The organism is candidate division WOR-3 bacterium, assembly GCA_011052815.1.
Classification (GTDB): Bacteria; Hydrothermota; Tepidihabitantia; order SM23-42; family SM23-42; genus DRIG01.
In genome coordinates, this window is sequence record DRIG01000095.1 from 1 (window position 1) to 57,671 (window position 57,671).

General features: G+C 43.9%; 44 protein-coding genes and 4 tRNA genes (1 of these 48 running past the window's edge). 21 read left to right on the forward strand and 27 right to left on the reverse strand.

Annotated elements, in window-relative coordinates; translation table 11 throughout:
• The first annotated feature begins 654 nt into the window (after positions 1-654).
• Positions 655-1,023, forward strand: coding sequence for a hypothetical protein (locus tag ENI34_09095; GenBank protein HEC79276.1), 369 nt, complete (start codon positions 655-657; stop codon positions 1,021-1,023).
• A 275-nt stretch (positions 1,024-1,298) separates the two neighbouring features.
• Positions 1,299-1,538 carry a hypothetical protein gene (locus tag ENI34_09100; protein ID HEC79277.1) on the forward strand — a complete coding sequence of 80 codons (240 nt, stop codon included), beginning with the start codon at positions 1,299-1,301 and terminating at the stop codon, positions 1,536-1,538.
• Between the two features lie 43 nt (positions 1,539-1,581).
• Here the strand turns inward: ENI34_09100 and ENI34_09105 are convergent, their stop codons facing one another.
• The 7 genes from ENI34_09105 to ENI34_09135 all read right to left on the reverse strand — a co-directional run bounded on the left by ENI34_09105 (position 1,582) and on the right by ENI34_09135 (position 14,192).
• Positions 1,582-5,325, reverse strand: a complete 3,744-nt coding sequence (locus ENI34_09105) for a CHAT domain-containing protein (protein ID HEC79278.1) — start codon at positions 5,323-5,325, stop codon at positions 1,582-1,584.
• A gap of 3 nt (positions 5,326-5,328) precedes the next feature.
• Positions 5,329-5,799: a hypothetical protein gene (locus tag ENI34_09110; protein HEC79279.1), complete on the reverse strand. Its 471-nt coding sequence runs from the start codon at positions 5,797-5,799 to the stop codon at positions 5,329-5,331.
• A 72-nt stretch (positions 5,800-5,871) separates the two neighbouring features.
• Positions 5,872-7,830 carry a tetratricopeptide repeat protein gene (locus tag ENI34_09115; protein HEC79280.1) on the reverse strand — a complete coding sequence of 653 codons (1,959 nt, stop codon included), beginning with the start codon at positions 7,828-7,830 and terminating at the stop codon, positions 5,872-5,874.
• Positions 7,831-7,832: 2 nt separating this feature from the next.
• On the reverse strand, positions 7,833-9,557 hold the full coding sequence (locus ENI34_09120; protein HEC79281.1) for a tetratricopeptide repeat protein: 1,725 nt from the start codon (positions 9,555-9,557) through the stop codon (positions 7,833-7,835).
• A 72-nt stretch (positions 9,558-9,629) separates the two neighbouring features.
• Positions 9,630-10,334: a hypothetical protein gene (locus ENI34_09125; GenBank protein HEC79282.1), complete on the reverse strand. Its 705-nt coding sequence runs from the start codon at positions 10,332-10,334 to the stop codon at positions 9,630-9,632.
• Positions 10,335-10,428: 94 nt separating this feature from the next.
• On the reverse strand, positions 10,429-13,239 hold the full coding sequence (locus ENI34_09130; GenBank protein ID HEC79283.1) for a CHAT domain-containing protein: 2,811 nt from the start codon (positions 13,237-13,239) through the stop codon (positions 10,429-10,431).
• Entirely contained in the window at positions 13,236-14,192 is a 957-nt protein-coding gene (locus ENI34_09135) for a hypothetical protein (protein ID HEC79284.1), read from the reverse strand. The genes ENI34_09130 and ENI34_09135 overlap by 4 nt, the downstream gene beginning before the upstream one ends.
• Positions 14,193-14,538: 346 nt before the next feature.
• Here ENI34_09135 and ENI34_09140 point away from each other — a divergent pair.
• The 3 genes from ENI34_09140 to ENI34_09150 all read left to right on the forward strand — a co-directional run bounded on the left by ENI34_09140 (position 14,539) and on the right by ENI34_09150 (position 14,775).
• Positions 14,539-14,612: transfer RNA gene (locus tag ENI34_09140), tRNA-Arg, on the forward strand.
• Between the two features lie 5 nt (positions 14,613-14,617).
• Positions 14,618-14,691 (forward strand) — tRNA-Lys (locus tag ENI34_09145).
• A gap of 11 nt (positions 14,692-14,702) precedes the next feature.
• A tRNA-His gene (locus tag ENI34_09150) sits at positions 14,703-14,775 on the forward strand.
• A gap of 37 nt (positions 14,776-14,812) precedes the next feature.
• Here the strand turns inward: ENI34_09150 and ENI34_09155 are convergent.
• The 3 genes from ENI34_09155 to ENI34_09165 all read right to left on the reverse strand — a co-directional run bounded on the left by ENI34_09155 (position 14,813) and on the right by ENI34_09165 (position 17,486).
• Positions 14,813-15,976 (reverse strand): deoxyhypusine synthase, encoded by a 1,164-nt coding sequence (locus ENI34_09155; GenBank protein HEC79285.1) that lies wholly within the window; start codon positions 15,974-15,976, stop codon positions 14,813-14,815.
• 39 nt (positions 15,977-16,015) lie between these two features.
• On the reverse strand, positions 16,016-16,903 hold the full coding sequence (locus ENI34_09160) for a DUF2330 domain-containing protein (protein ID HEC79286.1): 888 nt from the start codon (positions 16,901-16,903) through the stop codon (positions 16,016-16,018).
• A gap of 136 nt (positions 16,904-17,039) precedes the next feature.
• Positions 17,040-17,486, reverse strand: coding sequence for an Hsp20/alpha crystallin family protein (locus tag ENI34_09165; GenBank protein HEC79287.1), 447 nt, complete (start codon positions 17,484-17,486; stop codon positions 17,040-17,042).
• Positions 17,487-18,147: 661 nt separating this feature from the next.
• On the opposite strand from ENI34_09165, the gene ENI34_09170 reads away from it, so the two are divergent.
• From ENI34_09170 to ENI34_09200, 7 genes are read left to right on the forward strand one after another with little or no spacing between them, the layout of a single operon-like run.
• A complete protein-coding gene (locus ENI34_09170) occupies positions 18,148-19,137 on the forward strand; it encodes a MoxR family ATPase (GenBank protein ID HEC79288.1) in 990 nt (329 codons plus the stop codon).
• A 26-nt stretch (positions 19,138-19,163) separates the two neighbouring features.
• Entirely contained in the window at positions 19,164-20,063 is a 900-nt protein-coding gene (locus tag ENI34_09175; protein HEC79289.1) for a DUF58 domain-containing protein, read from the forward strand.
• Between the two features lie 2 nt (positions 20,064-20,065).
• Positions 20,066-20,947, forward strand: coding sequence for a hypothetical protein (locus ENI34_09180; GenBank protein ID HEC79290.1), 882 nt, complete (start codon positions 20,066-20,068; stop codon positions 20,945-20,947).
• Positions 20,944-21,921, forward strand: coding sequence for a VWA domain-containing protein (locus ENI34_09185; GenBank protein ID HEC79291.1), 978 nt, complete (start codon positions 20,944-20,946; stop codon positions 21,919-21,921). The genes ENI34_09180 and ENI34_09185 overlap by 4 nt, the downstream gene beginning before the upstream one ends.
• Complete coding sequence (locus ENI34_09190; protein HEC79292.1) at positions 21,918-23,546, forward strand: VWA domain-containing protein; 1,629 nt, start codon at positions 21,918-21,920, stop codon at positions 23,544-23,546. Before ENI34_09185 ends, ENI34_09190 begins: the two co-directional genes overlap by 4 nt.
• A complete protein-coding gene (locus tag ENI34_09195; protein ID HEC79293.1) occupies positions 23,527-25,287 on the forward strand; it encodes a protein BatD in 1,761 nt (586 codons plus the stop codon). Before ENI34_09190 ends, ENI34_09195 begins: the two co-directional genes overlap by 20 nt.
• A 32-nt stretch (positions 25,288-25,319) precedes the next feature.
• Positions 25,320-26,060, forward strand: a complete 741-nt coding sequence (locus tag ENI34_09200) for a tetratricopeptide repeat protein (protein HEC79294.1) — start codon at positions 25,320-25,322, stop codon at positions 26,058-26,060.
• Between the two features lie 37 nt (positions 26,061-26,097).
• On the opposite strand, the gene ENI34_09205 is transcribed toward ENI34_09200, so the two are convergent.
• Genes ENI34_09205 through ENI34_09230 form a run of 6 tightly spaced genes read right to left on the reverse strand, consistent with a single transcriptional unit; the run spans position 26,098 to position 34,732 of the window.
• On the reverse strand, positions 26,098-26,544 hold the full coding sequence (locus ENI34_09205) for an Hsp20/alpha crystallin family protein (GenBank protein ID HEC79295.1): 447 nt from the start codon (positions 26,542-26,544) through the stop codon (positions 26,098-26,100).
• Positions 26,545-26,601: 57 nt separating this feature from the next.
• The gene (locus ENI34_09210; protein HEC79296.1) at positions 26,602-27,579 is read right to left on the reverse strand and encodes a T9SS type A sorting domain-containing protein; all 978 of its coding nucleotides are present in this window, start codon (positions 27,577-27,579) and stop codon (positions 26,602-26,604) included.
• A gap of 42 nt (positions 27,580-27,621) precedes the next feature.
• Positions 27,622-28,656 carry a PorV/PorQ family protein gene (locus tag ENI34_09215; GenBank protein ID HEC79297.1) on the reverse strand — a complete coding sequence of 345 codons (1,035 nt, stop codon included), beginning with the start codon at positions 28,654-28,656 and terminating at the stop codon, positions 27,622-27,624.
• A 10-nt stretch (positions 28,657-28,666) separates the two neighbouring features.
• The gene (locus ENI34_09220; GenBank protein ID HEC79298.1) at positions 28,667-31,384 is read right to left on the reverse strand and encodes a T9SS type A sorting domain-containing protein; all 2,718 of its coding nucleotides are present in this window, start codon (positions 31,382-31,384) and stop codon (positions 28,667-28,669) included.
• Positions 31,385-31,394: 10 nt separating this feature from the next.
• Positions 31,395-33,995, reverse strand: coding sequence for a TonB-dependent receptor (locus ENI34_09225; GenBank protein ID HEC79299.1), 2,601 nt, complete (start codon positions 33,993-33,995; stop codon positions 31,395-31,397).
• 56 nt (positions 33,996-34,051) lie between these two features.
• Positions 34,052-34,732 (reverse strand): T9SS C-terminal target domain-containing protein, encoded by a 681-nt coding sequence (locus ENI34_09230; protein ID HEC79300.1) that lies wholly within the window; start codon positions 34,730-34,732, stop codon positions 34,052-34,054.
• A 223-nt stretch (positions 34,733-34,955) separates the two neighbouring features.
• On the opposite strand from ENI34_09230, the gene ENI34_09235 reads away from it, so the two are divergent.
• The gene (locus ENI34_09235) at positions 34,956-35,831 is read left to right on the forward strand and encodes a radical SAM protein (GenBank protein ID HEC79301.1); all 876 of its coding nucleotides are present in this window, start codon (positions 34,956-34,958) and stop codon (positions 35,829-35,831) included.
• A gap of 4 nt (positions 35,832-35,835) precedes the next feature.
• On the opposite strand, the gene ENI34_09240 is transcribed toward ENI34_09235, so the two are convergent.
• The 4 genes from ENI34_09240 to ENI34_09255 form a co-directional block, all read right to left on the reverse strand.
• Positions 35,836-36,765 carry a hypothetical protein gene (locus tag ENI34_09240; GenBank protein ID HEC79302.1) on the reverse strand — a complete coding sequence of 310 codons (930 nt, stop codon included), beginning with the start codon at positions 36,763-36,765 and terminating at the stop codon, positions 35,836-35,838.
• 161 nt (positions 36,766-36,926) lie between these two features.
• Complete coding sequence (locus tag ENI34_09245) at positions 36,927-38,273, reverse strand: hypothetical protein (GenBank protein HEC79303.1); 1,347 nt, start codon at positions 38,271-38,273, stop codon at positions 36,927-36,929.
• A 46-nt stretch (positions 38,274-38,319) separates the two neighbouring features.
• On the reverse strand, positions 38,320-38,517 hold the full coding sequence (locus ENI34_09250; protein HEC79304.1) for a hypothetical protein: 198 nt from the start codon (positions 38,515-38,517) through the stop codon (positions 38,320-38,322).
• A 96-nt stretch (positions 38,518-38,613) separates the two neighbouring features.
• The gene (locus ENI34_09255; protein ID HEC79305.1) at positions 38,614-42,009 is read right to left on the reverse strand and encodes a hypothetical protein; all 3,396 of its coding nucleotides are present in this window, start codon (positions 42,007-42,009) and stop codon (positions 38,614-38,616) included.
• Between the two features lie 259 nt (positions 42,010-42,268).
• Here ENI34_09255 and ENI34_09260 point away from each other — a divergent pair.
• A tRNA-Arg gene (locus ENI34_09260) sits at positions 42,269-42,342 on the forward strand.
• A gap of 17 nt (positions 42,343-42,359) precedes the next feature.
• Here the strand turns inward: ENI34_09260 and ENI34_09265 are convergent.
• From ENI34_09265 to ENI34_09285, 5 genes are read right to left on the reverse strand one after another with little or no spacing between them, the layout of a single operon-like run.
• Complete coding sequence (locus tag ENI34_09265) at positions 42,360-45,419, reverse strand: efflux RND transporter permease subunit (protein HEC79306.1); 3,060 nt, start codon at positions 45,417-45,419, stop codon at positions 42,360-42,362.
• The gene (locus ENI34_09270; protein HEC79307.1) at positions 45,419-46,303 is read right to left on the reverse strand and encodes an efflux RND transporter periplasmic adaptor subunit; all 885 of its coding nucleotides are present in this window, start codon (positions 46,301-46,303) and stop codon (positions 45,419-45,421) included. The genes ENI34_09265 and ENI34_09270 overlap by 1 nt, the downstream gene beginning before the upstream one ends.
• On the reverse strand, positions 46,304-47,575 hold the full coding sequence (locus ENI34_09275; protein HEC79308.1) for a TolC family protein: 1,272 nt from the start codon (positions 47,573-47,575) through the stop codon (positions 46,304-46,306).
• 18 nt (positions 47,576-47,593) lie between these two features.
• Positions 47,594-48,181 carry a hypothetical protein gene (locus ENI34_09280; protein HEC79309.1) on the reverse strand — a complete coding sequence of 196 codons (588 nt, stop codon included), beginning with the start codon at positions 48,179-48,181 and terminating at the stop codon, positions 47,594-47,596.
• Between the two features lies 1 nt (position 48,182).
• Positions 48,183-48,773, reverse strand: a complete 591-nt coding sequence (locus ENI34_09285; GenBank protein ID HEC79310.1) for a TetR/AcrR family transcriptional regulator — start codon at positions 48,771-48,773, stop codon at positions 48,183-48,185.
• 176 nt (positions 48,774-48,949) lie between these two features.
• Between ENI34_09285 and ENI34_09290 the strand changes: the two genes are divergently transcribed.
• The 7 genes from ENI34_09290 to ENI34_09320 are packed head-to-tail and all read left to right on the forward strand — an operon-like array spanning position 48,950 to position 55,310.
• Positions 48,950-49,582, forward strand: a complete 633-nt coding sequence (locus ENI34_09290) for a Crp/Fnr family transcriptional regulator (GenBank protein ID HEC79311.1) — start codon at positions 48,950-48,952, stop codon at positions 49,580-49,582.
• Between the two features lie 48 nt (positions 49,583-49,630).
• Positions 49,631-50,701, forward strand: a complete 1,071-nt coding sequence (locus ENI34_09295; GenBank protein ID HEC79312.1) for a peptide chain release factor 1 — start codon at positions 49,631-49,633, stop codon at positions 50,699-50,701.
• Positions 50,673-51,512 (forward strand): peptide chain release factor N(5)-glutamine methyltransferase, encoded by an 840-nt coding sequence (gene prmC, locus ENI34_09300; GenBank protein ID HEC79313.1) that lies wholly within the window; start codon positions 50,673-50,675, stop codon positions 51,510-51,512. Before ENI34_09295 ends, prmC begins: the two co-directional genes overlap by 29 nt.
• Positions 51,487-52,269, forward strand: coding sequence for an NAD(+)/NADH kinase (locus ENI34_09305; protein HEC79314.1), 783 nt, complete (start codon positions 51,487-51,489; stop codon positions 52,267-52,269). Before prmC ends, ENI34_09305 begins: the two co-directional genes overlap by 26 nt.
• Complete coding sequence (gene recN, locus ENI34_09310) at positions 52,262-53,920, forward strand: DNA repair protein RecN (protein HEC79315.1); 1,659 nt, start codon at positions 52,262-52,264, stop codon at positions 53,918-53,920. The genes ENI34_09305 and recN overlap by 8 nt, the downstream gene beginning before the upstream one ends.
• Positions 53,917-54,507 carry a CDP-alcohol phosphatidyltransferase family protein gene (locus ENI34_09315; protein ID HEC79316.1) on the forward strand — a complete coding sequence of 197 codons (591 nt, stop codon included), beginning with the start codon at positions 53,917-53,919 and terminating at the stop codon, positions 54,505-54,507. Before recN ends, ENI34_09315 begins: the two co-directional genes overlap by 4 nt.
• Complete coding sequence (locus ENI34_09320; GenBank protein HEC79317.1) at positions 54,504-55,310, forward strand: diaminopimelate epimerase; 807 nt, start codon at positions 54,504-54,506, stop codon at positions 55,308-55,310. Before ENI34_09315 ends, ENI34_09320 begins: the two co-directional genes overlap by 4 nt.
• 45 nt (positions 55,311-55,355) lie before the next feature.
• On the opposite strand, the gene rocD is transcribed toward ENI34_09320, so the two are convergent.
• On the reverse strand, positions 55,356-56,552 hold the full coding sequence (rocD, locus tag ENI34_09325; GenBank protein ID HEC79318.1) for an ornithine--oxo-acid transaminase: 1,197 nt from the start codon (positions 56,550-56,552) through the stop codon (positions 55,356-55,358).
• Between the two features lie 79 nt (positions 56,553-56,631).
• Positions 56,632-57,671: the end of a hypothetical protein gene (locus ENI34_09330; GenBank protein HEC79319.1), read on the reverse strand. Its footprint extends 1,456 nt past the window's final position; 1,040 of the gene's 2,496 nt are visible here — the last part of the coding sequence; the start codon falls outside the window, past its right edge; its stop codon occupies positions 56,632-56,634.

The window sequence follows — 57,671 nt, forward strand, 5'->3', positions numbered from 1 at the left end:
AGTAAATCCGGATGGCTGAGCTGGATAGATTAGATAATCACCAGGGATTTGAACCAACTGAAATTGGGATACAATTATTGAGTCTGCCTGGGCATCGGGTGGGATGATATAGTTAAGATATACTGCCGGCAACTCAGGTGTGCCGGGCTCACCACGAAGACTGAACTTCGGTGCCTTTATTCGGTCAAAACCATTCTCTTTATAAAAAGAGAATGCTGTTGGAGAATAATCAATCGTATACCCCCCAGAGGAGAATACACGAGATACTCAATAAGATACTTATTTTACAGAGTTTCACCATTTTTTCCTCCTTACTAAGATACTCTCTTTACCAATCTTACCATTTAGTTACTGATTATAGTATAGTAAAAATCGGTAAGCTGTCAAGATATAATTGCATAACCATGGTAGACTCAGACGTCGTCCTGAGTGAAACGAAGGAATGGCAGAAGGACGAAGGGCGGAGAGCTAAGGGCATAGGGCGAAGGGAGATTCTTCGCGGAGTTTACACTGAACAGAGTGAATGTGCTCAGAATGACAGGGGGAATGGGTGAAATGAAGAGCGGGCGAGGGATGAAAAAAGTGGAGAGGAGTCAGTTAACACAGAACTTGACAAAAAACCTGATTTTGTTATCATAAATACGGAATAATATCATGGAAAAGAAACCCCTGGAGACAAAACGGCTGCTGCTCGATTACTGTCCGGCAAAGAGAATTTTTGATGACGAAAGGTTCGCCGGCAACTTCACCATGTTTCAAAAGACCGAAGAGATGAAAACTCAGGATGTCCTCATACCCGAAAAAAAAGACCTGGGTACAATAAAGGCATGTAAGTGCAGCGGCGTTCTTAAACAGGGCGTTTTTCTGAATGCCGAAAAGAGTCGCGAAATAACGCATACCCAGTATGATACTCCCTATACAAAGAGTTCCTGGGAATGCTGCTGCATTATTTCATACCAGAAGGGAATCGATATCGAAAAGATAAAAGAGATATTCCAGCCCGGTGTAAAAGCATTATACTGAAAAAACAATTCTGCTCACATCCCTCACCACCATCGCCGGATTCGGTTCGATGATGATTGCTAAGTACCGGGGATTCAGTAGTCTGGGAGCCCTGCTCGTCATCGGAGTGGCGGTCTGTTTTATAACAACCATCCTCTTTTTGCCGGCGATCATCAACATCGTTTTTAAAAACAGATAAAAGAACAGACACTTAAACATATTTAAATATATTTAAGAGTCACACACACCCCTTGCGGTTTATGCTTCTGCCGTTATAATATATAAAAGGAGGTTGTATGTTCACAAAGCCAAAAATAATCGAAGGGCCGAGCGGCACATCAAGAACACCGGCGCTGAACATCATCCCCCTCACTGCTCAACCCCTCTCTTTCAGAACCAAATCCTTCGCCTTTTACGTAAACCGGAATAATGACGGTATAACACTCTATATCAAGACGACCGATTACCATCCGGGTATTCTCGCCGTACCTCTGGAAAGACTCGAAAAATTGATTGACTACCTGAAAGAAGCTTGATTCTTTACCAGACCGGTATTTGAATAATAATGGAATCAGAATATTATCGGTTGTAACCGTAGAGTCCGAACGGCGCCCAGAAAAATGGATGTGAAAATTCCCTGCTGTGCATCAACTCCCGTTCAGCATCGGCAAGTGCCTTTCCTATATAAACATCCTTTTTTAATTTCTTATAGAACGATGCCATCAAACGGCCGGTCGATTCATCACAAACCTTCCATAAAGATGCAACAATGGTCGGAGTGCCGGCATAGATAAATCCCCTTAAAAGGCCGATAATCTCATCCCCTTTGGTAAACTTTGATAATCCCGATTCGCAGGCGCTGAGCACCACCAATCTGGTGTTTTTCAAATCAAGGCCATAGATCTCATATGCCTCAAGTCTGCCGTCGTCGATGAAATCCACCCCCTTTGCCAGAAGTAAAGCTGATGAAAGAGGATCCATCCGATTGAATTCACCGTGACAGGCGAAATGGATGATATTATAATCTCCGGCGAACATCCGACATTTTTCTTCAGTCGCCTCTTTTCCCAAAAAGAGAAGCGGTTTTTCATAATAGCCGACGATCTCCCGCACTTCCTTTTCAGCGTTGGGCAGGGCGAGTGATTGATTATTCAGGTTTGGATTGCCGAAAGCGATGATAGTGCGGGCGGGTTTATCCTTTTTCTGAAGACAGTATTTTAAAAGACCGGCGCTCGGCAGATAGGTAATGTTATATCGCTCGATCATGAATGAACCAACGGAATCAATCAAACAGGAAAACGGCAGATAGTGCAGTATTGCATGTGGTACGATAATCAAATCGTTCGTCTTCAAATCTTCTGCCATCGGCTTAATCAAAATATTAAACAGCTCTTTCGCCGGTTCGATGTAAATTTCTTCATCAAGCGACGTTATTGCACTTCTAAAACAGGCTACCAGATTCGAAAGACGATTGAAATCTATCTTTATATTTCTGACCGCCAACATATTCTTCGTTACTGCAAAACAGACAAGGCTCGTGTCGGTCACATAATACTCAAGCATCGTAATATCAGATTGAAGACCGTCTTGAACTTCAGAAATACACACCGGCCTGACGTCAACCAAACTGGCGAGCTCAGGCTTTCCCTCCCTGATTTCCGCCATCAAACTGTCATATGAAAAAAGGGCGTACCGCAGTTCCTCATTCCATTTCTTGGATTCGTCCTGACCTGCACCGTTTGAGTTCTGGAGCTTCTTCTTTAACTCTTTTATTCGATCTTCAATCTTTTTTCGTTCAAACAGAATATCCCTGTCTTCCGGTACAGGTAATTCAATCATCTTGCCTTCCAGCAGTTCCAGCAGGACCCTTGCTTTTGCCCGTTCAACACATTCAAATGCCTGCCGGTATTTCTTCTGCTTCAGCAAGAGCATTATCATCCTCTCGTAAAGTTTCATCTTGTCCTCAAGAAAATACATCCTGTTCTCTTCACTTTTGATTGTGCTGCGGAATCTTTCAAGAATCTCCAGAGAAAGTTCATAGTATTTCTGGGCTTCATCATTCTCACCCTGTGATTCAAAAATCCTTCCGCGGTTCGACATCACCCACATCGTCACGGCGGGGAAATTCACCTCTTTAAGAGCAAGTAAACCGCGTTTTTTCTGACCGAGATATTCCATACTCCTGTCAAAAAACGCCGCTGCACTATCCAGAATGCCCAGTTCAAGATAAACCTCACCTGTCAGTTCATATACCATCCCGAAGGCGGATTTATTAAAGGTATTACCGGCAGAACCGGAATATTTCGTACATTCGAGAAGATTATCTAAAGCCGACCTCCATCTTTTCCTCGCCATCTCGACAATCCCCAGGCCTGCATAGCCGAACCCCAGGACTTCGTCGCCATGCAGCGGCAGCCGACCTTCATTCTTCCAGAGACTCTCAATTGATGCCTTTGCCATACCGAAGTAGATTTCAGAAGAATCCAGCACACCCATATCAAAATAAGTCCACGCGATATTTCCTCTTAAAAAACCGCGTATCACAAGATCCCGGGGAGCCACTCTCGCAGCCAGAGCCAATCCCTGTTTCAACACGGCAATTGATCTTTCGAAATCAGTCTGGATACGGCAGGCAAGACCGAGATTATTGTAAGAGGTCGTAATATCGAGGTCTGCCTTTAACCGTCGTGAAAATTTCTGATATAACTCAAATGAAACCACTGCTAAATCAATATTCCCTTTGCCCAGGGCATTGAGCCCGGTGAAATTAAAAAGCTTCACCAGCTTCTTTATCTCTTCAAACTCCAATTCAATATGCCTTTTCTGATAATAATTACAGAAGAATCCGAACACTTTTTCCGCCTCAGCAAAATCCGTTATTTCCGAATAAGATTCCGGCATGTCATTTATTAACGTCTTTATAGACCAATTGACTTCTTCCAAAAATCCGCTCTTCTCAAACGACGAAACAGCACGAATCAGCATCTCTGGTTTATTCTTGAGATTATAAATTCCCAGATAAAAAAGGCCCCGTTTATACCACTCTCTATTGATTCTGTACAGAGAATCTACCTGACCTGCATAATACGCAGCTGAATCATCGCAAGCCGACTTTAAAAAAGCGAATACCAGATTACTGAATTTGCTCAAAGAATTCGGCTCATCTCGAAGACTGTCGATAAAAAGAGAAATCCTGTCATCCGGGATATTGAAGAAAGTAAATGCGGAACTGCCGGTTTTAAACAACTCCAATGTATCCTGGTATACATAGTTCAGGGAGGAATCATGATATATAAAAAAAGATTTCTCAAGTCCTTCTGCTTCAGGTATAGCCAATCGTTCGACATCAAGCAACTCTCCGACATCCACTGATTCTCCGCTCAATACATCATATCCCCGCACAATTCCAATTGCGTATGTGAGCAGCTTGATTCTGTCGGTGTCATCCGGCGCCGCAGAACAAAATCGCCTCACCTCATAATTCAAAAGAGGATCATGGGGAGCCAGTTCAAACGCTGAAGTTAAAAACTTCGGCTCACGGGTGACTTTATAAAGCGCAAACAACTGGAACGGTGTATATGGATATATCGTCCTGAGCCTGGAGAGAAGACGAGGAATCATCTCACGATACCCTTCACCAGCCGTATGCGCCAGTGCGAGAACCAACCCTGCATGGATATCGGCATTCAAGGAATCAAATTCTACAGCCCGGAAATATTCCTGAATAGCTGAAGCGGTCTTCCCCTGATATTCATAGACCAGCGCTCTACCGTAGTGCAACGGTGCGGTATCAGATCCCTTACATAATAGCTTTCTGAAGAATTCTTCCGCTCGTTTCAAATTATGTGCAAGACAGCAGGCGGCGACATAATATCTTATCTGCTCAAGATTATCAGAATCATAACAAAGTTCATCTTCAAACTCGGTCAGTGCTTCTTTATAACACCCTGAAAAAAGATGACGATAAGAAGGCGGTAGATAAAAAAACGACAGCCCGTATTCTGCAAGAGCTTCTTTATTGCTGTCGATCATTTTAAAAAGAATACGCGCCTTATTGTAAAACTCTTCCGCTGATCCGTAATTTTGTTTGAGTAGATATTCTTTGCCGAGCCGTAAAAACAGCTCTCCCAACTCTTCACGCTCTATGATATCCAGGTCGTCAAACTTATCTCTGAATTCATAATCATTCTGGTATCTCTTCAAAAATATCTCTGCTGAATCAATCAGTTGGGCATCGTCTTTTATTTCCTGCTGAGAAGGAACTTGAGTCACCGGCTTTAAATCTGCGGACTGAAGCAATAAAAATATGATACACACCAGCATCTTTTAATAGCTCTCAATCGGCAGGGACTCAGGACCCCAGTAGGCGTCCGCATTATTGGCCAGACCCGCCAGATATTTTATATTGTACCAGCCCCGTACATCATTCGTCTTGACAGTGATGAAAACAGAGAACTCAGCACCCGGATAATAAGGAAATTCAGTAATTGTGGTGCACATCCAGGTGCAGTAACCTGACCGGTCATTGAAATCCGTTTTTTGAACGAGCATATTTCCGGAGTATGAACCGGTAAGATGGATATCTTTAATCTCCCAGTCTACGGGGAGAGTCAAATAGAAATATGCCTTATCACTCCCGGAATCTCTCGACTCCCCGACTGTATGGCCGTCGATTCTTATCCTGAATATTCCACCGGCTTTAACTCTGGAAGGCTGCCTGATTCTGTCGATAAAGAGCGTACAGTCCAGGATCAGAATAAGAATGAATAATAAAAACGACAATCGTTTAAGTCGCAACCGTTCTCCTTTTGATATTGAAAAATTATAATCTATCAGCCGGCAGGATCCAAAAAAGGAAAAATTATTCCGTTAAAATCGTGCACCGAATTGAATGAACGGTGAAATTTTCTCCTGGACCTCGTAAGCATCATCTTCCCCCCAGAGATAGGTCCGTTCATAAAGCAGGTTCAATGAAATCAAACCGTTGAGTACCTTCAATCCGGCGATTCCCGCGATATAGGTATTTTCATCCATCGTGGTTAGGGTATTAAAATCGTCGAAATTGGACTTATAGAAAACACCCTGTAATATTACAGGAATATTTTCATCGTCAGCCACAGAAATGCGCGCCGTGAAAAGACCACTGCTGTCGACCCCGCTCACGCTCTGGTAATCAGCTGAGAATTTCATAATCGATCCCAAATTAAATCCGCTTGTCGCATAGAAGCCGTTCGTCTTTTCTTGATATCTGGCGAGCACCGTGTTGACGACGTCGGATCCGTACTGACGTCGCTCTTTTTCATAGAAGGCATCGAATGGAGCCGGCTCAAAATCCTCTGACAGGAATAAACCCGCTCCATACAGTGAAAATGAAATATCCTTTTTACCCATACCTCCGAACCGGATTAATAAACCGGTCACATTACCCATACCGTGCTGAAGGGTCTTTGCGACTTCGCTCGCCACAAGAAAATGAAATGCGCCGTGTGAAGCGAGGTAAACAAGTAAATCACCGCCCAATACTTTATAATCATACTCATTATCCTGGGCATAGGTGAAACCCAGCTCTGCCCGCTGCAACAGATCATCCGGATATTGCGCCCACTTACCGAGATAGGCGTGTCCCACAGTCACTTCCATCGGTGAAAAACTATTCACCATGCCGCAGACACCAATCGTGTTATCTTTTGTTTGAAGTGCAAACATACTTCCCAGTTTCCGATTGTTTTCATCCGCCTGATTAAAATAGTCCCTTATGATAAGACCCAACCCCAGGGTATAATTGTTGACTGAACCGACGCCGAAGTAAAAAGGCAGATTCGGATGGCCTAAGCGCACCGTCTGAAAAATTTTCTTATAGTTCCATTCTTTTGTTCTGATACTGTCTTTATTCACCAGTAGTTCCAGAGAAAGTTTGAATCCCACCCATTTCGTCTCCATTGCCGGATTGGATTTGATTGAAAACCACTTTTCCTTATTAATTGTTGTAATGCCTGTACCGAGATTCAAATCAAAAGGCTTGCGTATCAATTCGGCAAGCCGCTCCTCTGGCCGGATCAACCTTGCGATGATAATGTCGAGTGTGGATACAATAAAGGGAATGTCCGCCTTCTCGCCCCGCAAAGGCAAGACACCGCTTAAATCGACATCCTTGAGCTCTGGTTTCAATTGATAGGCGAGCCTTCTTTCGGAATCGGCTTCTTTCCGCAATCCCTTTCTCTCCAGCACAAGGCTGTAGTATAAATGGGCTTCAGGATATAAAGAGTCGAGCTTTATCGCCTCTTTGAAAAATATCGCCGCGGTATCATCCTTTCCCTCAGCGAGAAGAACAACTCCCATGCCGCAATAAGAGATCGGATTGCCCGGGGCAAGAATCTGTGCCTGACTGAATTCCTCTATTGCTTTATCAAAATCTTTCTTTCGATAATAGAGATGTCCGAGATTGATGTATAACTCCGCACGACCAGGATGCAATGATTTCTCCTGCCGGAAATAGTTTATTGCAGAATCTTCCATAGCAAGTTCGGCATAGAACTGTTCAATCAAATAATAAGCATCGATCAAAGTCGTATCGAGCTTCACCGCTTTCTTTAAATGCGGAATCGCCTTTTCATATTGACCGTGCTTACCATAAGCCCCTGCCAGCGCCAGCCGGTAGAGTCCATTCATCGGTTCAATCTTCACCGCCGCATAATATCTTTCTATCGCCGTTTTGTACTCTTTGTTATTATAGAACTCAAGGCCTTCCAGAAAATATTCTTCGGCAATATCAATCTCTGTCGCCGACAGGATGGATAAGAAAAAAAAGGATAAAAATATCAACCGCATCTTTATTCACCTACCTTTACAATCTGCAGTGAATTCACTTTCTTCCCACAAAGATTGGCTAAAAACCCTAACTTCTTGTAAATCCACTGCTCCTGATCTTTTTGTTGCACAATATCGTCAGGCAGACCATATGCCGCCCGTACTTCACTGGCTGGAGAGCCGATCCCGATACCTTTTGAGGTCTTACCGCTGAATCCGTTCTGGGCGAGAACACCGCTTACTTCTTTCTCTCTCAAAAATACGACGATATTATGGTTATAATAAGATAGTGCGAATAGTTTTTCAAGAGCGACCTGCTCGTCAGGTTCTCCCAGGATCGAACGTACACTGTCTTCCGGCATACCGATATAGATCCCGCCGAGGGAACATTCAGGCCCCACCTCAGAGAGATCATATTTAAATGTTTTATCTAGAGAAACAAGGTGTTCAACGGCTTCTTTACTGAATCCGGAGACATCAAGCAGTTTTTTCCAGGTATCGATCGCCAACTTCTTCTGTCCTGCCTTTTCATATAAAAGCGCCGTATTATAAACAGGAAGAGCCCAATCTTCAGCAAGTTCCACGGCTTTTTTATAAGCTGCCTCGGCATCTTTATATTCTCCTTTTAAATAGAATATATTACCCAGATTATTATAAAAGAAATGCTCTGCTTCTTCCCCTTCCAGCGCTTTCCGGGTGAACTCTTCCGCCCTGTCGTAATCACCGCTTAAAGCGAATATTATCCCTTGATTACCGTAATAAACAGCATTGTATGAACTGTCAACCTCAGCCGCCTTTTTGTACGCCTCTTCGGCATAAAGTAATTCATCGGGAATTCCCCTTAATTTTATATTCGGTTTCTCATGATAGGTCACGACAAAAATAACCGGCGGCCCGTCGAGTTTGCTCACCGCTTCAAAAAGATATGCAGCGCCGAGATTCATCCAGCCCGCCGCACTATTGGAAAATGTCGCGGTAAAAAGCTTAAAGTACGTCACCGCCTCACTGTATCTCCCTTCATTCAACGCCTCGACACCGAAATTAAATTGATCGAAGTTGCGCTCCAGCTGCGCCCGCATTTCATAGAGATGCGCAATTCTCTCTGTTAAACGAGGATGGTCGTCATATATCTCATCACCGGGAGGTGTCTCACCATAATTTTCCCTGATTGCTTTATAAAATTTGATTATCGATTCAAAATCATACCCGGCGCGCATCGCATATAAAATTCCATATTCATCGGCTTCGAACTCCTGCTGTCTCGAATACCCTTTTTCTAAAATCTGAACGATCTCCGAAGGTATCGCCGCTCTTTCCTCATCCATAAAATTTTTCAATCTCTGCCAGGCGACCGAATGTCTGAGAAAGACATGTGCGATTTCATGACCGAGAATACCGGCAAGCATGGACTGACTCTCTTCTGTTTTCAAAGAATCCAGAAAATTGAGCATCCCGAGTGTTACATAAATAGGTCCGGCGGGAAGTGCAAAGGCGTTTACAACATCGGTATTCAGAATACGGCAGTCGAAGATCGTACGCAGGTCTGACGCCCTCATTATTTTTCGGGCGATGGGCACAACACGGTTCACCAGGACAGTATCCGTTATTATCTCATTCTGACTTTCTATCAGCTTCACCGCCTCTTCACTGATTTTTACGGCAAACGCCGGTCCGGGTTCGACCTTCTGGCCGAAGACCGGTATAAAAAAACCGACAAAACATATTAAGCACATCTTAAATATCTTCATATCGTTTTACCTTTGTCTATAACTGTTTTCAGGGGGCACTGCATAAAAAACCAGTGCCCCCCATATGTAAAATTAATCCCAGAGATTCCAGGTGAACGTCTCGTCTTCACCGATATCCCGGTATATCGGACCCCAGAAATAATCGGTATAAGTACCTTCTCCATATAGTTTGGTATAACCTTCCCAGATTTTATAATATGAATAATAACCCGGAGAAAGGGTTCCCTTGTACCAACCGTCGATATAGATATCTATGGTCCAGGAAGAATAATTGTTAACCCTGACCCAGCAATATCCTCTGGTCTGGGAAGCGACGAGTTCATATTCTTTGGCGAGCTTCATAAATTCATCGGCCTTCGCATTGTCTCCCAAACCGAAGATTGCATCCTTATAAAAATCAGCAACCGCCCGGGCGAGCTTTGCGTTCTTCTGTTCTTTTGCCAATTCACCTACCTCTTCGAGCAATGCGGCGGCGGTGATTATGCTGCTTTTTTTACCGGACATCTTCTCTGCGCAGAAAAGAAGTGAAACCGCTGCGAGTAAATCATTACCGTCTTTCTGATGACGGGCGTTATCAATCATTTCACCGATGTCACCCAGAAAATCATAAGTAGGATCGATCTCATCCTGAATATTTTTATACTTCAATTTCTCCACCGTCAGTTTTTCTGAACCGGTCTTCAGTTCCTCTCCCTTTCCCTTTTGGGCAAACGTTAATCCGGGGATAACCAGTGCGGCAACCAGTAAGATTGCCAGTATTTTTGTTGCGACTTTCATTTTACCTCCTTTCTTGATTGATCTGTTTTTATATCCCGGTAATCAAAGGTTGGATTGATGCTTATATATATAAAACAACCGTTCTTATTTGATATCATCGCCAATCCCCGATTACCACAAACGGTGCCCAGAAAAACGGGCGATCGAGAAACTCCTGTTTCTTCAACCACCGCTGGGCATTGCACAAAGCATTCGTCTTATCTGTATCTTTCAGATTTTGATAAAATCTCATCATCAGAAGGACAGTGGAAAGATCACTGACCTTCCAGAGCGAAGCGACCACGGATGAAGAGCCGGCATATATAAAGGCGCGGCTTAAACCGGTGAGTTCATCGCCCATCAAGCCGACTTCGGAAAAACCCCGTAATTGACCTGTTTCACATGCCGACAATGTAACAAGGTATGCATCGATTTCCAGATTGAAGATTTCCCGTACCTTCAGATAACCGTCGTTCTTTTCATCTTTGGAGAGGATAATACGCGATTCAAGAGCGGAATCACCCGGTGCAAGTTTTCCATGGGTCGCGAAATGGATGATGTCAAAATCCTTGAGAAATCGCTTTGCATTGGTTTCTGATGGTTGTGGTAATGAACTGTCGGCGTCGGAAAAGATTCTTAAATCAGGCAGCGCCTTCGTGGCGAGAATGGAATCCGTCTCCTCTTTTGTCCCCGGCAGAGAGAGATCAAACCACTCCGGGTGTTCGGAAAAATCCGCCTTGGCGAAAATAACCGCTTTCGCTTTCCGGCTTTTGTTCTTTCTCCGGGCGATTTCATATACAGAAGCCGACGGAGCGTAGAATATGTCGTATCTGTCAATCAAGAGCGACAAAGGGTCTTTTCCAATGACGATTGCGGCGAACGGAAGATGATGCAAAACACCGTAGGGGATAATGCATAACCTCTCTTTATTCTGGATTTCCGTCATCAACGGATTCAAGAGAAATGTATAGAACCATTCTGATAAAACCAGGAGTTCGTCATCAGTATAATTAACCCTGCGTTTGATTATCTTACGGTACTTATCAACCTTCTCGTAGATCCGTACCGCCGGAACGTCAATCTTTTTGACACTCAGGCTCGTACTCGTAACGACAAAAACATAAGCGTTCTTCACACCGATGAAGTACTCAACAATCGCGGTGGCGTCATCCAGTATTGACTGAAGTCGTTTTATTTCAATCGGTTTTACTGATTTCAGAGTAGTGTACTCCGGATACACCCGCTCCAGCTCATCTAAGACATTATTGTGTTCCATTATCACATCACGCTGTTCAAGGGTTCCCGCTAAAAATTCAATCTTTTTTTCGAGCATCTGTTCTTTCTTTATCAACGAAACAACCTCGGAATCCAGGCCTTCTTTACCGGTAAGTTCTGCACCGGCAAGCAGATCAAGAAAAGCCCGCGCCTTTGCCCGTTCTGCATAGTTGAAAGCCTCCTCTGCTTTTCCTTGCTGATAGTAGATGTTGATAAGCTCTTCGTAGACCCTTATCTTGTTATCAAGATATGCCGAGCGGAAATCCTGACCCGTGATCTTACCCCGTAAATCTTCAATGATCGCAACCGCGTCGGTCAAAGATTCTATCGCTTCATCAGGTACGCCGCTGCGGTGCTGGGCAAAACCAAGATTGGCAAGAAGAGACGCCTTCCAGTCTTCCCGTTTAATATTTTCGATCACCCTGTATGCTCTCTTGTAATCAGCCACGGCTTTTTTATAATCACCCTGGAGCACAAAGAGATTACCCAGATTGCTTAATACCTTGGCTGCACCCAGCCTGTCGTCAATATCTTGATAGAGTTTCAATGCCTTTTTATAATTCCCCTCTGCGGTTTTATATTCGCCTTTCTTCTCATATAAGACTCCAAGATTATTATAATAATGGGCTTCGCCCTGTTTATCCTTTATTAAATCATTTGCCAGATCATAATAGTATAAAGAAGAATCATAGTACGACTCATCTTCTGTCGCCAGCAGGGTATAAACAAAACCGATATTCTGGAAGGTCTCTCTCTTCCATGTGATATTCTTCATCTTTTCGAAGATATCACGGGCACGAAACAGAAATGTCAGGGCACTGTGATACTTTCCCATAGCAATGTAGAGTAAGGCGATATTATGGAGAAGCTCTCCTTCACCGAGGAGGAATTCTTTCCCGGCTTTAATGCTGTCGGCAAGATTCAACGCACACAGAAAATTTCTGTATGCCGCATCGTATTCACCCATCCTCCGCTGAACATTTCCGATCTCACGATATGCCTCATAAGCGCTTTTGTAATAACGGTGTTTTAAAGAGAGTGAACAGGAAGCGGAAAAATACTCCAGGGCGCTGTCACTGACCGCCTGCTGGACGAAAAGAGAACCGAGGAAATAACATCCGTCGATAATGCCTTTTTTATAATCAATGGATTTTGATCTCTCGACAGCCCGAAGCAGATAATCGCTTGCATCTTTGTATCGTCGCTTTGCCAAAAACAACCTTCCGAGCATCATCAGAACATTGCTCTCGTCTATCCGGTCTGAAATCGTCTTTTCCTTCACCCTGCCGATGGTCTTCAATGCATCATTAAAATACTTCTGCGCCCGGGATAACTCGCCCTGGTAAAAAGCGAGTGAGCCAAAATTCAAATAAATTTTTGCTTCACCGCTTAAGTATTTTTCTTTCTTAAAGATCTTCAGGGCTTCGGTATAATAATCGTCTGCAGCAGCCGGGTCACCGAAGCATAGCGCGATATTCCCGAGTCCTTTCAAACAAAGACCTCTGTCAATACCCTGGACAGTCTTCAACAGTTCAATATAGATGGTCTCAGCCTGAGCAAAATTTTCATTATAGAACAGGGAATCAGCAATGTCCAGCAATGAACCAACAGGTTCTTCTTTGGTAATCAGAAAGAATAACAAGAAGATCATTTTCCCCCGTTGAGCAAGGCTTCGTACTGCTCAAGATATCTGTTTCCAAGCCCGGTAAGTCCGTATCTGTTATAGAGAATTGAAAGTGAACGATAAAGAGTCGGATTATCAGGGTCCATCTCCAGAAGGGTTCTATACTCATTTATCGCATCACCTATCAATCCTTTTTCTTCATATATTTTGGCACTTAAAAAGTGGACGGTAAAAGGATCAGGACTTTGAGATTTGATATTGTTCAAAATATCATGAAGCTCGTTGATGACATCAGAAGATAAAACCTTGATGTGCCGTTCAGCCGTGCTGACTGTGTCATTATCCTTTATTGCCGCAATCTTCAAGAAATAAAATCCCGGTTTAAGTTCGGCTTCATCCTCAGGATAGGTCAGAATCGTATCAATAGTCGTTCTGCACCAGACAACATCACCCATCTTCATAAGTTGAACAATGTATGATTGAACATCTGGAAATTCCGACCAGACAATATCCGGTCTTCCCGTAAGTAATGTACTGTTCCCTGGTTTATAAACGACGATATTCAAAGTATCTTCTTCTCCCCTTACCAGAACCTTTAAACCGCTCTTTTCACCCTCGGCGTTGAATACAAATAAAGGCGATAATATCGATTTCGTCTCCTGGCCCAAGCCGGTTTCATCGGGAGCGCCCCGAACAACTGTATCTGCAGGTGAAACCTCAATTTTTATACTCTCCCCTTTGGTGAGGGAAAGAAGTTTACCGCTGTTGCAGTAAAGAATCGTGACCTGACCGTCGGTATCTGTTCTCAAACTGTCACCGGCGAAAAGCCCGTCTTCCAGGTGGGCGGGAATAAACTCTTTTTCACCGGCACGGTGAATCTTGACATCCCCTTTGACTGCCGTTATTACAGCAACCGCTTTAATCCCTTCCTCAACCTCATTCTGCAGGTATAATATCAAGCAGAACCAGAAAACCAGCATTCATCTCCTTTCAATAAATTATATGCACAGGAAGTACTATGTAAGTATAACTAATTTTAAATAATTGTCAATGATACCCTCATTTTTTTCCTCTAAAAAAGAAATTTTTGTGAAAATCGATGATTTAACTCCATTTGTTGTTGTTGACAATTATGAAAATTCTAATATAATAAATTAAAAATTAAATGGTATGAGGCCTCCACGAATGTTTTTGTCGCCGTTTACAAAAACTGAGTGGAGAATAGGGGGGAGAATCCCCCATCATTAAGGGGGGTTCAAAGGCTTCCGAAAGGAATTTTTCGGTGTTTAAAAATTCCGTCAGGGAAAAAGGGGGTGCTCCCCCTTTGCGCCTGTAGCTCAGTTGGATAGAGCAACGGATTTCTAATCCGTAGGTCGTGGGTTCGAATCCCTCCAGGCGTGTATCTGCCCCGCTAGCTCAATCTGGCAGAGCAACGGATTCTTAATCCGTGGGTTGCAGGTTCAAGTCCTGCGCGGGGTATATAGAATGTGGTGAGTGTAGCTCAACTGGCAGAGCATTGGACTGTGGTTCCAATGGTTGGGGGTTCAAGTCCCCTCACTCACCCTTTTTTTTCAATCGGGGGAAATGGTAAGCGGAGAAATCATCTGTTTTTCCGCCAGTATCTTCTTTCCAGTCGTTTCACCATCTCTTCACGTTTTGCGTAAAGACGGCGCAGAGGGCGCCTTTTGTGTTTTGCCAGCGCATAATGTACAAGCAACGGTAGAGCGACTGTCGCATCCAGATAACAGACTACGGCATCAGGCAGACGATTGGGATCGACCTTTCCCCAGGACACGGCTTCATGAGGAGTCGCGCCCGAAAGACCACCGGTGTCAGGACGGGCGTCTGTGATCTGGAGAAAATAATCATGCCCCACATCCGGAATATGAAGGATCTCCTGAATATGGGGTTCGGTCTGAAGCATAAAATTTTTGGGACTGCCGCCGCCGATGATCACCACTGCCGATTTGTTTTTAGAACTCTTCGCCGCATAAACAATTGCTGCGGTTTCATTGACATCAAGTGACGGAAGTATGCGTGTACTGAAATTACGAAGTCTGTTCTCTGCAAGGTGCATCCCCAGTGCGGAATCTCCGGGTGCGCTTGTATATACGGGGACCTTTGCCCGATATGCCGCTGCCAGGATTGATGAACCTTTGATATGATTCTTCTCTTCTTCACGCGCCGCATACTTCCCGAGCAGATAATGAAACTCGGCGCTGCCCATCTCTTTTTGGAACTCATCTTGACTCAATATCTCACGTAACCGCCTGTCTGTCTCAACCAGACAATCAGGATAACTGAGCAGAATATCATAAATTCTCACCACATTGTTTTTCTTCAAGTCTGTATCATCAATATGATGAGTCCCCCTGTGCAGTTTAAGATTGAATGCGAAGTGAAGATCATGAAACAGATTCGCTCCTGTCGACACAATCCAGTCGACGAATCCGGCATTGATCAAAGGAACAACAGCGGACTTCCCGAGGCCGGCGGGTGTAAGAGCACCGGACAAACTTAATCCAACATAAACTTTCGGCTCAAGCATCTTTTCCACATAAAGACGACAAGCCTCCTGAATCCGTGCTGCATTATACGCAAGGAACGTCTTATTGATAAGTTCAACAGCCCTTTCTTTACCGGTTATCGATTTCGGGAAGATTCTGGGACCTTTTAAATATCTATCTTTCAAACGCCTTTTTTTCTTAAGCCATTCAGGGCTGTAGTCATACCCTTTTTTATAAGGTATTCGTTTCTTCCTCATATCTCTTCAGTAAAAAAACCGCACAATACGAAGTTCTCCTTAATAAGCAATGAGGTCTTCATCAAAGGAGCTCAAAGACCCCTCCACCTGCCAGATCCGTAATTTCATTTCTTTTAATCTTCCCAGAAGGTTATACATATCTTCATTCAGTTCCTTCAACTCGATGTTTGATATGGTTATCGGATCATGTTTTAAATGAACCCGGTGGATCGGCAAATCGGGAAAATTTCTTAAAAGACGGGGAGTCAAAATCAAGAGATCAATTAAGGTATACCCCTCTCCTGTCTTTGTGATCTTCAGAGGGTAAAACAACGACTCACTTTTGAATTGATATTGGATCGGTTCATTTGTTACGAACTCTTCAGTAAGTGAAACAAGATCAAAGACGAACCAGATAAAGCCGTCGGCGATATATTCCTCAATCAACTCTTGCATCTCAGCGGAAATTATATTTTTTTCGACACCAAGTGACTTAAGATACTTCGCAACCCAATCAACGAACTTCGCACCGTTGATAAGACGGGTTACGGAAATGTCATGGGCTCCGATTTTTTTGTGGAATGTCACCTCACCGCCGGGAACGGCTTCCTTCGCACCTTCACCATTCCTCTTGCTCAAACCTGCTGATGAGGCGAGTTTACTGTTGATCAATGCAGTCGCCTTCTGGAATGTTTTGATATCTCCTTTCTTGACTGCAGGTTCAGCAGGTAAAGGAAGCACTTCCAGAAGGATGGTTGAATCGGATGCGTGAAGATCAGTGCTGAGCAGAAGAATTTCTTCTTCACCATTCCAGGCGATCATGGCTCTTTGATTCGGTTCGAAAATTTGAACATTGGGGTTAAGTGGAAGCAAACCACGGTCACTGTACCCGGGTGAGAGAAAACCAAGCGTGTAGACTGACGTCACGACAAGGATTATTTTTCTCATATCCCATTATATAGAGATAAAAATAAAAGTCAATCACTGAATTCCCGAATTTTTCAAGAAACAAAAAGCGGGATTGAACCGGACGACCGGTTCAATCCCGCTTCTCTTTTTCAGGTTTACGGGAGAAAGAATTTATTTACTTTACTTCAACTTCTATCTGCTTCGGTTTCGCCGACTCCGGCTTCGGTAGTGTGATGTTCAACACCCCGTCTTTATAAGTCGCTTTCACTTTATCTGGATCGACCTCAGAAGGTAACTCGATGCTTCGACAGAACTTACCGTAGTACCGTTCGATCCTGTGGAATGTTTTGTCCTTGGTCTCTTTTTCCTGTTTCCGCTCACCGGATACCGAAAGAATATTGTCCTTCACCGTCACCTTTATATCCTCTTTCTTCATACCGGGAAGTTCAGCCTTGACCTCGATATTTCCATTACTCTCTACGACATCCATCACAGGTGCCCAGAATTCTTCTTTTTCAATCGGCCCTCTACCGAAGAAATTTTCCAGAAGACGATCAAAGTCGTCTCTTAAACTCACTAAATCTCTGAACGGCTCCCATCTTATTAAATTTCTCTCTTTCATAGATACCACCTCCTTTTTGGTCTCTCTACCCTTTAGACACCCCGGCAGCGGAAAAGTTTAGTTCAACAATACTGACTTTTGCTGAAAAAAATAAAGATAGCAATAATCTGCTCTGGTGTGCCGAAGATGCTGATGCGTCGAACTTCCTTGCGATGGGTTATTGGTTCGGATTTAAATTATGATTGGAGAATAAAATAAAAAACAAAAGGGGGAGTTTACTCCCCCTTTTATTTTTTATAATACATTCTATCTCTTCTTTTTCTTGGTCTTTTTCTTGGTCTTTTTCTTGGTTTTCTTCTTAGTCGTCTTCTTCTTAGTCTTCTTCTTTGTTACTTTCTTCTTTGTTTTCTTTTTTGTTTTTTTCTTTGTTTTTCTTTTTGCAGGCATTCTAACCTCCATTTGTAAATGATTATAACCATAATTTTAATTTTGTCAAGACTTTTTTGCGGTGTAGTAATTGAATGCTACTGTTTTATTTGTATCATTCCGACGGTAAATCTCCTGTTCTTTACCAACATTCATTAATATATCTTTATTTTAAAATAAACCTTTACTTCTCTTCTTCTGTCTAAATAAAAAATAACCTTGCAATTTTCCGAATTTTATATTAAATTAACTGATCTGAAGGTTCTGTCCATAACAGGAGGTAATCATGGAAGGGATGAAGGACGAGATTAAAAAAATCCACGAGGAGATCGAAAAAGAAAGTATTATTGTGCAGACGATAACGAATGAAATCGGCAAGGCGATAGTCGGGCAGAAATATCTTATAAACAGGCTTCTGGTCGGTCTGCTTGCGGACGGGCATATTCTGATAGAAGGTGTACCAGGACTCGCAAAGACCTATGCCGTACGGACCCTGGCCAATGTAATAAAAACCGAATTCCATCGTATCCAGTTCACCCCTGACCTTCTTCCCGCCGATATCATCGGTACAATGGTATATAATCAAAGAACCAATGAATTCACGGTAAGTAAAGGCCCCATCTTTGCCAATCTAATACTCGCCGATGAAATAAACCGGACACCACCCAAGGTCCAGAGTGCGCTCCTCGAAGCAATGCAGGAACGGCAGGTCACGATCGGCGACAAAACCTTTAAACTGGATGATCCTTTTATGGTGTTTGCAACACAAAATCCTATAGAGCAGGAAGGAACATATCCACTCCCGGAAGCCCAGATAGATCGTTTTCTCTTGAAGATAAAAATTACATATCCCGATAAAAAAGAAGAGAAAGAAATAGTTGAACGGATAGCGGTCGCCGGAGAACCGAAAATCAAACCGGTCGTGGATCCAAAGACGATAATCAAAGCCCGGGAGTTGTGCAAAAAAATATATATCGACGATAAAATCAAGGACTATATCATCGACCTCGTATTCGCCACCCGAGAACCGAAATCTTTCGGCCTGGAGGAACTCTCCGGTTTAATACGCTACGGCGCATCACCACGCGCTTCAATCTATCTGACCAGTACGGCACGTGCCCTTGCGTTTCTGAAACGCCGTGGTTTTGTAATTCCCGAAGATATAAAAGAACTGGCACCGGATGTCCTGCGCCATCGAATCATTCTCACTTATGAAGCCGAAGCCGAAGAAGTCACGACCGATGACGTGATCCAGAAAATATTAAGCGGTGTTGAAGTGCCATAACTGCTACTTACTGAACGGAGACGCTGATGGCTTTACTGTCAGCTGAATTTCTGAAGAAGATAAGACGCATCGAGATCCGCACGAAGAAACTGGTCAACACGATGTTCGCCGGCGAGTATAAATCAACTTTTAAAGGAACCGGTATTGAGTTTCTTGATGTAAGGGAATATCTACCCGGCGACGATGTCAGAACCATCGACTGGAAAGTAACGGCGCGCATGGGAAAACCTTATGTAAAAAAATTCGCCGAGGATCGGGAATTGACGGTGATCCTCTGTGTCGATGCATCCGGGTCAGGCCGCTTCAGCACGCGCAATCAATTCAAGCTCGAACAAGCCGCGGAGATAGCCGCAACCCTCGCCTTCTCCGCTGTCAGGAATAATGATAAAGTCGGGCTTCTCTTTTTCACTGAACAACCGGAAAAATACATCCCGCCGCGTAAAGGAAGATTCCATGTCCTGCGTCTTATTCGGGATATCTTATATTTTACTCCCCGGCACAAAGGAACGAATCCGATACTCGCCCTTGAATTTCTCATGCACATCCTCAAACACCGCGCGATCATCTTTTTTATAAGTGATTTCATCGGTGATGCCTTCTCGGTCGATGACCTGCGTATCCCCCTTGGAGTCGTGGCGAGACGCCATGATTTTGTGGTGATAACGATAAATGATCCGATGGAACATCTCCTTCCGAAAATGGGAATCGTTGATTTGGAAGATACTGAAACCGGTGAAATAATGACAATCAATACTTCCTCGACGTCACTGCGCAATGACTACCGGGCGCATCGTATGATGGAACAGGAAAAAAGACAACGGCTTCTGAAATCACTCGGCATCGATTCGATCGAGCTTCTCACATCCGAAGACTTCACTCCGAAACTCCATAAATTCTTTCAGGAACGCGCCAGGAGATACAGATAACCATGCTGTTGCTTATTGTGTTGTTGTCACAGATCGAGATTCACGCCAAGCTCGATAAACACTTCATCAATAAAAAGCTTACGGTCGGAGAGCCGTTCCAGATAATTCTGACATTAAAATATCCTCACGACCTGGACGTCTCGACTTTCTTCGTGGATTCACTTGAGCCCTTTGTGATTATCGATCAAAAGAATAAGATGGTGCGGGAAAAAGGTTATGTCTCAAATGTATATACAATCAAAGCAGCCGCTTTTAAGACCGGTGAGCTGGAAATTCCACCATTCAAATTTCTATACCGCCATCATGACGGTATAGATACTTTAAAGAGCAACACCATTCCCATAAGAATTGAAAGTGTCATGCCCGCGGACATGAAAGATATAAACGATATCAAAAAAGCAATAGAATTCCCCAACTATCTACCATTGATAATCGCTGCGGTAGTCATCATCGGTGCTCTCCTTGCGTATTTTGCTTATAAATTTTTAAAGAGGTTGAAAAAAGAACGCATAATGAGTCGGCCCTTACCCCCTCCCTGGGTGGAGGCGCTTGCCGCGATTGAAAACATTCCTGTCGTGGAGTGGCTGGAAAAAGGTTTGATCAAAAAATATTATTATACACTTTCCGAAATTTTAAAACGCTATCTTGAACGCCGTTTTGAATTCAACGCCGCCGAGCAGACGACCACCGAAATAATAAATAATTTGAAGCTCCAGAAAGTTCCATCTTATGACGGTTTTAGGAATTTCTTCACCCAGGCCGATCTGGTGAAGTACGCAAAATTCACGCCCTCATCGGATGAGATGGAAAAAGCCGTTGATGTCGCAAAAGAACTTATTGATAAAACAAAACCTCAGACAGAAGAAAGGGAGACGAACAAATGAGATTTGCAGAACCGTGGTATCTTCTTCTTTTGCTATTGATTATTCCATTAATCTATCTCGAAACAAAGAAGAAAAGAGCCGCCGTCAGATTCTCGGACATATCCTTTTTCAAAAACACTGCAAAATACAACCGGATTCTCCATTATCTTCCCATCAGCCTTAATATAGTTGTATTGGTTCTCATAACAATCGGACTTGCACGTCCCCAGAAAGGCAGGGTATTTGAAGAGATTGAAACAAAAGGAGTTGATATTATACTCTGTCTGGATATCTCCACGTCAATGAAGGCGGAAGATTTCAAACCGAAGAACCGCCTCTTCGTGGCGAAAGAAAAGGCGAAAGAGTTTATCAATAAACGACGGGGCGATCGAATAGGGCTCGTCGTATTCGCCGCCGACGCACTCACTCAATGTCCATTAACCTTTGACCATAAGATTCTGAACGAACTCATTGACTATGTCGATTTCGGAATTCTTGAAGACGGCACGGCAATCGGAATGGGTTTGGCGACCGCTGTAGCACGCCTGAAAGATTCCCGGGCAAAAGAGAAAATGATTATACTCCTTACTGATGGAGTAAACAACACGGGCGAGGTTGATCCGACGAGTGCCGCGAAGATAGCTCAGGCGTATAATATCAAAGTATACTGCATCGGTGTCGGTACCAAAGGAAAAGTTCCGTATCCGGTTGACCATCCGATATTCGGACGTCAGTACGCACAGGTGGAGATTGATTTCAATATGGAAACATTAAATGAAATCGCAGCCGCCACCGGAGGACGGGCGTTTCTCGCTTCGGACGCCGAAGCGCTGGGGGTAATCTATGACGAAATTGATAAGATGGAGCCGACCACGTTCAAAACAACAAAACACACGGTCTATTCGGAAAAAGCCGGTTGTTTCCTCCTTCCGTCTGTGATAATTTTGATTGTGAATTTTCTCCTCAACATCACAATCTTCAGGAGGTTACCGTGATAAAATGGGCTGAGCCTCACTATCTTTCTTTATTGCTGTTAATCCCGCTTTTCATCATCGGAATCATCATTTATATGATGCGTAAAAAGAAAACCTTATCAAAATTCGCCGATGACCATATTATACCGAGAATCACCGATACATTAAATAAAAAACTTCAGGTTTCAAAATATATTTTATTGATTCTGGCATTTGCTTTCCTGGTCATAAGCCTGGCACGGCCTAAATGGGGGGAAAAATTACAAATCTACAAAGGAAAGGGAATCGACGTCGTCATCGCACTTGATGCGTCAAAGAGTATGCTTGCTCAGGACATCAAACCGGACAGATTGACCAGGGCGAAAACCGAAATCATCTCCCTGCTCGACAATCTCACCACAGACCGTGTCGGGATAACCGCATTTGCGGGTGAATGTTATATTATGTGTCCACTAACGACAGACATTGAAGCTGCAAAACTGTTTTTAAATGTAATCTCTCCCGAAGTGATACCTAAACCGGGTACTGATCTCGAAAAGGCGATTTCAGTTTCATGCTCGCTCTTCAACCCTGACGAAGAAACGCATAAAGCACTGATCCTCTTTACCGACGGTGACAATCTGGTGGGTGATCCGATGTCTGCCGTTGAAAAAATAAAAGATCAGGGAGTAAGACTTTTTACAATCGGTGTCGGAACAATCGAAGGCTCACCGGTTCCGGAAATAGATGAACAGGGTAATTTCAGTTCTTACAAGAAAGACAAGGATGATAAAATCGTTATGTCCCGATTGGCGGAAAGGCTTCTTATAATTCTTGCAAAGGCAACCGACGGCAGGTATTTCAGAACTGAGGGAGTCTATATAGATAGATTGGTCGGTGAACTTGACAAAATAAAGAAGAAGGAGATCGGCGGGGGTGAGTATGTGGAATATGAGGAACGTTATCAATATTTCCTTACCATCGCATTCATCTTTCTCTTTCTCAATATCTTTCTCACGGATCGCAGAGGCAGGTGGTTTGAAAGGCTGTTCTTACTTTTTCTGTTTTCTTGCGGTTTGAATTTTGCATATGCCGATGTGGGAGCGAATATGCGGAAAGGAAATCACCTCTGTCGTAAAGGCAAATATGAAGATGCATTACAACAATATCAAAAGGCACTGGTTCAGGAACCGGATAATCCGAAGATCCATTATAATATGGCGCGGGCATTGTATAAAACCGAAAAGTATGATGAAGCAATCAGTGAATTCGAATTAGGACTGCTTATGAAAGATGAAAAGTTCAAAGCAAACAGCTTCTATAATATCGGCAACTGCCAGTTCAGAAAGGGACAGCTCGATGCCGCAATCAACGCCTACAAAACAGCCCTCCTTTTAAATCCAGACGATATGGAAGCTAAACAGAACCTCGAATTCTGCATCAAATTGAAAGAATCCCTCAAGAACCAGCCGCAGAGTGATTCTCTCCAGCAGCAGCAACAACAACGGCAACAAAATCAACCGCAACCTCAGCCGCAGAAAAAGAAAGGTGAAATCAATAAAGAAGAAGCTGAACGGATTCTACAGGCCCTAAAAGATAAAGAAAAAGAGAATCTGAAAAAGTCAAAACAGAAAAGAAAGAAAGAAAATGTGGCGAAAGATTGGTAGACTATTCATCTTAACACAGATAATCTTATTTGCCGAAGAACTGAATTTCACTGCGTCAGTCAACCGAACCGAAGTGGGGCTTGATGAAGCCGTGGTTCTGACGGTCTCGGTCGAGGGAAATAATATCGATAAAATTCCTTCACCCCAATTACCTGATCTTCCGGACTTCGACATCGGCGGTACTTCATCTTCACAATCAACCAGCATTCAAATAATCAACGGGAAATTCACCAAACAACAGTTAATCAACTTCATCTACACTCTATATCCGAAAAAAATCGGTGAACTGACGATTGGAATTTGTAAATTGGAATTTCAGGGAAAAACATACACCACCCAACCGATAAAAATAACCGTGATAAAAGGAAAAACAAAACCAGCCCGGCCTCCGTCAGCAGGGCCGGCCCCTTCAGAGCCACGGGTTCCCATCAGTGAAAATTTGAAACTGCTGGCGAGTGTCAATCGTAAAACCATCTATCTCGGAGAACAGGTCAATGTCGAATTCAGCCTCTACAATCGATTGAATTTGAGCAATCTTAATCTCACAGAAACGCCGTCGTTCAGCGGTTTTTGGGTGGAGCCGATCTTTGATGCAAAAAAGATAAATTTCCAAAAGAAGAGCATCAACGGGAAATTATATGAAGTGTGTCTTTTGAAAAAAGCGGCCCTCTTTCCGATGACGACCGGCAAATTGAAAATCGGTCCGATGAAAATGGACGCGGAAATAGTACAACCTCCCCGTGACTTCTTCGATTTTTTCGGCAGGGCAAAAGTAGTGCAACTCGAATCTGAGCCACTCTATATCACGGTCAAGCCTTTACCGGAAACCGGCAAGCCTGAAGAATTCACCGGCGGTGTCGGTCGATTCTCGATGTCAGCGACACTCGACAGAACAACTTCTGAAGCGGCTGAACCGATCACCCTGACCATCAAAATCAAGGGAACGGGCAATATCAGGTTGATCGAAAAACCGAAAATTCCTCCAATTTCAGGAGTTAAAGTTCTCGACCCGGAAACAAAAGACAATGTCAAGATCGTAAATAACCGGGTAAAGGGCTACAAGGAGTTCCGCTATCCTCTTATTCCCCAGGTTGACGGCGAACATCTTATTCCATCGATAAAGATCGCTTATTTCGACCCACGGGACAAAAAATATCACACGATAAAGACCGAACAGCTGACATTCACCGCCACCCGCACCACTGCCGCCGCCGAAGCGGTGCGAGCGGGCGGTCTTAAAATACTGGGCAGTGACATCAATTACATCAAATCCGACAGGCTGCGTCTGACCGCGCAAAAATATTCTGCAGATTGGTGGGTGCTTCTAATGTATTTTGCATCGTTGATAATCGTCGGGTTATCCCTGATCTACCGTCGTCATCAAGCAAAACTGCTCACTGACCGCGCTTATGCAAGAAAATTACGTGCCAATAAAGAAGTGAGAAGAAAGATAAAGGAAGCGGAACGTTGTTTGGCGAAACAGGAAATCCAAAAGTTTTACGGACTTTTATCGAAGATCCTTATCGGTTATATCGGCGACCGCTTCAATCTTGACACCCGGATGCTCACCAGAGAGCAGTTGACAGAGGAACTGATCAAACGAAATGTAAAAGAAGAACTCGTGAAAAGAATATCTACTGTTATCGAACGATGTGAAACAGTACGTTTTTCACCAGGCGGAGAATATGATGAACCGATGGATATGCTGCAGCGAATAAAGGAGATTATCCGTGAATTATAATTATTCGGACAGAAGATATCCGGGAGAGTAAAATGGTTTCAATATTGATTATTCTGACGGCTCTGAATTCAAACATAACTGCGGCTGATTTATATAACGAAGGCAACAGAGCCTATGAAAAAGGAGATTACAAAACCGCTGTTGAAAAATATGAAGAAGCCGCCTTGAGGATCAGAAATTCTGATCTTTACTACAATTTGGGAAACAGTTATTTTAAAGCGGGAAATATAGGAAAGGCAATCGTCAACTACCGAAGGGCATATTTCCTCAATCCCCGGGATGGTGATATAAAACATAACTTGGCGTTTGTAAGAAGATATCGTGTGGATAAAATCAACATCATTGAAAGTCCGATAACAAAATTTTTCTCGGCGCTCTTCCACTTTCTGACCATAACTGAAGCGCAAAATCTGGCGGCGTTCTCATTTTTCCTCACCGCTGTTCTGGTTTCACTCTTTCTGATTATGAGAAAAAAAATCTACGGCTATGCAGCGATGGTCACTGTGATATCATTTTTCTTCTTTTTAATCAACTGGCAGATCTGGCGCCGTGAATCGATTTCCTCCGATGCAGTGGTGGTCGTACCGGAAGTCACGGCTTTCAGCGGACCCGGTGATGAATACAAAGAAATTCTTGTAATCCACGACGGTGCTGAAGTGAAAATCCGGGAGATAAGAAACAATTACGCCCTGGTCCAGCTGCCCGGTGGTATCGGCGGCTGGGTCGACCTCAACGGTTTCGAAAAAATCTTCCCCCTCCCCACCTCCGATTAAACTTTTGATTCTGAATTTTTCAGTTGTTCACCTTGAATTATTTAATCTCTACATCAATCTGTCTCGGTTTTTCCTCTTCGAGTTTGGGCAATGTGATGTTCAACACCCCGTCTTTATAAGTGGCTTTGATCTTGTTTGAATCAACGGTCGACGGTAAAGAAATCGTCCTGCTGAATTTGCCGTATGAGCGTTCGATCCTGTGGAATGTTTTGTCCTTGGTCTCTTTTTCCTGTTTCCGCTCACCGGAAATCGAAAGGACATTATCACGCACCGTCACCTTTATATCCTCTTTCTTCATACCGGGAAGTTCGGCTTTGACAATGTAGTTTTCATTATCTTCCTCAATGTCAATCACCGGTGACCAAAAACCTTCTTTCTCCTCAGGAAAACCGCTGAAGAAACTTTTGAAAAACCGATCCATATCCGCCCTCAAATTCAGCATATCCCGAAAAGGTTCCCATTTATCCAGAAATTTATCCGCCATAGCCGCCTCCTTCTATATTTTTGACATCGGAATCCCAAAAAAGTTAAACGCCTCTTCTTACGGCAGTTTGATGATTTTGTCCGCAATCCTCCTGTTTGCGTTCATAAGAAAATAGACACCCGGCGCCAGGATCCTATCTCTGTTATCTCTTCCATTCCAGGTATAGACAGAGGTCGAACCGTTAACTTTATATGTCGGCGGCAGAACTTTCACCACCCTTCCGGTCATATCAAAGATCTTCAGGTCTTCGTCATCTCCAACTATATCCCCGGTGTATTGAATCGTTATTTCAGCGATATCCGTAAAGGGATTCGGTTGAATCGTAAAACAACCGTTTACGCCCCCTTCCATATTTTCCATAACAGCGGATTCTTCAGCCCGCACGATGATGTTGTCACATTTTGTCGAAGCGGTGTCAGCCATATTGAATACATAAATCCCAAAATACCCATGACTTACACTGTCATTTACAATCGGACACTCCGGAAGCAACTGATCATCATAATAAGCCCAGATCGAATCGGCTATCACCGTAAGTTTAAACTTATGCCACGAAGATGTCGCAGGAACACCTCCCGGAATTTCAGAATCAAACCAGTCTTTCAAAACAACCGGCATACCACCAGAACCGATCAATCCCAACCTCAACCGTCCGTCTGCATCAAAATCCGATACAAAACGGTAATAATAACGGGTAGTGGGGTTCATCCTGATTGCAATTCCGTTATAGGGCCCAACGACACTACTAACCGTGGTATAAATCCAGGCTTCGACCGAGTAATCGGTCAAGTTTGGAACTCCTGAATAGGTTAAACCCGCCATCCCCATATACTCATTTGATATACGTCCTGCCCAGAAATCTCCTCCGGGTGTGGTGGAATCCGCAATCACTCCCATACTGTCTCCGATACCGAGGCTGTCCGTAAACCAAGGATGCCAGTCAAGTTGCATATTACCGTCTGTAAAATACTCTTCATAAAGCACCTGACTGAAAAGTAGACCACCTACCAGGATAAAACCTATTATTCTTTTCATAAATACCTCCTTTTCTTCACCTTCTCGACCCTTTGTAAATATTTAAAATCCTATTGTCACGGATATCCTGTGAGTCGAGTCAAGGATGTCCATGTCAACATAAGCATAATCAACAGAAATGTCCCGGGAGCCGATCTTCATCTTCATACCGGCTCCAGCCGTAAACTTCTGGGTATCATAGTTCACTTTATACCCGCCGCGCAGAAAGAACATGTCAAAAAAGCCGTACTCGCATCCCACCTGAATCTTTTCTTCTCCGTCATTCGGATGAATTCCATCCACCGAGACATCTAAATGGTGCTCATCACTCGTGAAAAAACCCTCCTCTTTATCAATGAGATTCAAGGCAAGACCCAACTTGAACGCCATCGGTAAAGGAAAAGATTCTGTGGTAAGTCGGGCTTCAACATCAGGATTTCCATTGTAATCGGGCCAGGGGTCGGTCTGAACCACCAGATCATTGCCTGACAGCTGCATCCTGCCGCCGTAATTAACCAAACACATCCCCAATTTCATTCCCTTAAACGGAGTTTTCAGAATTGTTCCGACATCCAGAGCGCCTGTCGAGGCGGTTTCATTATGAAGGGTCTGTTGAATATATTTACCTGATAACCCGAGTGAAAGCTGGTTTGACAGAAACAGAGAAACGGTAAATCCGAGCAATCCGTCGATATAATCGCAGGAAAGTCCTGTTCCCTCCGGTTCTTCAATCGTCGTCATCTCAAAGCTCGTTGAAAGAAATGAACCCCAAAGTCCGAAATTGATTCTGGATGTCGGCAGAATAAAAGTAGCATAATCATAATTAAGATCAGCAAACCATTTGGTATGGCCTCCCAGGATATAAACCTTCTTCAATGCTGCTATTCCTGCGGGATTATAGTATATGCCAGAGGGATCGTCCGCCAGAGCGACAAAAGCTCCGCCTCTACCCACAGGCCTTGCACCGAATTCGATCTTCAAGAACGGTGCGGCGGTTGTGCCCACCTTATTGAAACCGTAGCCTGCAGCGGCGGTGATCAACAAAATGACATTCATCCATAAACTTCCGACTCTTCTCATCTGTGTAAAAAATCTCATAAATCTCTCCCTATTTTACGATTATAAACTTACCCTTTGCTTTTGTCTGTTCGTCTGTTTTCACCACGAAGATGTATAGTCCATAAGCGACTTCAAGCCCGTATTTTGTCCGGAGATCCCAGAATTCATAACTGAGATTATTGTTGTGGTTGATTGTGGTTATATGCTCGCCGGCGATATTGTAAATCTGAATTTCACATTCTTCCGGCAGGTTTGTAAACATAATCCGTCGATCATAAGGGGTATTTTCAAATCTTGAGTGAAGAATATAAGGATTGGGAACGACCTTTACTGAGTTAAGATCAACAGCATCCGAGTTGATGGACGACGGAACCACTGTGAATTGATACTTTATCTTGGAAGAAAACGGTTTGTAAGTGATAATCGTGAACTCATCGCCTTCTGACGGAGCGATCGCGGTAGCGGGACCGTTTTGGGTCGCGAAATAAACAGCCTCTCCTTTATTATTCCAGCATCCGATTTGATCGACAAACCCATAGCTTACGCCAGTAGGATTAGAATTATAGCCTGCTCCGCCCGGAATAAGATCCCAGCCTTCTGGTCCGAAAAGGGGATTACCGGGGTAAGCATAAGCATAATCCACAAGCCAGGTCGAATCACTGACATCAATTGGATTAAGGGTATCAGTAATATCATATACCCTGATCGGAATTTGGATCGGCGAGTAATTACCGCCAAAACCATCATCAATCCGGACTGTAGCAGGGTTGTTGTGATCTACGACAATCCGAAAATCGGCATTGCCACTGATGTAAGTATAGATCGGACCCATAGAGCCGACATAACCGGTCCACCAGGTGAAAGTACAGGTATCACCGCTCACTTTTGTCCAACCCAGGGATTTCACACCACTCTCAGTATTCAAGAGAGTCAATCTGAAACCATTCACCACCGGGATATTATCCAGTGATGAATCCGATAATTCCTGTTCTGAAAATATTGTTTCTTGAGCGGTCACGTCAAAGAGATTAAATGTTGTGGAATCCACCCAGGCCGTATCGACAAAAAGGGAATCATTGAAAGTTATCTCATAGGTATGGCCGAGAATCTCTGAGGGATTCAAAATAGTAACAACTGCAAGCCCTTCACACGGACCTCCGATAGGTTCAAGTGTATCACCATTCTGGATATAGGCAGGGTTATAACCGGCTGGAGCGGCAGCAGGGATGACTGATACGATATTCGCCGCTTCGGGTCTTCCTCTGGGATTTTCATAGGAGGGTTCAAGTGAATCAGGATTTTGATTACCCTTGTCATAAGCCGCAACACAATACCAATATTCAATGCCGTTATACACGGTGCTGTCAATAAAAGTATGCTGCAAGCCTGTTTCATTTCCCAGTGACTGATAGGGGAATGCCGGGTCGGTCCCGTAGATTGAGTCGATTAAATCAAATTGAGCAATGGGAACATAACCGACGACCTCTCCTTTTTCATTGGTTATCTCCTTGCCCCACGTCTTTCCCTGGTCATCACTTCGGTATATTTTATAACCCTCGAAATCATGTTTACCGCTTATGATATCGACTGATGACTCGGAAGGCTGTGGATTCCAGTAAAGAGTAACCCTTTGGTCCCCCGGAATTCCGTAAACTGTAGGTGGAGAAGGAGGCCCGCTTCCCTGAAAATAATTATCCGCCATAATCAAGGCTCTATTCAGATTATCGAATAAATCAGAAGAATCGCTGCCGCAGATCACGACAATCGTAAACTGCAGTGTATCACCCGGCGCTATTGTTTTAGGCCCAGACGACACAATATAATTATAGGCGCTTGTTGAATCCGGCGGCAATGATTGCACGAACGAAGGATCATCGATATGAATATCATCGCCGTGGAAATAGAGTGAAGAATCGATATTCGGATCAGAAGGGTCGGAGATTATTATCGGGTAAAGTCTGTAATCGTCACTCGGTTCATCCTGTTTTCGATAATAATGGAAGTCCGTGATTTCCTGATTAAGAAATCCCACACCGATCATTCCAAGTGACTGCCATGGTTCCTGAGGGACACCGTCTGCGTCCCAGTAATAAACAAACGTCACCACGGAATCGCGATATAATCCGATGTAATCATGCATATCATAATCACAACGGAAATTACCGCGAAATCCTAAATAGAGATCATTGAGGGGAGTATTGCGGGTGTTATAGATCTTAAAATCATAAAATATGAAATCCTGGGCGTAAATTCTGCCGTAGGAATAACCGGATTGGTTTACCTGGATACCGAAGACATCCTGATCATTAAAAATACAGAACAAATCCTGATCAGAAGTAAACTCTCCCTCAACCTCCTCACCGGTCTCAAGATCGCGTCGGTATGGTCCTGGCCAGAAACTTCCGCTGCCGGTTTCAGGCCAGGTATCGACATTGTCAGAGGTCGCGAAAATAGGTGTGCCGTCGGGAGTCGTTACATCGCCCGAGTATAAAGAACCATTTGAGCCCTCAAGCGGCGCCCATTCCGGAGCGGCAAGATCAAGGAACGACTCGATAACCGTATCGTTGCGCGCCGCAAGAAATCCCAATCCCGGACAATATTGATGCTGAAACGGCGCTGAGTTAGGCCAATGGAATGCCGGAGTAAAGTAGTGTAGATTCGCAATAAGACCGAAATTAGAGGTTACATTGGACAATTCCCCTTTGTCGGAAACACCGACTGCTTTGTCGGCTTCAGGATATAACAATAAAAATATGATAAAAATCATTTTGACTCCTTTATTGTAATTTTATTCTCATCCCCGCCTTAACGGCACGACGGGGACCGACATAAGAAGGATTCATTATGTAGTCCTTTGAACCCATAAGCCCGCCTTCTGACTCGCCTGAATCCCATGGTTCACCACTTCTTGGATAGACATAAAGAGGATTTTTATGATCTGTCAGATTCGTCCCTTTCACAAAAAATTCCAACACAGTTCCGCCTATTTTGAACCCCTGATATGCAATGGCGTCAAACGAATATTCCCATCCCATCCTTGCTGAATTCTGTTCGACAACAACACCTTCGCTGATATACGGAGTATACGGCAAACCACTGGCAGCGGTGACATTGAAACTCAATCCCCCTCCTTGTCCGAAGAGAATTTTAAGATTACTCGACAAGGTGTGTCGGCGGTCAAAATCAAGGAAATATTCTTTCAATCTTTCCGGCATCCCGGTGTATACATCATAAAATCCCTGCATTGCAAAAGAATGATTCCCCCGTGCCACCTGATAGGTATAATTGAAACTGAAACCGAAGTGTGAAACGACCTTCCGATTTATCGTAACATCAATACCCTGAACACTGCCGAAATCATCATTTGTATATATGATGTAATCGTAAGGGAAACTTCTCACCTCGGTGGTGGCAAGTAAATTTTTGATATCTTTGAGGAAGAGTGTAATATCAACACCGTAGATCTGCTGAATCGCATATTTAATTCCAACTTCATATGCCGTGGTCCGTTGCGGTTCGATACGTGGATTACCGACCAATCCATAACGAGGTATACTTTCGGGGTGGGCGATGTAGTTACCGTTAAAATACATTATCTCATAAGGAGGCATCTGGAAGAAATACCCATAGGCAAAATGCAACATCGCATTATCCGTAATCGGATGGGACAAGCCGAAGCGCGGGGACAATTGATATTTAGGTTCCACCTCTGTGGACGGAGATGTGGGGTCTTCAATGTCCTCCCACATAACCGTCTTCGGGAAGCAGTAATCAAAACGTAAACCTAAATTCGCCACTAAAGAACGATGTTCGATTTTATCCTGCAGGAAAACCGCACCATCCATAGGAGTTCGTTGATAATTTTGATAAACCACCGCCCCTCTCGTAAAAAGTTGCTCACGTTTATCAAGAAAAAAATCATGGTGATTATGTTCGATCCCCCATTTCAGGTTGTGCACTCTGGCGAAATGAAGAGTGAAATCCATTTTAACGACATACTGCTTCGTCGTTGCGAATTGTCTGTATATCGGATATCCGGAAACATAGAATTCAGAATAGTTGTCATATACCGGTTCAATAATGGTATCATCACTTAGACCGGGCACCGCTGTTTCGACGCTGTCTACAAGGTATCCGACACGGAGGTTGTAGAAAAACGAACCAGCGGGGGCATGGTTGATTCCGACGATCGCCCGCAAATTCTTCCTGGTGGTTACAAGATAGTTTTCATAGATATATTTATAACGATGACTATAATTCTGTGTCTCTTCATTTACATATTGTCCGTCAATGAAAAGCTTAAGATTCCCGCCGAATTTCCTGGTTAATTTACCGTTCAGAGAATAAGAAGATTCGTAGCCGAACGGCAGATACGATTCCTCATTTGAATAGTTGCCGCTGAAGGAAAACTTTAAACGCCGGTCAAAGGGAATCGGCCCCATAACCGCGGCGTTTATCTCTCCAAGAAACGGAGCATCTAAATATTGAGGGTTATACTCGGAGATGTCCGATGAATCCCGATGGGCGTCATATGCGGTGCTGTCAAGGCTGTTCATCCAATCTTTTTTTCTGTATGGTGATGGATTGAGCATGAAAGAAGTATATTCAAGATAAGTAGAAATCCTCTCCCCGCCTTCCGGGGTTACGATGTTAACTACACCACTCATCACATTACCGTATTCGGCATTAAAGGTGCCTGACAGGAGCGACATTTCAGAAATAATATTCTTATCAAAAATCGGACTGCTTCCCAGCAGTGGATTCGACACCTCAATACCGTCGATGTAATAAGCGAGCTCCCCGCTTCGTCCCCCACGTATATGAAGTTCACCGGCGCCGTCGGTCGTCACTCCTCCTTGAAGTACAATCACCTCCAGTGGTTTTTCAACGGGCAAGATATCCATTTCACTGCGTGTTATCCGTGCCTCTTTGGAAGTCATATCGACCTCAATAATCGGACGCTCCGCGACAACGACAACTGGATTCTCCATCTCAATCACAGTGGTCTGTAATTCGAAATTCAACAAGGTGGTTCTATCCGTGTAGACCTGAACCTGCTGTTTAATCTCAGCTCGATATCCAATCATCGAAGCTTCAACCTCATAGGTACCCGGCGGAACATTCAGGATGAAATAATAACCGTTTTCATCAGTGGCACCTCCGATCCCCAGGTCAGGAATAAAGACATCAACACCGACAAGGGGTTCATTGGTTTCAGCATCCTTTACTGTTCCACTTATTTTACCTACGGTACCTCCGAAAAGAAAAAGCGGTAATAAGATAAAAATTATTTTGTTCATAATGCTCCTTTGATCTTTGATATTAATAAAACCGACACCACAAAGGTGCACGAACGGCCTTTGTATTCTGCAACACATTTTGTTTATTTTATAGGATTTCGTTATTTTTATGTTACCGAATAAAGCCAACCAGATTATCTTATAAGAACAACTTTCTCGGTTAACCTGTAATTCTCTCCTGATATCCGCACAAAATAAACACCAGCTGGAACCGATCGACCTTTTTCATCTGTGCCATCCCATGGTATGATCGTTTTCTCGGAAAAACAGGCATCTGTTAATCTTTTGACTGTCCGGCCGTTACTGCTGAGAATTTCCAGTTTAAAAGTCGACGTCTGCACTCCATCACCCAAATTATAAAACGGCTGAATCTTGATCTCGGTTCTGTTTTGAAAAGGATTCGGTTGAACCATCAACTTGAAAGTCTCATTGGAAAAACAACAATCAGTCTCTGCTGCGCCGACTACGACCGTCCCCTCTTCATTTACCGCTGTCCAGCCGCTGTGGAACAAAGTCTGTCCGCCGATTACATAAAGTTTGCCGCCGACCACTCCGATCCCGAATGTGCTCACTGCTGCGGGCAGTGAAGTACTGGATATCCAGGTATCAGCGGTCGCATCATAGACTTCCAGACTGTCTATCTCTCCATTGGTATCTTCGCCACCGACGACATAGACTTTTTCTCCAACCGTAGCCACGCCCAAGAAGCTCCGCGGCGTGGGCATAGCCGCTTTTGTTTGCCAGTTAATGCCGAACAACATTGAAGACGACAAACAGCTCAATAAAAATATCATAACAATTCTTTTATTCATCATCACCTCCGTTATCCATGCACCTCAACCTAAAACAGCCTTTTTCTTCTGCTATAAGAATAATCCAATCATGTTATTTCTGTGTTATGTGATACCTGGTATTCAAGCTCAAATCTTACATCTGCAATATTCTTCTTTTCAGACTGATTGACATCAGGAAAACATTGGCTATAATGAATGGTCGTGAAGTTTCTTGATCGATAAACTTAAAGAAAATGATGAAACTATGCGTTATTACGGTACTGTAATCAGACCGCCGAGCGAGGCGGCGAGTTATCTTCTGCAGATAACCTACGGGTGTTCACATAATAAATGCACCTTCTGCCCTACTTATCTTGACAAACCATTTAAAGTCCGTCCCCAGCATGAAGTATTTGAAGACATTCAAGAAGCGCAACGTTTGATGCCCGACACCCGCCGGGTATTTCTCTGCGACGGCAATGCAATGGTGCTGAATACCGAATATCTTACGAACGTTTTGAAAGCTCTTGAAACGGCTTTTCCCGCGCTGCAGAGGGTGGGTATATATGCAAACGCACACGATATCCTCCGTAAATCCATCAAAGAACTACGCACCCTCGTCGCGCATCGTCTCACGATAATCTACATCGGCCTTGAAAGCGGCAGTGATAAAGTTCTGAAAAAGGTCTGTAAAGGCGCAACCGCCCGGGAGATAATCCAGGCCGTTCAAAAAGCACAGCAAGCAGGATTCAAGGTTTCTGTCATCGCTCTGCTCGGCCTTGGTGGAACTGATTTATGGAAAGAACACGCTGTATCAACAGGCAGAGCGATCAGCGAGATGAATCCCCGCTACTTTTCTCTCCTTACCCTGATGCTCGTTCCAGGTACGATTCTTTACGAACAGCAACAAAAAGGGGATTTCATTCTACCCGATCCTCTTACCATGTTAAAGGAAATGCGCGTGATCATCGAACATACTGAGATGAAAAGAGGTTGTATTTTCCGCAGCAACCACGCATCAAACTATCTACCACTGGCAGGCACCTTGCCTAAAGACAAAACACGCCTGCTTGAAACAATCGATCTTGCCCTTAAATCGGGTACGCAGTCATTACGGCCTGAGTATTTGAGGGGATTATAAGAAATCAAAAAGAACGGTAAACCGACGTTCCGTCGATGAATACCGGAATGTAACGTTTATCCCTGAATTGGTAGTAAAAAGAAACAAAGAGATTGATGAACTTGTTCAAATCTTCATCTTTTTCCACAAAATCATCCTGAAGATAAATTAAAGTGGCGGCGATTATTATTTTATTCGTGAAGGCTTCAGCAGAATCCAGTTTCCCTTCTTCACTCAATTTGATAAGTTTGTTGATACTCTCAAGGACGATCTGAAACTGGTCTTTATATTTAGTGGAAAGCGGTTTTTTGACCACAGCTTTACTTACGCGCATAATTGCATCTGTTATTGCACTCTCGAAAAACTTATACTCTCGGTTAATCACGGCTGCATCCTCTGAAGAAACATCATACGGCTGCCAATCGACATTAAAAACCCGGTTTGTTCCATATAAACCGTAAACACTTGCCAGAAAGGCGACGTATTGATTCAAACCTTCAGACAACTCAGGTTCCAGAAACCCTTGGAGCCATTTTAGAATCAAGGCGATGCAGACACGCATCTTGACCTTATCTATTGAAGTCTGTTTGTCTCTTTTTAACTTCTGAAAGATGACCGTGAGTTCTGTCTTATCAAGCACTACATTCTTCCCTAATTTTTTTTCAAAATACCCGGTGAGATTTCTTAATCTGAAGTATCTGGTTTTATGGTCACATTCACTGTAAACATGATTGACAAAATCCTGCATAAGTTTTTTATCGATTTTTATCACTTTTTGTGATCGGGGTGAACTGGAAAGAAACTTAAGATAAGCGACAAAATTTTCGATGTCACGCTGCGTTATGTGTTGTTCAATAAGAAATCTGGTTTTTTCATATAGGATATCGATTATTCTTTCTGCGGAAATTTCTTTCAGCGTATATTTGAGGATCCTTGCTAAATTTCTGAGATGCATTCTTAAGTAATATATTACTTAAAAAATCACCGAGGTCAAGCTTTTTATGACGGGGTCAGATCTCGAAACTTGACAACTTATCGATTCTTTTCATACAGGGAGCCGAAACGAAATTCGGGGAATTTGTCAAGTTTCGAGATCTGACCCCATGTGCCTTCTAACTACCGGACTTTAACGATCTTCTGTTTAACCCCATCATCCGTCTCGATAAAGTAAATACCCGGCTCAATTAAACTCGGATTCACCTCCCGCCCGGAAATATCGAACACCCTGCATCTCTTTCCTCGCGGTAATCGCAACGGTCCGCTGATGACAGTAGCCCCGTGGAAAAATGTCGGCTTCTTTGAAATCTCTTCTTCGACCCCCACATCTGGCTCAGTCTTGATGAGCCACATATCACCAAGGCCTGCGCCATAACTATAGGTTATTCCTGCGATGACATACCCGCTGTCCGCAGTCGGTGCCACGGAATAACCATAGTCACCACTGCTACCGCCAATGGTCATAGACCAGATCAAATCTCCCTGGGTGTCGGTCTTGATAAGCCACACATCACCACTGCCTGCACCGAAACTCTCGGTACTACCGCCAATAATGTAACCACCGTCGGTAGCCAGTATTATTGAATAACCATAATCATCACTACCACCACCAAAGATCTTGGACCAGACCTGATTTCCATTACCATCGGTCTTAAGCAACCAGGCGTTCTTTCCGGAGTAAAGAGAAGTGCGAACCCCGGTGATGATGTACCCGCCGTCTGAAGTCTGTTGAACTGATCTACCTTCATCAAAGAAACTGAGACCAAAGGTCTTGGTCCAAAATGCATTTCCCTGGCCATCAGTACTGATGAGCCATAAATCCCCATTGCCTGCACCATAACTGTGGGTTTCGCCGGTGATGACATACCCACCGCTGGTGGTCTGTATTACTGAATAACCACTCTCACTATTGTCACCGCCGAAAGTTCTATGCCAAAGCATATTTCCCTGTGCATCGGTCTTGATGAGCCAGAGATCAGAAGAACTACTGTAACTTTCAGTTGTTCCTGTAATGATATACCCGCCGTCCGCAGTCTGTGCCACAGAATAGCCATAGTCATAGCCGTAGGCGCCAAAGGTCTTGGACCAGATCAAATTCCCCTGTGCATCGGTCTTGATGAGCCAGAGATCACTTTCATCCACACTATAACTGCGGGTTCCACCGGTGATAACATATCCGCTGTCAGAGGTCTGTATCACTGAATAAGCATAGTCACTGCTGTCACCGCCGAATGTTCTGGACCAAACCTGATTTCCCTGTGCGTCGGTCTTGAGCAACCAGACGTCAAAAGCACCAGCGCCGTAACTGCTGGTATATCCGGCAATAATATATCCGCCGTCAGCGGTCAAGGCAACCGAACAGGCGCAGTCATTACTGCTTCCTCCAAAGGGTCTGGTCCAGGCTGTGTCCGGTGCCTGGGCAGATACGAACACCGCCAGTATCAACAACCCTATTATGTAACGCATAAATACCTCCTTTCTTTGTTATCCTGTTCCGGCTTCAAACCCCCTCCTATTTCAGTTTTCTTACAATATCCTGGAAGCGAAAGCCACAGGAATAACAGTATTCGGCAAACGCAACCATTATCGATGCACCGCAATTCGGGCATGCTGAGATTAACTTTATCCCGCAATAAGGACAGATATTATCTCCTCTCTTTCCGAGATAATTGCATTTAGGACAGATCTTTCTTAAGTTCTTCTTCATCATAAAATTATAATCGTGGGCGTTAAAAAACCGTTAAAAAGAATGATTTACTTTAACTAAATGGAACTTAAAGACTTTTCCGTGATGTCTTAATACAGTTTATTCTTCATTGGTGATTCTTTTATAGAGATTGAAGGTCTCAGCAGCAGGAACGGTGTTTAATTCTTCTTTCAAACTTTTCTCCAGACGATGGAACTGTCTTATCGCACCGGTTCGGTTTCCCTGGTTATATAAAGCCTCCATCATAATCCGACAGGCTTGTTCATCATTCGCATCAAAAGAAAGAAGTCGGCGTGCAAAAGAGATTGCCTTCTGCCACTCAATCCGTTCCATACACCTCATCGCCAGCCAGAATAAAATTTCTCTCATTCTTTCTTTCAACTCAAACTGTTTGTCAACAAGGGAACGGGTGTAAAATTCCGGTAAAAAATCTCCACGGTATAATGCAACCGCTTTATGCGCACGGTCTTCTGCAAGGTGAAGCTTCCCGTGCCGCTTGAAATTCCGCCACTCTTTAACAAGCGATTCAAACTCCCAGAAGTCCACTTTCAGCAGTTCACGGTTGAGAGAAAGAAAAGGGCCCTTTTGAATAACGATATTGCCGCCGATGACTTTGTTAAGCCGGGCGAGAATAACCCGAAAATTCGCCTGTGATTTCTTTTTTGCCATATCCGACCAGAGATATGAAATCAAAATTTCCCTGGTGATGCCACCGGTTCGGGGCTGGACTAATAACAAAGCCAGCAGTTCCTGTGCTTTTCTGGATTGCCATTCATTTCTGGTGATCTCTTCCAAATCACCGGCTTTTTTTACGGATAAACCACCAAAGGTGGTTATCTCAACAGAATTTATTCGAAATTCCTTTAGACGCTCATGAATGAGGTGGACGGCATTGTTGAATTTTTTTACTCTAACTTGTTTATAGAGTTCAGAAATTCTCGGTGTTGCGCGCATTTCAAAAAGAAGTTCTAAACCCTGTAAAAATATCGCCTCACCGCGAGTACCGCCGATTGCAAGTCCGAACCTCACAAATATATCAGTAAGCAGTAATACTTCACCGTTTGCGGACAGAATCTCTTTTGCTTTTTCAAAAAGTTTCAATGCCTCACTGCGACGTCCTTTTTTCAAAAGAACCTGTGCCTTCTGCGCCAAGGCCCTTGCGAACCGTGGATTGAAATGGTGTTTCTCCGCAAATGTCAGTGATTTATTGACGAATTTCAACGCGTGATCTATTTCATTTTTCTTTAAATAAATCATACTTTTGTATATCAACATATCACAGCGAGAATTTATCTCAAGTTTCTCCCCATCTATCTGCTTCAAGGCTGTTTCCGCTCTCTCAACATCATTCAATTCTAAATACAGCCGTGCAAAACTCAACCGGGCGGTTAAGTCAAGTCTTTGATTGCCTATCCTCTTTGCCTTACTCTCTGCTTTTTCAAAAAATTCTTTAGCCCGCTGGTATTCGCCTTTAACCAAAAAACAGTAACCCATATAAAGCAAATCAACACCAACAAGCTGTTCCTTTTGCAGCAATTTTGCTCTCTTTAAAGATTCATAAAATCTAATCAATGCCGAATCCACTTTCCCCATCCTCATTTCGACAAGTCCCAGTTGAGAGTAAGAATCACCGAGATAAAAAAGGAGATGGTAATCCTCCGCAATCTTTTTCGCCTGCAGCATAAAATCAAACGCTTTATTTAAATCTCCCTTTGACATGGAGATCGACCCGAGATACAAAAACACCTTATACCGCGCCTCGGGCGCCTTATCCTGAGGTATTTCTACAGCCAACCTTTTGGCTTCATCCTCTGCTTCCTTTAGCAGACCTTTTCTCATCAACAACAGACAATGTTCCGCCAGCAAAGTCCAGTAAAGTCTGTCATTTTTCTTCACCAATGTTATCGCTTTATTTATATCTTCCTCTGCCTTTGACAGATCCTGAAGCGACAGCCTCTTATGAAAGAGCAGTCGGTAATGTATTCCGGCGTCTTTTCTTAAATTATTAACTTCGAGTTCCAGCGCGTTTTTTTCAATATCATCGACCTGGAGGGTGCTTTTTCCTGAGAACCAGAAAAGTTGATTTGATAAAGATTTGATTTTCAGTTTTATCTTATCGGCCATCTCTTTTTTATCCGCTATTCTTTGCGCAACATTCAAGTATCGTTGTGCAGATAAATATTGATAGTCATCGAACAGTCTTCTGGCTGTATTGAATAGATAAACGGCGAGCCTTTCTGTTTCTTCAGCAGGTTTTATGTCTTTTATAAGATGAAAGGCTATTTCCTCGCTGCTTGCTCTATTTTTTTTCAGAATACGGGCAAGCCTTCTGTGCAGTCTGCGTCGTTGATCAGAATTCATCTTATTATAAAACAGGCTTCGGATCAGAGGATGGGTGAATTGTTTGGCATTACCGGAATCTTCTATCAAGCCTGATGCGGAGAGGACATTTAGAGACCTCAGGAATTGCTTGTCGGACAGTGAATTCAATAGTTTACGAAGTATTGGAAGTTCAAATATTTCACCGATTACTGCCGCACCCCGAAGGAATTTCAATTCTGAATCGGATAATCTATAAATACGATAACCTATTATACTCTCCACTGTCTCAGGAACAGGAAAGCTTTCATAATCTGTTTCGACGAACCAACGATCTTTGGTTTCATCATAGAATATTATGTTCTGACGAACGAATGTCTTAACAATCTCTTTTATGAACAAAGGATTACCCCGCGTGACACTGAAAAGCCAGTGTGTAAAAGAACCGGCGAAGGTGCTTCCGAACATTTGATTCAGGATGGTCATTATTTCTCCCCCCGAAAGGCCAGGAAGATCAAGGTAAGAAATCAGATGTTCATTATTCAATTCATCTATGAATATTTTCAGAAGTTGATTATTATTTTGAGTAGTCATTGTTGCGACTATCAATATGGACTTACCGACCATCCTTCTTATAATGTATTTCAGTAACCCGGTTGATTCATCGCCCATCCACTGGATATCGTCCAGAAGCAGAATCAGTGGTTTGGAATTGGATAAATTATCAAAAAATGTTTGAAAAGAATAAAAGAACAGACGATTATCAATGGGGTGTTCCAGAGATTGTATCTCTAATGGATAATACCTTTTCAATTCAGGAATGAGATGAATAAAATAGGGGGCGATCTCTGGATTCAAAAACTTTACAAACCACCATCGGCGGTTTTCCACTTTGAGTAGATGGTCTTTAACCATCTGAATAAACGGTGAAAAAGGTTTTGTTTCATCCTTCAACACCCTGCCGTATAGAATGTGAATATTGGAAGCATCAACTTCATCAATAAATCGTTCAAGAAAGGAAGTTTTTCCGACACCGACTTCACCGCGGACAAGGATAAATCGACCGTTATAGTTTAACGTCTCTTCCAGGTGACTCTTTAACCATTTCAGTTCTTTTTTTCTTCCGACGAACGGTTCATCGACACCTGTGGTTCTAAATAAAAATTCTTTCTTCATAAATCAACGATTGTCAGGGAAATACTTACTTCCAGAGGAGAAAGCAGCTACCCTTCTTAAATTTTTCTGAAGAACAATCTTATAGATTATAAAGAAGCAGCAGTGATAGTCAAGGGCTTATAGGGGTCAGATCTCGAAACTTGACAAATTATCACTTCTCATTATAATAACTTCGTGGTCAAACCATTGAAAACAGGATTCCGATGTTTTTCACCACAACAAGATGAGGGAGTTGTCAAGTTTCGAGATCTGACCCCATGCGCCTGTAGCTCAATCGGATAGAGCGACGGACTTCGAATCCGTAGGCTGGGGGTTCAATTCCCTCCAGGCGCGTTTCTGCAACTCAATTTTTATTTCTCTTGCCGCTCAAAGAGCGTGTAGAGGACCGGAATAAAGACCAGCGTTAAAAAGGTTGAAAGGACAAGACCGCCGATAACCGACCGCGCCATCGGTGCGCGCAGTTCATTACCCGCACCCATTGCCAGTGCCATTGGAATAAGCCCAAATGTCGTGGTGAATGCGGTCATAAGAATCGGCCTGAGCCGCACCCGACCGGCCTCGACCACCGCCTTAACCAGCGGCATTCCATGCTCCCGTCGCAACTGGTTTGTGTAAGTGATATAAACAATCGCATTATTCACCACAATACCACCGAGCAACAACACTCCCATCAGACTCTGCATATTAATCGTGGTGCCGGTGAAGAAGAGCATCCAGAGTACTCCGATAATCGCCAGGGGAATTGTAAATATTATTATAAACGGCTCTTTGAAAGACTCGAACTGTCCGACCATTATCATATAAACGAGCACAAAAGCGAGAAGGATGACAAGCCCGAGGTCGCGGAATGTCGACTGCATCTCTTCAAAACCGCCGCTCAGCTCGATCTGGAAATCAGCCGGTTTTTCAATACTGTTAATTATTTTCTGAACATCACGGCCCACACTTCCAGGGTCACGGCCCTCAACATCACCGCTGATCGTCACCACCCGATAATTGTCTTCGTGTTCGATCTCCACGGGGCCTACTGCAATTGTATCTTTTATAAAGTTCTTGATCGGCACCTCACCGACCGGCGTTGTTATGGTCATCATCTGTATTTTCTTCAAGTCATCCCGATATCTTTTGTCGAATTGTATCTTTATGTCGTACTCCTCACCCTGCTGGCGGAATTGACTGGCGACCACTCCCTCAATGCGCGCCCGTATCGCACTGCCGATCTGATACGGAGTCAAACCAAAGTTCGCCGCTTTCTGACGGTCGATTATCAGTCTGAATTCAGGTTTTCCTTCTTTTAAGTTTGATTCAAGATTGACCAACCCCTTCACAGATTTCAACCTTTCCATCAGAGTATCAGACAACAACTTCGCCTCAGCACGGTCATAACCGAAGATCTTGATGATGATGGGTTTACCGCCGAACATCTGCTGAAATTCATTCTGTGCAAAGCTCACTTTCAAACCGGGGATGTTGCTGATCTTGGGCCGCAGGTCCCGCTGGATATCTTTGATCGAACGTTTACGCTTTTCCCGATAAACAAGTTCCAGCCAGATCTGGGCGGCGTGGGGACCGGGATTACTGGCGAAAAGGCTTGTAAATCCGCCTTCTCCACTGCCGATCGAGGTCGAAAGAATCTCCAGTTCAGGTACTTCTTTGAAAATAATTTGTTCAAGTTTACGCACGGCACTATCAGTGACCCAGAGATTCATTCCCACCGGCATTTCAGCCTTTATTATGATCTCACCCCGATCGGTCTCAGGACTCAATTCTGTACCGATAAATGGAATAAGCACTAAACTGATAAGAAATACACTGATCGTTCCAAAGATAACAGTCTTACGGTGACCGAGCGCCCACTGGATAATACGTGCATAGAGATTTTCTATCCTCTCATAGAATCCGCGAACGCGCGTACTGAAACCTTTTTTCTGTTTTTTAATATCGATCGTTCCGAAACGGACCGAGAGCATGGGGATGATGGTTAAGGCGACGATAAGAGAAGAACCCAGGGCAAAAGTCACGGTCAAGGCAAGGGGTTTAAAAAAGACTGAAGCGAATCCTTTAACCAGAAGCAACGGCAAAAAGACCGCAACCGTGGTCAGGGTCGAGGCGGTGATCGCGGCACTCACTTCACGCGCCCCTTTACTCGCTGCTGTCTTGGGTTCGACGCCCTTTTCTTTCTGGCGGAAAATCGCTTCGAAAACAACGATTGCGGAATCAAGCACCATGCCGATGGCGATCGTCAATCCTCCCAGAGATATAATATTCAAACTCATCTTAAAAAGATACATAAAGAACAGGGCGAAGAAGACCGCGATCGGAATCGCCACCGCCATATAGATCGTCGAACGGAAGTTCGCCAGAAACAGAAAAAGTATGATCACGGCGAGGATTGCTCCGAGAATCAAAGTATTGGCTGTACTCTTCACCGAACGCATGATATAATCAGCCTGATTGAACATAACATCAATCTTAACACCGGGAGGCAATTCTTTTTCGATCTTTTCAAGTTCTTTCACCGCTCTGGTGCCGACATTTACTGAATTTGCATCACTCCGTTTCTGCACCATACCCCATATTGATTGAACACCATTGGTACGGGCGATCGATTTTATCTCAGCCGCCCGGGATTCAACCGTTGCAACCTGTGATAAAAGTATGGGAACCCCGTTATTGTTCCCCACCACAGTATTTCGAATTTCATCGAGGTCAGAGTACTGACCGGTCGTCCGCAGGATATAGACTTTTTTGCCGGTCTCCACACTGCCGATTGGATAATTGATATTATGTGCCTGAATCGTCCGCATAATCTGTTCCGGAGTTATACCGGTGCCTTTTAACTTCATCGGGTCAAGAACAATCTGAATCTCACGCTGGGTCCCGCCCATTGCATAAGACGCCGCGACGCCGCCGACCCGCTGGATGCGGTCCGCAATATCATTGGCGATCGCTTCGAGTTCCAGGGGATCGATATCACCCGAGATATTATACATCACCACAGGTTGCTGGGATATATCAAATTTGAAAATCAAGGGATAATCCGCGCCGTCCGGTAAATACGGTAAAACAAAACCGAGTTTATCCCTTACATCATTAGATGCTGCATCGACATCTGTGCCCCAATCAAATTGGAGGAAGATATTGGAAATATTCTCTGAGGTCTTCGAAGTTATTTTATCGAGATTATTGACCGTTCCGAGAGTCTTCTCCAGAGGTTCGGTGATCTGTGTTTCAATCTCTTCGGGTCCGGCACCCGGATAGGTCGTCAGCACGATCATCATCGGAAAAGTAATATTGGGAAAGAGATCGACCGGTAAATTCATTACGGAAATCGCCCCGAAAATAATAACTCCCAAAAACACCATTGAAACAGCAAGCGGTCTTTTTATTGAAAGATCCGTTAAATTCATCACTCACCCCTTACGATTGGTGCCACACTCTCTCCGCCCGCCAGCCGTTCCTGTCCTACAATAATAACCGCTTCACCCGGTTTGACTCCGGAGATGATTTCAACGTTCTCATCACCGACCAAACCGATCTTGACGTCCCGACGTTCTGCCTTGTCATTTGACACCACAAAGAGATAGTCATCGAGCAGGGCGTCGCGCGGCACAGCGATTACATCTTTCTTTTCGTCGAGGGTAATGGTAATCCGCGCCGTCATCCCGGGTTTCAACAGCTTTTTACTGTTCTTAACAACCGCTTTCACCGCAACGGTCCGGGTTCTGGGGTCGATCACCGGACTGATCTCTGATATCTTACCGCTGAATACATCATCAGGAAACGGATCCACCCTTATCTCCACCCTGCTTCCCTTGAAGATAGAACCTATCAGGTCTTCTGCAATGTTAAAAACCACCTTGACCGTCGAGAATTCAACAACCATCGCCACCGGTGTCTGCGGGGTCACCATGGACCCGACATTGACGAGAATTCGGGCGACATTTCCGGAAATCGGAGCTTTAATATACCCTTCTTCATAATTAAAACCGACCGTTTCGTTCCTCAACGCCATAAGGTGGGTGTTTTTGGCGACATAACTTCCTTCTTTGACATAAATTCTGGTGATCCTGCCCATGGTCTCTGGAAAGACCTGTGCTGTTTTATCGGCATTGATTGTGCCAAGGAGTTCGTAAGTGTTTTTGACATCGCCTCTCTTCACACGAACAACCTCGACCGCGATCTCCGCCACCTCCTCACTTGCCCGGGAGCCGCTCTTCAATACCGCGATTCTGATTATGAAACCGATAATTAAAACAGCAATTATTATCAATGTAATAAAAACTTTGCGCATCTATTCCTCCTTACCGATTGCTTTCTGAATCTCAGCCTTGGAGCTATAATAATCCTTCAATGCTGAGAGGTAATTTGTTCGTGCCTGCATTGCGGCAAGCTGGGCATCCATATATTCAAGATTTGTCGCAAGCCCGTTCTTGTAACGTTTTTCAATAATTTCAAATGCCTTTTCCGCCTGACTTACATTCTTTTCGGCGGTGAGGAGTGCCTCTTTTGCCGCAACAAAATTCAAATATGCTTTTTTGACTTCAAGCCTTATCGCCTTCTTCAAATTTTCCAGTGCAAGCTCAGCCTCCCGCAATTGCAACGCCGCATCTCTTTGCTGGTAGAAATTTTTAAAACCGGTGAATATCGGAACCTGGAAACCGATGTTGAATATAACATTAGAACCCCATTCGCCGCTCGTAAAACTGAATGGTTTTTTACGCTCATAGGTCGCTCCGGCGACGACCACGGGAAGATTGGAGCGACGCATAATCGCTTCGTTCAACCGTGCGATTTCCTTTACTTTCATCAAATTTTTGAGCTCTATTCGATTAAGGAGTGCTTCGTCGACCAACTCCTCAAGAACAAAATCTTCATCAACCATCTTCAGCTCTCCGGAAATAGTGAAGTCGGCTGCCAAATCCATACCCAGCAGCATCTTGAATCCCTCACGGGCGAGATTTAATCCGTGTTCGGCCTTGATGACCCGGGGTTTTAAATTTGAAACCTGAACCCGCGCCCGCAGTAGATCAAACTGCGATACCAGCCCTGCTTTATAGCGTTCTTCAACAGCCCGGGCATGGCGCTTAAGCTGAGCAAGGCTCTTTTGTGAAACCTGAACCATGTCTTCGAGCACCAGAAGACCGTAAAAAGCATCGCTCACAGCACAACGGAGTTCTTGCTTTTTACGAACCAGTTTGAGCTCGGCGATCTCTTTCCCCAGATCAGAAATCTTATAAGCATTATAAATCTTACCCCAGGCAAAGAGCACCTGCTGCAGGGAAACCTGCAGACTGTAGTTTTCATTCTGTCCCATTGGTATCGGCATACTGTCAAGCTGAAACACCGGGACATCGGTCAGATAAGCGTATCCGCCGGTTGCGGAGATGCTGGGATAAAACGCCGAGATTGCTTTATTGACACCGGTCTGTGCTCTTGCATACTCGAGCTCAAGCTGCTCGATTTCAGGATTATTCTCCAATGCATAATCAACCGCCTGAACCAAAGTGAAATGGAGGGTATCACCACCACTGATACTTATAAGCAAAATTAAAATTACTGACATTGTCGCCTCCTTATATATTCAGGGTAAAATTAATTTCAGCCCGAGACCGTTTTCCCATATCTTTTCATCCTTGTCGTAAAATCCGTATTTATAAATATCTGAGCTGGCAAGGTAATTATATCTGCTGGAAAATTCTATCCCGATGAATCTCAACGGAATCAATTGTAAGGTAAATCCGCCGATAAATCCTATATCCCTTTCCTCCATCTTCTCCCCACTGGGAAGCGTGATGACCTCATCATTCAAAAATCCCTTCCAGAGATATATCCCGATCCCGGTCTCTGCGGAAAGTCTGACCCACCTTGAATGTATAAACGGCAGGATGTCGAAACTGGTGCAGAGGGTCAGTGGAAGATATTCATAACGATACGTGCCGAAAGTCGAGGATCTCTCGAAACTCAACTTCGTCCCTCTGACCTTTAATCCCAGATGGGGAATAAAATCCCTCATTTCAAACTCACCGCTGAAAGACCACTGTGTTTCTGTCTCTTCCTCATCCTGGAAAAGCTGAAAAACGGAATAGTTCGGTCCCAAGGAAAATTGAATATGCCCACCTTCCTGAATGGCGAAAACGAGAATGAGCACATTCGTAAAAAGAGCATACATTCTACCTCCTTTGCTTTAGCCCTTCAAAAAATAACTGCAGAACGACCTCTGAGCCGAAATCGGCTTCGGGTATGATTAAATTCCCCAAAAAAACAGTCCTCATCGTAACGAGAAAATAGAACGCCGCGACATCCGGATCCACCTCACGGAATTCGCCCTGCTCAATACCTTGCTTGATGATCCGGCTGAGGCTCTTTGTCATCTCAGTCAATCTGGGAGTTATAATCTGCTTCAACTTCTTTAAAACCTTGCTCGACAGATGAATATTCTCAAATGTAAACATCGGGTGGGAAACTTTCATCTTTTCTAAATAATTGACAAAACTCTCGGAAATTCGATTCATCTTTTCGGTCGCCGAGCCCGGCTGGACCGCGATCCGGTTGAATAATGCTGTCGCATTGTTGAGGTGTTCGTTTATTGCGGCGATATATATGGATTCTTTATCATTAAAATAGAGATAAACCGTTCCCTTGGCGATATGCGCCGCCCTGGCGATATCCTCGACCGTGGTCCTGAAATACCCCTTTTTCGAAAAAATCCTCAGGGCGCACTTTATTATCTTATGCCTGACTGTTGTCTCTCTCTTCTTCATAATTTTATATATATTTTGACCATCTCACTCAAAAAAGGTTTATTCTGACTGACCAGTCAGTCAGTGTACATTATATCCGAAAACAAAAGAATGTCAAGTTAAAAATGCACCCCTGGAAATTCGCGGTTGACTTTGAGTGATTTTTCAATAAAATAGTATAGTAAAAAGGAGGTTGTATGGTCGAAGGAATGGAAAGGAAACTTAATCCTGGTGATGTTCTATTTGAAGAAGGTGATAAGGGTGATGTGATGTATCTTATTCGCGAGGGAAAAATAAAGATTACCAAAGGGAAAGGTGAGGATGAAAAAGTCCTGGCAGTGCTCAAAGAAGGTGATTTTTTCGGTGAAATGGCGATTATCGACGGTTCTCCCCGCTCAGCCTCAGCGATCGCGACGACCCCGGTCTCCCTGCTGGTCATCGACAAAGAAACCTTCAAATCAAAGATTAAAGAAAACCCTCTTATTGAATATGTACTGGAAACACTCTCGAGAAGGCTGCGCACAACCGACGAGCAGATAAGATTATTAACCATAAAAAGTGAAGAACGAAGGGTTGTGGCGTATATAATAACCAAAGCCAAGGAAATCGGGAAAAAGACCGATCAGGGCATCGAAATCAGCCCCTTCTCTTATGAGAATCTTGCTCATATTACGGGTATTGAAGAAGGAAAGATCAAGAACTATGTCGAGAATCTGGAAAAGGCAAACTTAATTACGCTTAAGGATAATGCTGTAATAATCAAAGGAATTGAAGATTTAGATGATTATCTGAGATATATCGCATTAAAGGAGAAATTCGAAAAGCCGTAATCAATAATTCCGATTAATCTGCGCGCCGAAAAAACTCATTTAATCTAAATCAGGAGAGAATATTTGCAAAAGAGAAAGGAAGAGGAAAGTAGATTCAAGGAATTGAGTGTTTTATTAACCAAGGCGGAGGTTTTAAAGAACCACAAGGAATACGCCGCACTTTCAAAAGAGTATAAAAAGCTGGAACAACTCATTCAAAGATACGAACAGCATGATAAACTCTTAAAAGAGATAGAAGACGTCAAAAAGATACTCAACAGCGACGATGGAGAACTGAAAGAACTCGCAGCGGTTGAACTGGAGAATCTCAAGAAGAAAGTGAAGAACATAGAATTCGAAATCGACGAACTGTCCAATCCGGATTATGAAGAGTATAAAAAAAATTGTATCATCGAACTTCGTGCCGGAACCGGCGGTGATGAAGCATCCCTTTTCGCCGCAGATCTCTTTCGAATGTACACCAAATATATTGAGAAGAAAGGCTTGAAGTTCGAGGTGCTCTCTTCGCATCATAGTGATATCGGTGGTTACAAAGAGATTATCTTCCTCGTCTCGGGTGAAAATGCTTATAAATTATTCCATTTTGAAAAAGGCGTCCACAGGGTCCAGAGGGTGCCGATAACCGAAACCGGCGGCAGAATCCATACCTCGACGGTGACCGTTGCAGTCCTTCCAGAAATCGAGGAAACACAATTCGAAATAAATCCCAATGATTTGAAGATCGACACATTCCGCGCCGGCGGTCACGGCGGTCAGAATGTAAATAAGGTCTCTTCCGCGGTAAGAATCACCCACATTCCTTCAGGTATCGTTGTAAGTTGTCAGGATGAGCGTTCCCAGCATAAGAATAGAGTGCGGGCGATGAAAATCTTACGAGCCCGTTTGGCTGCGATTGAGCAGGAGAAGAGACAAAAAGAGATAGAAAAACAACGTCGTCAGCAGGTGGGAACCGGTGAAAGGAGTGAAAAAATCAGAACGTATAATTTCCCGCAAAACAGAGTGACGGATCACAGAATCGGACTCAGCCTCTATAATCTGGATAATATTCTTGAAGGAGACCTGGATCCGATCATAAAAAGCCTTGAAGAATATGAAAAACGCAGTAGCACAAGTAAGTAAAGAGTTGAATATATCACGGGCAGAAGCCGAATTGATTGTCGCCGCGCTCCTTGAGAAACCGAGGTTCGAACTCTATTTGAAAGGAGAACTCGATGAACCGCGACGCCGTGCTTTGAAGATAAAAATCATGCAACTGCGTAAAGGGATACCGCTTGAATATCTTACCAAAAAAGTCCAATTTTTAAATTATACTTTGAATATCTATCCGGGCGTCTTCATCCCCAGGCTCGAAACAGAATATTTTGTTGAAATAATCGGCAGGCTCGTGAAGAAAACACCCGTCGCGATCCTCGAAATCGGAACAGGTTCAGGCGCCCTGGCTATCGCCCTTTCTTCGTTGTTCCCGAAGAGTTCCATCATCGCCACCGACATATCCCCTGCCGCACTCAGCTGTGCCCGCCAGAACATCAAACAATACAATCTTGAAAAGCAGATCAAACTTGTCCGTGGTGATATGTTGAACGCCTTCTCGACGCCATTCGATTTAATCGTTTCAAATCCGCCTTATATTCCCGATTCACGCCTCAAATCCCTGCCTGACAGCGTAAAATATTTTGAACCGATTCTGGCGATAGCCGGTGGTAAAAACGGTATTGATTTTACAAAACGGATGCTTTTGCAAGCCGTGAAACAAATCACTCCCGATGGAATGATCGCCGTTGAAATCGATGAAGATGCGGTCGATCCATTGAAGGACTTTATCCAATCAGACCTCTCCGCAAAATTCCTGTTCAAAAAGGATTTATTCAACAGGAATCGTTATCTTTTTATAGGAAACTTTAATAATGAAAAAAGTAAAGATAGTAATTAATTTAAAGAAAAAATCTGCAAGCCGTATATTAAAAGATACCAAGGCATTATTGAAAGCAAACGGATTCACTTTTTCAAAAAGACCGGATTTTGTGATCGCCATGGGCGGTGATGGAACATTATTACATGCCGCCGCACTTTATTGCAAAAAAGGAATACCGATTCTCGGAGTGAACTCAGGCGGTCTCGGCTTCCTTACTGATGTGACATTAGAGCAGCTGCCGGATATGCTTATGCGAATCAGAAGGAAGAAATTTGTCCTGGAAAAAAGGATGATGGTAGCCGCGAAGTTCGACAAAACCATCCTCTATGCCTTGAATGATCTGACGATAATAACAAGAATACCCGGCCGGGCAGTGGAATTCCTCGCCGCCATAAATAATGAATATCTCTGTCGGTTCATCGCCGACGGCATAATAATCGCCACACCTACGGGTTCAACGGCTTATTCCTTAGCGACAAGCGGTCCGATCCTGCAGCCCCATACTGAAGCGATCATCGTAACGGCGATCGCACCCCATACCCTTTCCGTAAGGCCCATTGTGTTGCCCGCCGACAGCACGGTTGAGATAACGGTCGGTAAAAAAGGTAAAGCCGTTCTTGTGGCTGACGGGCAGAGAAGTAAATCCGTAAAAAACGGTCAAACGATAAAATTCAAAAAGGCGAAATTCCATGTAACTCTCATCAAACCCCACCATACAACCTTTTTCAAGACCCTGCGCGAAAAGATGAAATGGGGAGGCAGGGAGGATGCTTAAGTTATTAAAGGTCAAGAACTTTGCACTGCTGGAAGACCTCACCATCGAATTTGAATCCGGTTTGACCGTAATCACCGGTGAAACGGGAGCGGGAAAATCGATGATCGTCGAAGCCGTCGCCACATTGTGCGGCAATCGGATGGAAGAGGTATTGATCAGAAGCGGCAAGAACTTCGCCGAAGTGACCGGAATCTTCAGCATAACTCCGGTACTGACGAAGAAGCTGGAAAAAGCCGGGATTGAAACGGATTCGGAAATGATTATAAGACGCAAAATCGAACGTGGAAGAAGACAGAACGCATATATAAACGACCAGATTGTAAGCCTGAATCTGTTGCGGGAGATTTCACGTGAAACAATAGATCTCATCGGACAATATGAACATCAATCTCTCTTTTATCCGAAAAATCATCTGGTGCTTCTGGACTCATTCGCCGGCGTCGATAATTTAAAGAAGGAATATAATACCAACTACTCTGAATATCGCAGACTGCAGGGGAAATTACAGGAACTTCTTGAAGCGGTAAGACAGAAAGATGAAAGGGTAGAATATTTGAGGTATCAAATCGACGAGATTGAAAAGGCGAATATCCAGCCAGGTGAAGAGGATGAATTGCTTGAAGAACAGAACCTACTCGTGAGCAGTGAGAAACGCACCATACTCTCCACGGAAATCGTGAACAGATTGTATGAGGCGGACGGCTCGATAATTGAAAATCTGGCTGCGGTGAAAAAGTTGTTTGATGATCTCTGTGAATACGACCCCAAACTTTCACAGAACAGTAAGGAACTGGAAACCGTCATTTCCTCAATCGATGAAATTTACAGACAAATCAGCAGTTATCGCGAACAGATAGAATTTTCCGAAACAAGACTCGACTATGTCCAGGGAAGATTGGAAACAATAACAAAGATAAAGAAGAAGTATGGAAAGAGCCTCGATGAAGTCTATGATTATCTGCTGACCGTAAAAAAAGAATTATCTATGATAGAAACACGTGATGAGGAAATAAGCCGGGTTAAAAACCAGATTACCGACATCGAAAAGAAATTGATGAAACAAGCCGATGAACTTTCGGCGCGGCGACGGACGGCTGCGGAATCATTGAGAAAAAAAATTTTGAATATCCTGTCACAGCTGGGTATGAAAAAAGCCGATTTTGAAATTTCGATAAATCATAAAGAACTTGGAGAAAACGGTAAAGAGGATGTTGAATTTTATATTTCGACAAATCCCGGCGAGGAATTGAAACCCCTGAGGAAAGTGGCTTCAGGTGGAGAAACATCACGGATTATCCTCGGGCTCAAAACAATATTGTCCGAAGTCGACAAAATCCCCACCATCATATTTGATGAGGTCGACACAGGCATCGGCGGCGGCATTGCGGAAGCCGTCGGTGACCTCCTGGCGAAAATCAGCAGACAACACCAGATCATCTGCATCACCCATCTCCCCCAAATATCGATATTCGCCGACAGTCATATCCTCGTCGAAAAAAAGATCAAGGGAAAAGAAACCTTTACGAAAGTCACGAAACTGGATAAAGAAAAAAGAAAGCAAGAGGTCGCCAGAATGCTCGGCGGCAGGGAAATAACCGAAAAGACAATCGAACACGCCGCTGAATTTCTGGAAAGAAGGCGGAAACGATGAACCGGGAACAGAATATCAACGACATCATCAAACAGGGAAAAGGATTGACCGCTGTTCTGTTCAACAGTTCTATCACCGTAGCCAATGTTATAACGGTCTCAAGACTTCTCCTTCTTCCGTTTATAATCTATTTCATCATCACCGGTCAGCGGACCACCGCCTTCATCATATTGCTGATCTCCCTGCTTTCAGATGCGGTCGACGGTTACCTCGCAAGAAGATTAAAGCAGGAATCAGAAATAGGAAAATATCTTGATCCGCTGGTCGATAAAATTTCATTAACTACGGTGTTGATTACACTTTTTTTGATCAAAGCGATACCCTTATGGGGGATTATAATTATCGTATTAAGGGATGTCCTGATTCTTATAGGAAGTTTTGTCCTGTTGAAGCATAAGTCGAAAGTTTTCAAGTCCCATGTCGTCGGTAAAATCACCGGAGTAATTCTCGGAGCGATAATCTGTTCCTTCACATTGAACTGGAACAAGTTAGGGGAAATATTACTCTACATAAGCATACCGGCGATAGTGGTGTCATTCGGGATTTATCTGAAAAGATACATAAGTACAATGAAAGGAGCAGAATGAAGCCAATATTTTTTACAAAGATGGAAGGGTCGGGAAATGACTTCTTGATTATTGATAATTACAACGGTTTGATCAACGAAACACTCACCGCTCCGGAAATCCCCGGCCTTGTCAAAAAAATAGCAAATCGCAATCTCGGTGCCGGGGCTGACGGTGTGCTTTTCGTTGAACAATCAAAGGATTTCGCATTCGGTATGAAATACTTCAACCGTGATGGAAGTGAAGCGGAGATATGTCTCAACGGTGCACGATGTATCGTCAGTTTCGCCCATAGACTGGGATTGATTCAAGAAAAAGGAAAATTCCTGTCGGCTTCGGGTCCGTTGGGGTTTTATTATAAAAACGGGAATGTTAGTATTGAAGTACAACCGCCGGTCGAGATCAAGTTGAATTTCAGTTTTACGATGAAACGAAAGAAGTACCGCGCCAATTTCTTGAAACTCGGTGTGCCGCACTGCGTGATCTTTGTGGATTCTTACGAAAAGATAGACGTCAAAGAGTTGGGGCGTGAAATCCGCAATCATCGTACTTTCAAGCCCGACGGCGTGAACGTCAATTTTGTGAAGGTCGAGAACAACAACTCTCTGTTCATCCGAACCTACGAACGCGGCGTGGAAGACGAAACATTATCATGCGGTAGTGGCGTCCTGGCGTCCGCATACATCGCGACAAAACTCTTTCTTACGGAATCTCCGGTAACCTGCAAAACCCAGGGCGGTGACCTGCTTGTAACGATAAAGGACAAACTCTATCTTGAAGGACCGGCGCGTGTCGTATACGACGGAGTATACTATATAGAATAGCGACCGATCATCATCTCTTCAGGGTTCTTAAAGTTCTGATTTTGTTCAGCGGTTCAGAAGAACACGTTCAATTCGGGGTAGAGCCCATATAAGTTCTTCTTTTTTTATGGTCAACGGCGGGGCGAACCGGACGACCATCGCGTGGGTCTCTTTCGCAAGAATCCCCTGGTTCATCAATTTCTCACAGTACGGACGTGCCTTCTTCTTCAATTCAACGCCGATCAATAAACCCTTACCCCTTACTTCTTTAATAATCGGGCTCTTAATCTTACGCAGTTCCTCCATAAACCAGTTTCCCAGACGGAAGGCGCGCTGAGCCAGTCTCTCTTTAAGGATAACCTCAAGCGCTGCAATCCCTATGGCTGAGGCTAAAGGGTTGCCGCCGAATGTGGAGCCGTGGTCACCGGGATGGAGTACATTCATAATCCGATTATTACACAGAATCGCTGAAACCGGATAAAAGCCGCCGCTTAAGGCTTTACCCACGATGGTGATATCGGGTTTCACCCGCTCATAATTACAGGCGAATAATCTACCGGTGCGGCCGAGCCCGGTCTGTATTTCATCTGCAATGAATAAGACATTATTTTTCTTACAGATCCTGGCGCATTCCCGAAGGTAACCGTTGTCAGGAACAATCACACCTCCCTCACCCTGAATCGGCTCAACCAGGAAACCGACTGTATTCCTGGTGATCGCCCTGCTCAAAGCCCGTGGGTCGTTATAAGGGATGATCTTAAAACCGGGAGTAAACCCGCCGAATCCTTCGCGGTATTGTGCTTCTGATGAGAAACCGATGATCGTTGTTGTTCGACCATGAAAATTATTTTCACAAACAATAATCTCCGCCCGATTCTTTGTAACCTTTTTCTTCAAATACCCCCATTTCCGCGCCACTTTAATAGCGGTCTCAACCGCCTCGGCACCGGAATTCATCGGCAGAGCCTTTTCATAACCAGTGAGTGTGCAGAGTTTTTTCAAAAAAGGACCCATCCGGTCATTATGGAACGCCCTTGAAGTAAGGGTCAACCTCGCCGCCTGTTTTTTCAACGCCTTGACGATATGCGGATGACAATGTCCCTGATTAAGAGCCGAGTACGCACTCAGCATATCAAGATACTTATTCCCTTCGACATCCCAGACCCACACTCCTTTTCCTTTTGTCAGAACGACCGGTAAAGGTTTGTAATTGCGGGCGCTGAATTTCTCGGTCAACTTTATAAAAGCCTTATTTTTTTTCATAAATCCTCCATTCTGAATAAATTCCACTACGTCAGATTATACTTAATTTTGCTGATTTTTCAAGAGAAGACAGAGGATTTTATAAACGCAATTTTATCGCTGCAATGCAAAGCAGAACAGAAAGCACAAGGGTAATAATTGAAATAACCGAACCGATGTTAAAATACGGTGATATGTACTTGAAGACGACTTCGTGATCGCCCGCCGGAACATGTACGGCGCGAAACGTATAATCTGCGCGATAAAGCTCTTGTTCCTTTCCGTCGACAAAGACCTTCCAGTCAGGATGCCAGTTGTCTGCAAGCACCAGAAATCCCGGATAAGGAGTCTCAATACCACAAACAACCTCATTGGCGGAATACTTTATGATTTCAGCCGGCACCATGGGCAGACCTCTTTTCAATCCGGAGACCGACGGTTCTTTTTCAAGAATCACCGTCGCCTCTGGTTCATATTCCGGAGATTTCAGAATATCAAGAATCGCAGAGTCTTTCGCAACCAGATAATCAGAAACAAGATAAGCGCGCGGCAGAAAACCGCTGTTTCTGTAAACCGAATATTGCCGTCCCCTGAATACAAGGTTGAATTCAGAAAAATATTCTCTCAATCCGATGATCGTCTGTTGCGATTGCGGATCATATCGTGAGATATCCTCCGGCAGTATCGGTCCGATAATATATTTTATATTAAGCATATTAATGAATTTATAACAGAACCGATCAGTGGAATCCGTCTGTCCCGGAAGAGTAAAAAGATTAGCCGGGCTGAACATAACACTCGTGCCGGCACCGATAAAATCCTGATAGCGTTGAATGGGATTGGGAATATAGCCTCCGACGCTCTGGATGTCGTGATACAAAAAATACAGATCTCTCGCATGTTCACAGTATAAAGTCGGAAAAACCCTGAATACAGCCTTGTCCTTTTTTATGAATCTCACGACATCGTCTGCAGCATAATATTTTGCCGGTGCGGGTGCCGACGGTAGAAACTTTCTCATAAGCGGCAGTTGATCAAAAAGTGTTATTATTATCGCAATAACGGCGAAGTTCCACAGCCTGAGCCGTTTGTTCAATCCGAGAAAGACCACTGCAAGAATCATGACTGAAAAGAGCAGGC

Bases quoted from the DNA above. Each gene is read 5' to 3' on its own strand.
- ENI34_09095 (HEC79276.1), top strand. From the start codon at position 655: ATGGAAAAGAAACCCCTGGAGACAAAACGGCTGCTGCTCGATTACTGT.
- ENI34_09100 (HEC79277.1), top strand. From the start codon at position 1,299: ATGTTCACAAAGCCAAAAATAATCGAAGGGCCGAGCGGCACATCAAGA.
- ENI34_09105 (HEC79278.1), bottom strand. From the start codon at position 5,325: ATGCTGGTGTGTATCATATTTTTATTGCTTCAGTCCGCAGATTTAAAG.
- ENI34_09115 (HEC79280.1), bottom strand. From the start codon at position 7,830: ATGCGGTTGATATTTTTATCCTTTTTTTTCTTATCCATCCTGTCGGCG.
- ENI34_09120 (HEC79281.1), bottom strand. From the start codon at position 9,557: ATGAAGATATTTAAGATGTGCTTAATATGTTTTGTCGGTTTTTTTATA.
- ENI34_09125 (HEC79282.1), bottom strand. From the start codon at position 10,334: ATGAAAGTCGCAACAAAAATACTGGCAATCTTACTGGTTGCCGCACTG.
- ENI34_09130 (HEC79283.1), bottom strand. From the start codon at position 13,239: ATGATCTTCTTGTTATTCTTTCTGATTACCAAAGAAGAACCTGTTGGT.
- ENI34_09135 (HEC79284.1), bottom strand. From the start codon at position 14,192: ATGCTGGTTTTCTGGTTCTGCTTGATATTATACCTGCAGAATGAGGTT.
- ENI34_09155 (HEC79285.1), bottom strand. From the start codon at position 15,976: ATGAGGAAGAAACGAATACCTTATAAAAAAGGGTATGACTACAGCCCT.
- ENI34_09160 (HEC79286.1), bottom strand. From the start codon at position 16,903: ATGAGAAAAATAATCCTTGTCGTGACGTCAGTCTACACGCTTGGTTTT.
- ENI34_09165 (HEC79287.1), bottom strand. From the start codon at position 17,486: ATGAAAGAGAGAAATTTAATAAGATGGGAGCCGTTCAGAGATTTAGTG.
- ENI34_09170 (HEC79288.1), top strand. From the start codon at position 18,148: ATGAAGGACGAGATTAAAAAAATCCACGAGGAGATCGAAAAAGAAAGT.
- ENI34_09175 (HEC79289.1), top strand. From the start codon at position 19,164: ATGGCTTTACTGTCAGCTGAATTTCTGAAGAAGATAAGACGCATCGAG.
- ENI34_09180 (HEC79290.1), top strand. From the start codon at position 20,066: ATGCTGTTGCTTATTGTGTTGTTGTCACAGATCGAGATTCACGCCAAG.
- ENI34_09185 (HEC79291.1), top strand. From the start codon at position 20,944: ATGAGATTTGCAGAACCGTGGTATCTTCTTCTTTTGCTATTGATTATT.
- ENI34_09195 (HEC79293.1), top strand. From the start codon at position 23,527: ATGTGGCGAAAGATTGGTAGACTATTCATCTTAACACAGATAATCTTA.
- ENI34_09200 (HEC79294.1), top strand. From the start codon at position 25,320: ATGGTTTCAATATTGATTATTCTGACGGCTCTGAATTCAAACATAACT.
- ENI34_09205 (HEC79295.1), bottom strand. From the start codon at position 26,544: ATGGCGGATAAATTTCTGGATAAATGGGAACCTTTTCGGGATATGCTG.
- ENI34_09210 (HEC79296.1), bottom strand. From the start codon at position 27,579: ATGAAAAGAATAATAGGTTTTATCCTGGTAGGTGGTCTACTTTTCAGT.
- ENI34_09215 (HEC79297.1), bottom strand. From the start codon at position 28,656: ATGAGATTTTTTACACAGATGAGAAGAGTCGGAAGTTTATGGATGAAT.
- ENI34_09220 (HEC79298.1), bottom strand. From the start codon at position 31,384: ATGATTTTTATCATATTTTTATTGTTATATCCTGAAGCCGACAAAGCA.
- ENI34_09225 (HEC79299.1), bottom strand. From the start codon at position 33,995: ATGTGTTGCAGAATACAAAGGCCGTTCGTGCACCTTTGTGGTGTCGGT.
- ENI34_09230 (HEC79300.1), bottom strand. From the start codon at position 34,732: ATGATGAATAAAAGAATTGTTATGATATTTTTATTGAGCTGTTTGTCG.
- ENI34_09235 (HEC79301.1), top strand. From the start codon at position 34,956: ATGCGTTATTACGGTACTGTAATCAGACCGCCGAGCGAGGCGGCGAGT.
- ENI34_09240 (HEC79302.1), bottom strand. From the start codon at position 36,765: ATGCATCTCAGAAATTTAGCAAGGATCCTCAAATATACGCTGAAAGAA.
- ENI34_09245 (HEC79303.1), bottom strand. From the start codon at position 38,273: ATGCGTTACATAATAGGGTTGTTGATACTGGCGGTGTTCGTATCTGCC.
- ENI34_09250 (HEC79304.1), bottom strand. From the start codon at position 38,517: ATGATGAAGAAGAACTTAAGAAAGATCTGTCCTAAATGCAATTATCTC.
- ENI34_09255 (HEC79305.1), bottom strand. From the start codon at position 42,009: ATGAAGAAAGAATTTTTATTTAGAACCACAGGTGTCGATGAACCGTTC.
- ENI34_09265 (HEC79306.1), bottom strand. From the start codon at position 45,419: ATGAATTTAACGGATCTTTCAATAAAAAGACCGCTTGCTGTTTCAATG.
- ENI34_09270 (HEC79307.1), bottom strand. From the start codon at position 46,303: ATGCGCAAAGTTTTTATTACATTGATAATAATTGCTGTTTTAATTATC.
- ENI34_09275 (HEC79308.1), bottom strand. From the start codon at position 47,575: ATGTCAGTAATTTTAATTTTGCTTATAAGTATCAGTGGTGGTGATACC.
- ENI34_09280 (HEC79309.1), bottom strand. From the start codon at position 48,181: ATGTATGCTCTTTTTACGAATGTGCTCATTCTCGTTTTCGCCATTCAG.
- ENI34_09285 (HEC79310.1), bottom strand. From the start codon at position 48,773: ATGAAGAAGAGAGAGACAACAGTCAGGCATAAGATAATAAAGTGCGCC.
- ENI34_09290 (HEC79311.1), top strand. From the start codon at position 48,950: ATGGTCGAAGGAATGGAAAGGAAACTTAATCCTGGTGATGTTCTATTT.
- prmC (HEC79313.1), top strand. From the start codon at position 50,673: ATGAAAAACGCAGTAGCACAAGTAAGTAAAGAGTTGAATATATCACGG.
- ENI34_09305 (HEC79314.1), top strand. From the start codon at position 51,487: ATGAAAAAAGTAAAGATAGTAATTAATTTAAAGAAAAAATCTGCAAGC.
- recN (HEC79315.1), top strand. From the start codon at position 52,262: ATGCTTAAGTTATTAAAGGTCAAGAACTTTGCACTGCTGGAAGACCTC.
- ENI34_09315 (HEC79316.1), top strand. From the start codon at position 53,917: ATGAACCGGGAACAGAATATCAACGACATCATCAAACAGGGAAAAGGA.
- ENI34_09320 (HEC79317.1), top strand. From the start codon at position 54,504: ATGAAGCCAATATTTTTTACAAAGATGGAAGGGTCGGGAAATGACTTC.
- rocD (HEC79318.1), bottom strand. From the start codon at position 56,552: ATGAAAAAAAATAAGGCTTTTATAAAGTTGACCGAGAAATTCAGCGCC.